Here is a 57,671-nt window from a genome sequence, read left to right as displayed (position 1 = left end):
GGGCACCACAGTGAGCCGCCCGCTTGCTTGACCAATAGCGGAATATCGCCTTTGCGGCCTCGAAAATCCGGGCAGACTGCTTTTGAAGAATCCTCCCCTACATCCTCGGCGTTTTCGGGAAGTTGGGTCAGATAAGAAGATGGCATATCAGGCGCTTGCCGCTGACATTCTTCCAACAGATTCCAGTCGAAACTGTGCAGAACGGCGCGCGACGACAGGGCCCTGGAACGGACCTCTTGCAGGACAAGACGGACAAACTTCTCTCTGTAGCGCGCGTCATGGGCCAAATCGGGGTCCGACTTCAGCTCGAGCATCAGACAGGCATCGCTATGTTGGGGGTCACTCACCAGATCCAGCAGGTCAAGCAGCCTTGGAACGCGAACGCCATCCATTTGTGCCTGATCAGGAAAACGCTGACCATAGGCAGAATTCCCATCCAACCGCCCGACATCGAACTTCTGAATCTGCTCGAATGTCAGGGTTGAAACCTTCGGCTCTTCCCCGGTCAGAAACTGGCCGTCAACATCGCGAAAACTGGGGGCGTGCAGCCGGTGATTATGGGTTATGACAGGGATGTCGTCAGCCGTGAGGACAACATCAAACTCCAGAAGCGGCACGCCAATGGAGAGCGGAAAGTCGAAGCCAATCATGCTGTTTTCAGGCAACACACCTCGCGCACCCCGGTGGCCTACGATGCGGATCAGGTTGTCGCCCCCCCGGAAAGCCTCGACCTGAGGGAATGCCATCAGCCTTCCAGCCTTTCACCGGTAGATCGGTCAAACAGATGCAAATGGTTTGAGGACACAGAAAACCGCATGTTCGGATGTCGGCCTTCAACCGGATGCACACCCGGAAGGCTGATCGTGATCGGATCGCCCGAGCCGGACAGTTGACCGTGCAACAGCGTGTTTGCCCCCAATGGCTCTGCCATCTGAATCGTGGCCTCAATCGGGCCATTGTCATCCAGCAATAGATGCTCGGGTCGTACCCCCAGTTTGAAGGCAGTATCAGGACCCGGCGACGAACCAACCGCGACCTCACCAATCATGGCGGTTCCGTTTTCGCGTCGGGCTTCAAAGACATTCATCGCTGGGCTGCCGATGAACTGCGCCGCAAACAGGGTTCTTGGTGTTTCGTATACCTCTAGCGGTGTGCCAACCTGTTCGGCGATACCGCCGTTCATGACGATCATCCTGTCGGCCATTGTCATGGCTTCAACCTGATCGTGGGTTACATAAAGCGACGTGATCCCCAGTTTTTCCTGGAGCTCACGAATCTCAAGCCGCATCTGCACGCGAAGCTTGGCGTCCAGGTTCGAAAGAGGCTCGTCAAACAGGAAGACCGCAGGTTCACGGACAATCGCGCGGCCCATAGCCACCCTCTGACGTTGGCCGCCTGACAATTGTCTGGGTTTGCGGTCCAGCAATGGTTCAAGCTGCAATAGCCTGGCCGCCTCGGTCACTTTTTGATCGATCTGGGCCTTGGGCAACCCTGCAATCTTCAGGCCATAGCCCATGTTCTGCCGGACCGACATATGGGGGTAGAGCGCATAGTTCTGGAACACCATGGCAATGTCGCGATCCATCGGCTCTTTTTCATTGGCCCGTTCCTCACCAATCCGGATTTCACCCGAGGTCACGGTCTCAAGCCCTGCCACCATCCGCAGCAGCGTGGATTTCCCACAACCCGAAGGGCCGACGATGACAATGAACTCGCCATCTTCGATTTGGATGTCGATGCCATGTATGACATCTGTCAGGCCAAAGCTCTTTTTGACATTCTCCAGAGTTACTGTTGCCATTTCTTATTTCTCGCTATCGACAAGGCCGCGGACAAAAAGCTTTTGCATTGACACCACCACGATGACTGGCGGGATCATTGCCAGAATGGAGGTCGCCATGATGACCGGCCAATCTGCCACATCATCGCCAGACGGGAACATCTGCTTGATGCCCATCACAATGGTGTTCATTTCAGGGTCGGTGGTGATAAGCAGCGGCCACAGATACTGGTTCCACCCATAGATAAACAGGATGACGAACAGTGCCGCAATGTTTGTCCGGCTCATCGGAACGACGATGTCGATGAAAAACCGCATTGGCCGGGCACCATCCACACGCGCAGCTTCGGCCAGCTCGTCCGGAATTGTCAGAAAGAACTGACGGAACAGGAAGGTCGCCGTGGCCGAGGCGATCAGGGGAAAGATCAGCCCGTAGTAGCTATTGAGCATTCCGAACCCGGCCACGACCTCAAATGTCGGTACGATCCGCACTTCGACCGGCAGCATAAGGGTCAGAAAGATCAGCCAAAAGAACGTTGTTCGACCGGGAAAACGAAAATAGACGATTGCAAATGCCGACAGCAGTGAAATGACGATCTTGCCCACTGCAATCCCGATGGCCATCACAAGGCTGTTGAACAGCATCGTTGCGACGGGGACATTCACGCCGGAAAACAGGGCTGCCTTGTAGTTCTCCCAGAACTGATCACCCGGCAAAAGCGGCATGGGTGGTGATACAACTTCCGGCTGGGTAACGGTTGAGGCGACAAACGCCAGCCAGATCGGAAAGAAGATGACCAGAACGCCAAGGATCATCAGGGCATGCGTCAGCCAGATACCCGCTCCGCGCTTTTCGACCATTCCGTGCTGCTGGGCTGCCATCAGTAATGCACCCTCTTTTCCACGTATTTGAACTGAATGACGGTCAGCAGGCCGACGACAATCAGCAAAATGACCGATTGCGCCGAAGACGAGCCCAGATCCTGACCGACGAACCCGTCTGAAAAGACCTTGTAGACCAGTATGGTCGTGGCCTGCTGCGGCCCGCCGCCGGTGATTGTGTGGATTACGCCAAAAGTTTCAAAGAACGCGTAAACCACATTCACAACAAGCAGGAAGAACGCTGTAGGTGACAGCAACGGCAGGACAATCGTGAAAAACCTGCGCCAGAATCGTGCGCCATCGATCGCGGCGGCCTCGATGACCGACCTCGGAACCGACTGGAGTGCGGCGAAGAAGAACAAAAAGTTATAACTGATGCGCCCCCAGGCCGAAGCGACAACCACAAGCCCCATCGCTTCGGTGCCATTCAAGACGTGGTTCCAGTCATAGCCCAGCTGTCCAAGATACCACGACACGACACCGACGCGCGTGTTGAACATGAACAGCCATAGCACACCCGCAACCGCCGGTGCGACTGCATAAGGCCAAATCAGCAGCGTCCGATAAGCTCCGGATCCTTTGATCAGCCGATCTGCAATGACTGCCAGAAACAGGGCCGGGATCATGGAGCAGAGCGTAACAAGCGTCGAAAACACCGCCGTGGTTACAAAGGATGCGCGATAAAACTTGTCGCTCAGCAGAAATTCAAAATTGCCCAGACCGACGAACTTGGACGACAACCCGAACGGATCTGGGATGAACAGCGACTGCCATACAGCTTGTGCAGCGGGATAGAAGAAGAATACGGCAGAAATGACGACCTGCGGGGCGATCAACGCCAATGGCAACAGCCAGCCGCGGAATGTGACGCGTTTTTCCATCCTGATGACCCGCCGGGAAAAGTGGATGCGGGCTCTGCCGAGCCCGCACCGGATTTCAGAGGTTTATTGATTTGCCGATTCGAACCTGCGCAGAAGCGCGTCACCGCGTTCTTTTGCGCTGTCCATGGCTTCCTGGGCGGTTTTCTCACCGGACCAGATGGCCTCAAGCTCCTCATCGATGATACCGCGGATTTGATCGAACGATCCCAGACGCAGACCTTTCGAATTTGCTGTCGGCTCTTTCGCGGTCATCTGGATCACAGCGATATCGGTGCCCGGGTTTTCATCATAGAAACCGGCCGTACGGGTCGCTTCACCGGCTTCCGCGGTAATCGGAAGATACCCGGTATTCTGGTGCCATGCCGCCTGAACGTCAGACGAAGACAAGAAGCTCAGGAACTCGCCAACGCCTTTGTATTCTTCGGGATCATGACCTTCCATCACCCAAAGGGAAGCACCGCCGATGATGGTATTCTGCGGCTCGCTTGTGACCGCTTCCCAATACGGCAGCGGGCGCACATCAAAGTCGAACTCGGCCTCGGCTTTTATCCCGGCATACCCGGCCGAGCTTTCGGTGAACAAGGCACACTCACCGGCCCGGAAGTTTGCGCCGCCTTCATTTCTGCGACCGGTATAGATGAATTCCCCATCCTTTGCCCAGTCGCCCATGGCGCTCAGGTGCGCGACCTGTACCGGGCCGTTCAGCATCAGTTCTGTATCCAGACCGGCAAAACCATTGTCCTGCGATGCAAACGGAACGTTGTGATAGGCAGACAGGTTTTCCAGGTGGATCCAGCTTTGCCACGCCGTCACCAGCGGGCAGTCCTCGCCTCCGGCTTTGAGTTGCTCCAGCACATCACCAACTTTTTCCCAAGTCGACAGGTCAGTGTCAGGATCAACACCCGCCGCCTGCATGGCATCGCGGTTGACCCACAAGACCGGCGTGGAAGAGTTGAACGGCAGCGACAACATATCTCCGTCGGTGGTGGTGTAATAACCTTTCACCGCACCGATATAGGCATCGGGATCAAAAGACGCGCCACTTTCGGCCATGACTTTGTAGACCGGCTTGATCGCGCCTTTTGCCGACATCATCGTTGCGGTACCGACTTCGAAAACCATCAGGATATGTGGCTGTTCACCTGCGCGGAAAGCGGCAATACCAGCGTTCAGGGTTTCCGAGTAGTTGCCCTTGTGGCTTTCGACCACGACAAACTCATCCTGACTGGCGTTGAACTCTTCAACCTGCGCTTTGACAAGTTCGCCAAGGCGGCCGGTGAAGGCATGCCAGAATTGAACTTCGGTTTGTGCCATTGCCGCCAAGGGGGACAAGGCAGTTGTAACGGCAAGAGCGCCAAGCAAATTCTTTTTCATGATTCCTCCCATGCATCAGGTTCGATGCTTCGTTGAGTACCGACTTCAACGCGTATTCGACACACATGACGATTTCACGACGTTACCGCTAAAGAAATATAATTCAAGCCCTATTTTTTGGCAAAAATCATAATACGGTGTTATACACATTGAATGTACAAGCAGCACCGGGTCTGGAATGAGACAAACTTTGAGAATTCGGCAACTGGAAGCGCTCATGGCGGTGACCACCAATGGTTCGGTCACAGCAGCTGCCGCCGATTTGGGGATAAGCCAACCAGCTGTTAGCAGGTTGCTTTCGGATCTTGAAAAATCGTTTGGATTTCAACTTTTTGATCGCCGCAAAGGGCGATTGGTACCAACCCAGGAAGTTCGCTATCTGCAACCCAGCGTGGACCGTGTTCTGGAATTGATGAAGCAGATATCGGACGCCAGTCAGAATATCACACAGCGAAAAGCCGGGCATATCCGCGTCGCCTGCCTTCCCGGTTTTGCCACCAGCCATCTGCCGGATGTTGTAGCAAGTTTTCTGAAAGACCGGCCAGGTGTTACTATGACGATCGAACCGGACAGGCCGGAACGGATTTTGGAATGGATGGTCGGCGAACAATATGACTTTGGAATCACCGATGGCTTTAACGGTCATCCTGGAGTCGAAAGCAGAAATGTCGATGTGCGCACGGTTTGCGTGTTCCCGAAAAATCACGCACTTGAGAACCTCTCGGAGGTGACGCCTTCCGATCTTGCAGATGAGAGCATCATACATACGCGGCGCGATAGCGACTTTTTCGGACGGCTTTCGAAGGCATTTCAGCAGGCCAATGTTACACTCAACTCGCATATCGAAGTCCGGCAATTCACGGCGGCATGTGAATTGGCGATAAAAGGCGTCGGTGTTTCAATTGTCAGCGAGCTGGACGCTGTCCATTACACAGACCGGGGGCTAAGCTACAGGCCATTCAAGCCGTTTTTACCGCATACGCTTTCCCTGGTACGCCCGGTTTTGAAGCAGCCGTCTTTGATAACACTGGAGTTCATCGAGCATTTCAGCGAAAGCCTGAATGCGTTCAGAACACTTGCCTGAGGCTGCGGTCAACGGGGCGAAGGATATCTGCCCGGGTTTCCAGCCAACAGTCTCCAAATAACAGCAGGAGCAAAGAGGTCGATAGCGCCCAAAGTCGTCGTTATTGTGAGGCTCCGCGTATTTGTTCAATGGCTCGGGCGGCAAATCTTCCCGACAAAGACTCGTCTGCGTTTGCTTCCAATGCAGGTAAAGCGGGGGATGCTTTCCCTCCGATTTCACCCAAGGCGATGGCCGCTTCTTTTCTGACAAAAACCGAAGGGCTACCCAACAGCTTGATCAGTTCCGGAACGGCTGGAGCTGCGTCGGCACCAAAGAGCGCCAAAGACTGAGCCGCGTCACGTTGTTCCTTGGCATCTCCGCGCATCAGATCAGCTTTGAGACTTGCAACTGTCGTACTCGGCGGAAGCGCGGCCAATCGAAGGCCTTTTTTCAAACGGTTGTTCAAATATTGATGCTCGCCGATCCATCGCACGATAAAGAAATAATCGCGTACCGCGTCGCTCAGAACTTTCTCGTTTTCTCCATCCTGCCATTGTTCGATCATTGCGCGCGCGTTGCTTCGGTCACCATTCAAGGCCAGAACCGACGCTGCAAATGGCATCAACTCAACTGCCTGCGGGTTTCGGTCCAACTCAGACATTATAACGGCCCCTGCACCAGTCAGATCATTCATTGCAAACAGTGCAGCCCCCTGAAATAACGCGTAGTGGCTGGGATATTCCGGATCTAGGCGCATTGCGGCCTGCACAAATGCCAGCCCTTCCTCTGGCTCGCCGCCCGCGATCAAGGCCCATCCCATTGTCACATGCGCTTCGGGGTCGCTTGGTTGCAGGGCAATGGCCTTCGCGGCTTCTTGCCTCGCTTCTTCTGTTCCCCGACTTACGCTCTCGGCGCCTTCCCAATCCGGAAGGTTGAGAGCGACTATTGCCCTGATAACATGGATAAGCGAGGTGTCCTGATGCGTCAGTTCACGGTAGTATTTATAGAACAGCCCGATATGCATCTGTTCGTCAGCATTCGCAAAGCCTGACCAGTGGTGGAAGATGTGTGGTCGCAAGTGTGCCAGAGCTAACGTCGCCCAGGCGCGCGCATAATTCGGGTCCAACTCGACCGCGCGCTCAAAATGCGGAATTGCGGCCAGATTGTCCTGTTCATTGAAGCGTGAATATAGCTCCCATCCACGCTGGAACGCTTCGCGCGCCTCGATCTTTCCAGTTTCTATGTTTTCGATGGCAATCCGGCTTTGCATGTCGAGCGGAACATCCAACTCGTGCGCAATCGCCAGTACAATGTTGTTTTGCAGGTCGAAGATCTCATCGATTTCACCGTCGAAACGCTCCGCCCAGATCAATCTGCCGTTCAAAGTGTCCGTCAGGCGGATGTTGACCCGAAAACCTTCTCCGCTGCGTCTAAGGCTTCCATCAACGACATAGCGAACGCCCAGTTTCTCGGCAAAGCCTGCCACATCAATGTCGCGGTCCTGAAATGCGAAGGATGTGTTTCCGGCGATGACAAATAACCCTGATATGCGGGATAAGTCCGTTATCAGATCCTCGGAAACGCCATCTATCAACATCTTGTTGGACGCGTCGCTGGTGAAGTTCGTCAACGGAAGCACGGCGATCGAAGGCAGGTCTGGAAGTGGGTAAGCCATCTGTGCCTCAGAGGCGCGCAGCCGACCCTTTTCCCATGTCTTTGTCCCGACATACCCGGTCGCACCCAACACGATCAGGATTGCAGCCAGCTTCATTAGACGCGGTGCTTTCTTCGTTTTGTGCTTTACCGCCGGGGTCAACGCATCTGTTTCGACGCGGAACGCCTCAATGGGGTCCGCAATATTCTTGACGGATTGCGGGCCAATTGGCGTAAAGGCGAAGGGCACCTTGTTGCGCGCGTATCCGACAATCGCCTGCGATGCGATAATCCCCCCAGGTTCTGCCAGCGCCTCAAGCCGTGCGGCCACGTTGACACCATCACCCAGGATGTCGTCTGCGTTTGAGATGACATCGCCGACATTCAAACCGATCCGAAGAACGATTGCGCGGTCGGGTTCCGCATCTGAGTTTCTTTTCGTCAGTTCAGCCTGTATCGCGACGGCCGCGCGAACCGCATCGACCGCGCTGGGGAATTCGATCAGAAAACTGTCACCCGCTGTGTTCGCAATGCGCCCTGAATACCCGGCGATCAAGGGCTCGATGACTTCAGCGCGGATCCGGCGCAGCTTGTCGATGGTGCCTTCTTCATCCAAGCCAACCAATCTTGAATAGCCTGCGATATCGGCGGCTAAGATGGCTGCTAATCGACGATTTGGCCGGCTTTCCATAGTTTCGCAGCCTACCATTTGGACATTTTTCTGGGAACCGGTTTTCAAGGTACCGGTTTTGCTCCGGTTATTGAAAACCTCCGACCTGTTATCTGGATGGAAATGGAAGCCCGGGCCGCTGGGATTTCAGACAAAAGCGGCCTGGGCAATTTTGTCGGTTCTGGTCGTTGTCGGATTTGCATGGCGTCGCGCGTCCTTGCACTATGCGACCAACGCAAGGAGGCGAGAATGATTTACGCAATCACAATTTATGGGGAACCGGGCGTGTTCGAGGCATTGCCGAAAGATCGCCAGGACGAAGTGATGTCAGGCCATCGCGCCCTGCAAGCAGTATTGTCGGAACGCGGAGAGTTCGTGTCGATAAAACTGATGCCGCCAACGTCAGCGGTAATGGTCGAACCGGCCACGTCTGAGCGCGCTGCCCCCCTGATCACCGATGGCCCGTTTTCCGAGACCAAGGAAAACTTCCTTGGGTTTTACGCCGCTGACTTCAAAGACCTTGAGGAAGCGTTGGAACATGCAAAACTGATCTCTTCACCGGTCGCTCGGCTGGAAGTTCGGCCTGTGGCCTGGGCCGGGGGTGCCATATCGTCGGAATAGATCATGTCAGATTGGCTCGAGGCCACATTTGCTGAACAACGCCCGCGCGCCATTGCTGCCCTGACGCGGGTTTTTCGGGATTTGGACACCGCAGAGGAGGCCTTTGCCGACGCCTGCCTGAAAGCCTTGGCAGTTTGGCCCCAGGACGGGGCGCCTCGTGATCCATTGGCATGGCTTCTGGCCACGGCCCGGAATGCGGGTCTGGACGAATTACGCAAATCCCGGCGGCGCACGGCAATCTTGTCGCGCCACGCAGAGGAGTTTCAACCGATGCCGGCGGACACACCCGACCCAGACGAGATGCGGGACGATGTCCTGCGCTTGCTGTTCATCTGCTGTCATCCGGAACTGGATCGGCGGGATCAGATCGCCATTGCTTTGCGGGTGGTCGTGGGGCTGAGTGTCGATGAGATCGCCAGCGGATTTCTGGTCAAATCCAAAACCATGGAGCAGCGCATTACCCGCGCCAAAAAGAAGATCGCAAATAACCCGGTCGCCTTTGAAACGCCAAGCCCGGCAGAGAGGCAAGCCCGGTTGGGCGAAGTCTCGACAATGGTTTATCTGATGTTCAGCGAAGGGTGGTCGACCTCGGCCGGGCCACAGCAAATCAAGCTCACGCTGTGTAAAGAAGCCATCCGGCTTGCCCGCCTTCTTGTCGCATTGTTCCCTGCAATGAGCGAGCAGGCCGCATTGCTGGCGCTATTGTTGTTTCAACACGCCCGGCGCCGGGCCCGGATTGACGTGGAAGGCAAGCTTGTCGCACTCGACGATCAGAACCGCGATCTTTGGGATCGCTCGAATATCGCTGAGGCTACATCGCTGTTGCAAAAAGCCCAGCGGACTGGCCACCGCGGGGTATATATCATCCAGGCTGCAATCGCAGCGGCACATGCCTGTTCCGCCTCATCGAAAGAAACCAACTGGGCGTTGATCGAAAGTCACTATGCTGCCCTTTACGAATTACAACCGACACCGGTGATCCGGCTCAACCAGATTGCCGCAAAGGCCAAGCTATACGGCCCACACTATGCATTGAAAGCAATGAATCCGCTGTCACAGGAGTTGTCCAACTATCGTTGGTTTCACGCAATGCGAGGTGGCCTTTTGCAAGAAGCGGGGGATCATAAAGACGCCATTTCCGCCTTTGAAACCGTGTTGGCGCTTTCCCCCACCGCGTTGGAATGTGACGTGATCAAAGAAAAAATCAAAATCAGTCAAAAAGAATTGGAGGGCCTGTAGGAACACACACTCCTCGTACGTCCTTGGGTCAGACCCGCATGTGGCGGGCGTAACCAACGGAGGTACCCATGAGTATACTTGAGATGACGGCTGTCGGAAATTCAGGATGGATCGGGCATTCCGGGCCGGATCAGAGCAAGGCCAAATCCTTTTATCAGGATGTGCTGGGCTGGACGATCAGCGATATGCCGATGCAGGATGGGTCCAGTTATTCAGCCGCAGTTGTGGGCGAGACCGCTATCGGAGGCTTTTCACCAATGCCAGAGGCGCGTGGAAGCTGGACGATCTTCTTCACAGTACCCGATGTGGATGCCAGTGTTGCAAAGGCCGAAGCCAAAGGCGCCACAGTTCTTCAACCCGCGATGGATATGCCGGGTGTCGGGCGCATGGCCACGCTGAACGACCCCCAAGGTGCCCGCTTTGCATTGATCACCTATGAAAGCATGAGACCCTGAGAACTGTCTGAAAGGAGGGCGCAGATGGAACAAAATACGCACATTGTGCAGGTTATTGCAGCGTTATTAGACTGGGTAACCGTTCCACTGGCGATTGCTTTTGACCTGCGTCGATTCAGGACGGTTGCCCATCCGCTATGGGATGGGGGCGACAGGTTCGTGCGCGTAATGCGGGCACATGGAAACTTCGTCGATTATGTTCCCTTTACGCCATCAATCCACCGGCAGCTTGAGGCATCCAGCTGATGCCGGTGGATGAAACCCTCAACGCCCGTATTCGTGACGCTTTGGCCGCACATGTGGGCATTTCAGAAAAGCGCATGATGGGTGGTAATTGCTTTTTCTTGAACGGCAACATGCTGTGCGGGGCACGGCGGCATAACGACGGGCTGGGCCGGTTCATGTTCCGGGTGGGCAAGGAAAACGAAAGTATGGCGCTGGCGGATCCCACGGCCCAAGAAGTGATCCACGGTACACGCAAACTGAGTGGCTTTATCCGCGTGGATGAGAGTGATTGCGATGACGCCGCTTTGCTGCGCTGGTTACACCTTTGTCTCGAACACGCCGCGGCCCTTCCCGCGAAAGACTGAACGGAGAAAGCAATGGCTCAGTTTGAAAGTTTCTCACCCGAAGCGCTTGGTTTTCTCAGGGATTTGCGGGCCAATAACACGAAGGAATGGTTTGCAGCCAACAAATCAACTTACGAGACCCATTTGAAGCAGGCAAGCACGCAGTTCGCGAATGACATTGCGGATGCCTTGCGTGATCTGACCGGCCAGACCCATAGCAGCAAGATTTTTCGTATTCATCGGGATGTCCGATTTTCCAAGGACAAAACACCTTACAACGCACACCTGCATATTGCGTTTATTCCAGACGGGAGTGCGGATCAGCCGCCGATGTGGTTCTTCGGTCTCTCACCCGATGATCTGGCGCTTGGCTGCGGGGTGTTTCAGTATGAAAAGGAAGCGTTGGATGCCTTCCGAACAGAGATGGCAGGCCCCAATGGGGCAGAGGTGATACAGCTTGCCGCTGAGATGCGAAAGCGTGGTTTCCGGGTCGGGGATCCTGAATTGAAACGTGTTCCCTCCGGTTTCGACAAAGATCATCCAAATGAAGAGGCATTGCGCCGCAAAGGCTTTACCGTCTGGACAGATTTGAGCAATCCTGCCTTAGCTATCGAACCAAACCTCATTGAACGAACGAAAGGTGTTTTTGGGCAACTCTTGCCGGTTTTCCAATTGCTTTCTCGGATCGAGTAACCCCTGCCTGGTTTACGGGGGGGCGGAGGTTTGACAGGCCTCACTGCCGTGCCGGTCTCAATCGCCCAATGCCTTGATAGGATCACCGTCTACAAGTGAGCTCGGAAATAAATGCGAGCTCAACTGTCGCGATGCTGTCGCGCTGAGATGTCATCGGCTTGCCGGATAAACCCAAACCTTAACCAGAGCGGCGCGCCCCCGGATTTTTTGTTCTCCGGCGTCAGTCAACCGGCTTAAGTTTGGGATTGCATCGTTGTGCCCGATGGCCTGCACCAAATCGTGGCTCACGACCAATTGCGTGTTCAGTTCTCTGGTCAGGTGCTCGATCCTGCTTGCGACATTCACATTGTCCCCAATCACGCCGTATTCCAGTCGCCGCTCGTTGCCTATGTCGCCAGCTACAACCGATCCCCAATGCAGCCCGATTCCCACACGCACCGGTTCCTTCCCGGACAACTCTCTTTCTGCGTTCCATTTGTCCAACGCTTCTATCATCTCGAATGCGCAGTTCAACGCATTGGCAGGGTCGTGTGCACTGGGCGTTGGAGTGCCAAACGTGGCCATAAGACCGTCGCCGATATACTTGTCCAAAGTGCCAGAGTTATCGAATACCGATTTACCCAACCGATCATGGTAGTCTCGTAAAAGTTCGATCACCTCGTCGGCAGTCGCGTTCTCGCAAAGCTTCGCAAACCCCATTATGTCCGCGAATAACACGGCAACGTTTTGTTGCCTACCAGCCGCAATTCCGGCTTCCAGACTGCTCAATTCGTCAAGCACGTTGGGTGAAAAATACCTCGCCAGGCTGGCTCGCTTTCTTTCGGTCGAAATGAAATTCTGAACCAGCCTGCGAGAGCGCGCGACGACGATTGCAAGCCCGGCAGACACGATCAGCACGACCATCAATTCTATGGCTGCATAGCCAAGAAACAGAAAGTTCAAGTCTCTTGCCCCGGCAAGCCAGGCTTCAACGGATTGCTCGGTCAACTCCAAGTTACTGCGTACGTCAGGCTGACTCAGAAACCATGCCCACATCCCGAGGCGGGACACAATGATGCTGACACCGCACCAAACCACAAGGGAAGGCCGAAAACTGAAAGATGTCTGCATCAGAAATAGGAAGAAAAACAAAAACCGCGCTGTGTCCATCGCAATGGCGGGTGGCAAGGGGCTGTCGATATATGGTGATCCCAAGGTAAAAACGGCTGCAAGCGAAACACAATCTAACGTAACGAACACATACGGAAGACCACGCCCGCCGCGACGCGTGTAGGCAGCGACAAACTGCAAACCTCCCAGTAAAATAAAGAAAAAAATTTCCAGAAGATTGAAGTAATAAGCCGGTCCTGTTTCCGGGCTGTCGATCGCCTGCCAAAGAAGAACAACGGCCAATGCAAGTGTTCGGACTTTAGCTGCCAGCAATGTCCCTTGACGCTCTTCTTCGGCGAACGCCACGTTGCTGCGCGATTGTATTCTGGTTTGCACGGTATCGGACATTTGCCGGATATCTTAAACGGCCTTTGCTAATTCGCTAAGCCATTCCTGTTGTGTGGTGAAACCTGAAAAAACCAGTTCGGCTTGGGCTTAAATATGCTGATCGTCTCTCGTCTGATCGAGTTGTTAGTCACCGCATCACTTGCCGGTAGTAAACGTGAAGGTCATGTATCCGCGAAACAAGTAATTCTTTGGAAAGGCAATACGCCCCAACCTTCATTTGAGCACTTAACCAAACCCTTTCCCAACCTGTCGAGCACATTGCGGGTGATCTGTTCTACCTGCTCGTCCCGGCGGATCAGCCCGGCAACCCATTCGCAGGTTGCGGCTGTAAAGATCTGACCCTTGCCGCGACGCCACGAGATGATCATCCCATTGCCACGTTTACAGGTGTCGAGCGTCTCGGGCGTGACTTCGCCGAACAGTACCTGCGCCTTGAACCGCGCATCGTCGGCACCGATGTAGAGCGTTTCACCCCAGACCCCGTGATCTGCCTCGATATTGGTGGCAAGCCCCATGGCAAGTATCTCGATCTCTGGAACAGCGCCGTCGGTACAGGTGGGAAATGGCAGACCGTCTTCGAAACGGTAATCCAGACCATCGACCTCATAGCCAAAAATCCGGGCGTGCGCGCCTAAAATGTCGCCATAGCCGACCCCGACTCCGTCAAATGCCCAATGGTCGGGGCGGTAGACCGTAAAGCCGCCTGCGCCGCCGCCAACGCAATTCCCAAGACCGGCGTAAACACCGCGCAGAGCGTTAACTCCGAATGTCAAGGCACCCGGGCGGTCAACTGGTGCGACCTCGAAGGCACCCGAGACGAGGTGCTCTTGTTCGGTGCCCATAAGCGGGTCCTGATCCGCGATATACTTGTAACAGATCTGCGTGTGACCCTCGTCTTCGATCCGGGTCTGCCACAGGAAGTTTCCGGCAAACCGTGCAACGTTGCCACCGCCATCGACATAGGCGTCAACAGCGTCACGCATAATCGCGCTCCAGTATTCGTCATGGCCGACAAACACGGCACAGGCATACCGGCCAAGCAGCTTCGGGTCGTGCTCAAGATCATGCAGCGCGATCACGTCGAAATCACAGCCTTCCCCCTCGGCCCAACGGGCGAAATGGCGTTCATAGCTGGCCCACCCAGCCGAGGCGTATTTCTTGGAATAGCCATAAGCGTAAGCCCATTCCATATTGGGGTAGCGCACCATTTCGCCCGGTCTGGTCGGCTTTTCCCGCAGCGCCCGCGGGGCGCCTTCAGGCAGCCTGCAAAACCCGCGCGACCAGGGTCGCTGGGTCGAAAGAACCGGGGAAAAGGCGTTACCTTCGGGACCGGTGATGCCTTCGTAATGGTTCGAGCCGCCCCAGCAGTTATAAGCCACCGATGTGCCGGTGGCACAAACCAGAACATAGAGTGATGGCGTGGCATCAGGGGCGCTTCTTACAAGGATGATGTGATGCTCTTCGACCATCTCGTCGCCACTGCGGGCGCGGAAGGTGACAAGGTAGCCGCCAGGCGCCCAGTCTTCGGGAATGCAAATACCATAGGCCTCGGGCCAGCCACAACCCTTGACCGAGCAATCCTCCGGCGTGGGGTAATACACCCCCGGCAAGCCCGTCTCGGTCAGGAGTGGTTGATAGACCAGCCCGTCGCGACCGATCTCAAGATCCCATTCACGCGCCGTGGTCGACACATTAAGTGCCACGCAATCTCCGGGGGCATAGCTCATCTTTGGGGTATACCCCCAGATCTCGAGAACCGCATCATTTCGGGACGGGCCGATGTAATAATGATCTAGGATATGGCGCGCCTTTGCACGGGTGCGTGGCGTGATTTCCGGTCCGAACTTGTCTTGGGTCATGTGTCTATTCCGGCAGATATTTTTCCGACCAGCTCTCAGCTGCCACGGCTTTTTCGATCATACGTTGTATCTCGGTGTCGCCATAACCCAGACGCGCAAGGATTTCGCGCGTGTCTTGTCCGTATTTTGGTGCCGGGCCGGGGATGGTTATCGTGGCATTCTGCGGTCGCACCGCATTGGGGGCAACCAGATCAACCCAGCGGGCCATCGGGTGCTGGTCATGTCGAACGGCTCGGAAGGTTGCATTGCGAATGTCGATAGAGCCTGCGCTTTCAGCCTGAAGGCCCACGTCGCGGGTGTCGTGCAGCGAACCGAGGCGGGTCACACCCACCGAGCTCCCAGCGAAAGCCTGAGCCCATACGGCCACTGGTTTTTGCGCGAAGCGCTCGGACAGAGCAGAGTCCAGATCAGTATCGTCCAAGCCGGCAAGATCGGATGGGTCAGGCACGCGCGCCAAGGCGGCGTGACCCTCGGTCGGTGCGGCGAAGAACATCCAGCCGTCGGACGCGGCATAGCAGCGATAGAACGGCCCCCAACCAAGCGTTTTACGCCCCGAAGGTTCGTCAAACGGCGCGCGCGTGTCGAAATCATACATGAACTGCGCTTGAATCAACTCTCTTGCGGCGGCTAGCGACGCGCGGGCGATGCCACCCTTGCATGTCATTCTAAGCCGCTCCAGCGCGGCGCCCAGCGCCACGCAGGCGCAATGCCCCGTCAATGCATCAATCGTGCCAAAATGGGCGTGTTCCTCGGGCGTTTCCGGCCCGCCGCCAAAGCGGGTCATCGCGCCGGTCGCGGCCTGTGCGAGATCGTCATAACCCAGATGATCCGATTTTGGTCCCCGACGCGGTCCGCCCCAGGCGTCAAGCTGCACAACGATGAGACGCGGGTTAACCTCTGTCAGCCGGGCTTCACTCAGCCCCAAGCTTTCTCGTTGCAGGTCTGTTCCGTTCATTGTGATTACGTCTGCTTCAGCGACCATTTGCCAATAGACGTGCTGCCCGCCCTCCGAACGCAGATCGAGCAAGATGCTCTTCTTGCCGCGCTGAGCATGCAGGCCAAAAAACACCGCGCTCCACGGATCGACCGAAGGTCGTACCGGCTGTACCAGTGTGACCTGCGCCCCAAAACGGGCCAATGACGACCCGATGGTCGGCCCGGCAATGACGTTGGTCAGATCCAGAACCTTGAGCCCATCAAGCCAATCGCCTTGCCCTTCTCCAACGCTGAAATTTCGGGGTGGTTCCGCGAAAACACGGGCAAGCTCGCTGCGATATCCATCCGCTTAAGGGCCAGCGGTTTTGGTCATCACACCCGGATCGTCGGCCAGCCAGGCCACATTGCCCATCTGACGCATCCGCCCGTGGCGGGGGTCATCAAGTACGGCCACCAGCCCCTAAGTGACTGCATGGTCGTCGGCCAGCCATTCGGCAGTGCTGCGCTGCGCCGTGGCCGGGGCCTTGGCCGGCTGATGCAGGGCGCAACAGTGATTGCAGCGGATACAGGAGCATGGGTGGTGGCGCGGGGCGGGTTTCTGAACCACCGGAAGGCGACGTTACACTGGCAACTTCTTGAGGAGTTTGCAGAGGAGTTTCCCGAAACCCATGTCCTCTTTGACCGTTATGTTCAGGATGGTCGTTTCTGGACATGCGGCAGCGCCGCAGCGGCCCTAGACCTGATGCTGCACTTTATCCGGAGCAGGTTTGGCCCATCAGTTGCCTTTGACGCCGCGGCGATGTTCCTGCATGACAATTCCAGGCGGCACGGTGCCTCTTATCCAGATCAGGCGCTGTCGTCAGCGGTGTCGCCAAAACTCAAACGGATTGTCGCATTGGTGTCCGGAGCACTCGAAACACCGCAGCCGGTCTCTGCCCTTGCAAAACAGGTTCATATGTCCGAACGCTCCTTGCGCCGTCTGTTCTGGACGGAGCTTCAGACAACACCGGGGCGGTATTATCTGCTTCTACGTCTGGCACGTGCCCGCGAAATGTTTCGCTACAGTGATCTTGCGCCTGGGGAAATCGCTCTGCGTTGCGGTTTTGCGAGTACGCCACTCTTATCCGCAGCCTGCGCAAAAACTTCCCACACGATCCAAAGATGTGGCCCGAAAGAGGTGGATGATTGAAGGTTCTGCCAAACGACGCGTGCAAGTTTTCGAAGCGGGAGAAGGGGATTCTAACAGCTGATCGGCGGCCGGGGTATTCGGTCACATATGAATAAATCAATCGTCCCAGAGGCATTATGACATCGCCCTTGAACATTATCCCAAACCGGTTTGGCTCAATTACTCAACAGATCTCCGAAAGAGGGCCAGACTTGTTGCCAGCAGGACAGCGCCCAGCAAAGCCATCCAGATGAACTCTGGCCAAACTGTTTCGAGACCGGCACCCTTGAACACAATTGCCTGACTGGCGGCCATATAGTGACGAGACGGCAATAGCAGCGTCCCGACCTGCAACCAGTCTGGCTGCCCTTCAACCGGCGTCTCTCCTCCGGACAGCATCAGCATGGGAAGGACGATCAGCATGACCAAAAGCGCAAACTGCGCCATCGAACGCGCAATCGTAGCGAGAAAAACCCCGAGTGCGGTTGCGGTGAACAGAAACAGGGCAGTGCCAAACAGGAACAGTCCTTTTGACCCCGAGATTTCAATTCCCAGCGCACCCTGCATGACAAAGGTCAGAGACAGGCTGGCCGCGATCAGGACAATTGCAGCATTGGCCCAGATTTTGGCTGCTGCAATGTCAAACGGGGTCAGCGGCATTGCCAGCAGATGCTCGATCGTCCCGTGCTCCCTCTCTCGGATCATGGCAGCGCCGGTCAGAATGGTGGTAAGCCACATGATCTGTCCGATCAGGGCAACGATCCCGGCAAAACGCACGGTATCACGGTTGGGGTTGAAAGCGCTTCTTAGGATGACATCGACCAGCGGTGGATCTACAAGATCGACACCGATCGCAAAGCGGCGAATTTCGGCACCCAAAATATTGGTGATATAGCTGGCGCCGATCCCGGCCTGCTCCATCGCCGTGGCGTCGATCAGAACTTGAATTTCAGGCTTGCGCCTTGCCCTCAGGTCTTTCTCGAATCCCGGTGGAACAACAACTATGAAGATGAATTCTCCGGCGTCCATTTGCGCTGGACCGCTACCTGGTCCGATTTGTACGACCGGCTGGAACTCGGGTGGAAAAAATGCCGTGGCAAGCGCTCGGGACAGTGGAGAATTGTCCTCATCAGAAAATGCAATCGACGCGTTGTTGACCGAGGTCGCTACGCCGGTTGCCTCCATCATGGGTGCCAGCGTGAAAGACCAGACCAACAGCGCCATCATCACCCAGTCCCGACGCAGGCTCATCACTTCTTTCAGGCCAAGCCAGAATATGCAGGACAATCGCTGCATTCACTTCTCCTGCGCGCGAAGGCAAAGCGCGGCGATCAGTGTCAACGCCGGTCCAAAGCAGGCCAGTGCCAAAATGTCCGGTGCGAGCGCCTCCCATCCAAGCCCTTTGGTGAAGGCCCCGACATTGAGGTGCAGAAAGTAGGATGAGGGCCAGAGAGAGCCGATAAGCTGCGCACCATCCTCTAGCGTCGAAACGGGCTGCAAAAGACCCGAGAACTGGATGGTAGGCACGACCGAAGCGATAGCAGTGGCAAAAGTCGCTGCCACCTGGCTGGATGTCATGGTTGCGATCAGCAATCCATAAGACGTCGTCGCCCAAACATACAAAAACGCACCCAATGCCAAAGGCAGGGGATCGCCCTTAAGCGGCACATCGAAGACAAAAATAATCATTGCGGCCAGCAACAGGAAATTCACGTAGGCAATCATGATATAGGGTATCTGTTTGCCGATCAGGAACTCGAGCCGCGTTGTCGGTGTTACGTAGAAATTGACGACCGAGCCCAGCTCGCGCTCTCGCGCGACGCTGACCGCAGCCAACACGGCAGGCAGCATGATCAGCAGGATGGCGGGCATGGCCGGGGCCATCGCGGCAATGCTCTCAAAGCTCTGGTTATAGCGAAACCGGGGTTCAATACGGGCGATCTCAACCGCGTGTTCGCCTGTGGTCCTCGACTGCCCGTCAAGAAACGACTGGTGCAGCCCGGCGACATACCCCTCGACTGTTTCCCCCTTGAAGGGGATCGCGCCATCAACGGTTGCCAGCACTTGGGTAGGTTCACCTGTGCGCAACTTGCGCCCGAAATCAGGTGGCAACTCGATCACCATCGAAACGTCCCCTGCCTGCAACCGTCTGCGCCCTTCTGTGGCGCTGATCAAAGGCGGCGTTTGCTTGAAATAAGGCGATCCCGATATTTCTTCCGTGTAAGCCCTGCTTTCCGGGCTCTGAGACAAGTCCAGAACGGCAAACTCAAGATCTTCTATGTCGAGTGATATGCCAAAGCAGAACACCAGCATCAAAATCGCCGAGCCAAGAAATGCAAATGCCAGACGAACTGGATCGCGGACCACTTCAACCGCTTCGCGTCGTGTGTAAGTCAGGGCACGACCGATACCTTGTCCGGTGACCTTGGTCTTGGTGACAAAGTCAACTTTGGGTGCCAGGACAGGTGCAGGTTTTTCTGCGGCCTCCAAAACTGAAATGAAAGCTTCCTCAAGGCTGCCGGTGCCTTCTGCGGCGATCAGGTCCGCGGGCGTACCTTCCGCCAGAACACGGCCCGCATGCATGAATGATACGCGGTCGCAGCGCTCTGCCTCGGCCATGAAATGCGTGGAGACAAAGATCGTCACCAAGTCCTTGCGCGAAAGTTCGACCAGCAAAGCCCAAAAGACATCGCGTGCTTCGGGGTCCACACCCGAGGTTGGTTCATCAAGAATGAGAACTCGGGGACGATGGATAACCGCCACCGCCAATGACAAACGTTGTTTGATTCCAAGAGGCAGCGCGGCAGCTAGTGTGTCGCGATGGGCCGTCAGACCAAAACGTTCGGTCAATTCCGATATGCGCTCCTCTCGATCAGGGATTGCAAATATCCGGGCATGAAGCTGTAGGTTCTGATGAACTGACAACTCGCCATAGAGCGAAAAAGCCTGGCTCATGTATCCGATGTCGCGACGCATCTTGCGATCACGTGCATCAACCGGGTTGCCAAACAACAATGCCTCTCCGGAACTGACTGGCAACAGGCCGGTCAACATCTTCATCGTGGTGGATTTGCCACAACCGTTTGACCCAAGAAAACCGAATATCTCTCCGCGATGGATCGAGAAATCGACACTGTCGACAGCGGTGAAATCCCCGAACCGACGTGTCAGGCCTCGGGCAGAAATCACAGGGTTCGGGTTGACCTGCCGAACAGGTGTTTGTTCCGACGCCAATCCAAAACCATCGTGTGACCGCAAGCGCCGGTATGCGGTTTCGAGATCCCGGTCCTGCCCTTTCAGTTCAGCAGGTTTGCCTTGAAAGATGACGCGACCTCCGTCCATTGCAACAATTCGGTCAAAGCTTTCCGCCTCCTCCATGTAAGCAGTGGACACAAGGACGGACAGTCTGGGATGCTCTGCCCGAATGGCATTAATCAATGCCCAGAATTGACGGCGTGAGAGTGGATCGACACCGGTTGTCGGTTCATCCAAAACCAGCAACTTCGGATCATGTATCAGAGCACAGCACAGGCCGAGCTTTTGCTTCATCCCGCCCGAAAGCTTGCCCATAAGCCGGTCTTCAAACGGCGCCAGCCCTGTCGCCGACAACAGCGCATTGATCCGGATGTCACATTCTTCTTGCCCTTGGCCAAAAAGCCCCGAAAAGAACTCAAGGTTCTCGCGTACTGACAACTCAGAATAAAGGTTTCGACCCAAGCCCTGTGGCATGAAGGCAATGGCCGGGCAGATAAGGCGTCGGTGCGCGGCGTCGTCGATCAAGCCACCTAGAACATTGATTGATCCGGTTTGCAGTTTTTTTGCACCGGTGATCAACCCCAGCAGGGTCGACTTTCCCACCCCATCCGGTCCGATGAAGCCGACCAGCTGGCCCCTGGGAAGATCAAGCGAAACCGACTGCAACGCGACATCGCTGCGATACCGGTGCGTGACACCCGTGATGCGAATCTCAATGTCGGCCTCTGGCGTCATTCGAACAGCTCGGGCGGGATACCCTGTTCCAACGCCTCTGGCCACGCAAGGTTTGGATCGATCCGGATCACGGCAACACCGCGAAGCCCGGTTTTGACGTGCTCAATCCGGCGTTGGACCAGATTCTCGGGGATGCGCACACGGACGCGGAACACCAGTTGTTCGCGTTCATCCAAAGTCTCGACCTGCTTGGGTGTGAATTGTGCTTCAGGAGAGACAAAGGTTACAAAGGCTGGAATGGAATAGTCCGGCAGGGCGTCAAGAATGATGCGAGCTTCGGCACCAATAGGCAGCAATCCGGCTTCGCGCGCAGGCAGGAACACCTCCATATATACATTCTCAAGGCTGAGCAGAGTCAGGATTGGTTCACCCGCGGCAACGACCTCGCCGGGTTCCGCCAGCCGATAAAGCACACGCCCGCGTGTCGGAGCCAAAAGCGAGCTGTCTTCGATCAGCGCCTCGATACGGCGCACTTCGGCCTCGGCGGCCGCAATCTGGCTTTCTGCAGTGGCCACGCGCGCCTGTGCGGCACCCAGAACCGCCGCGGCAACCTGATGTATGGTTTCGCGTTCTTCGAAAACCGTTTCAGAGATATTCTGCCCAGTCAGAAGAGCCGTTGCGCGCTGAAGCTCCTGCGCGGCCCGGCGCAGTTCGCTTTTCCGCTGCACAACAAGTGCCTCTGCTTCCACTTTGGTCTGATGCGCCAGCGCCACTTCGGCCTTGGCACGATCTAGCGTGGCGGACAACTCATCACTGTCCATTTCGGCCAGCACGTCACCGGTGGCGACCATACCGCCTTCAACCGCCATGACGCTTTCGACACGTCCGGCTAAGGTCGGCGCAATTTCAATCTGCTCGGCCTCGATCCGACCATTCCCCCGGGCAAATCCATCAGGCAACTGGCTTCCATTTTCAGAGACCAGGGAATAGAGCACCACGCCCACCATCGCGAGCGCAGCCAAAGCAAAAAAAATCAATGAGTTTTTCTTCATTATCCACCGCCTGAAAACTCGCTGCGGGTATTCCTCTATACTGCTGCTGAACCGTGGGCTTTGCTTTGGATCAAGCCAACGACGTCAGGGCAAAGAAAGACTCTGCGACCCTGTCCCGGACATGTTCAGCCTTTGTGACCTGAAACTTTACCACAAAAGAGAAACAACATGGCATGCAAACCAACCCTGGCTTCGCACACTAAGGCAATGCGCACCGCGTTGACAGCCAAGCTGAAGTGAAAACGAGTGGTGGCCGATATCGGAGTCAATTTCTCGACCCTGAACCGATAGCTTTAGCAGGTTCCTCAAAAGACCGCCATGTACAGTTCACCCTCAAAGACACGGTTTGAGCGGCGTTCAGCCCCGCAAACTCCCCGATGGTCTTGAGAAAACAACGAACGTAAGTTGCTATTTACCTTCGAACAACTGCAAACTTGTAAGATGAACAGAAGGCTTCTTAGTCCGGTGCAGGCGCTTTTCGTGGCGGGTCTTGCCGCGCTTGGAGTTTTCACGATCCTCGCAGGCCTTCGTTCTGAAGGTTACCTGCAGCGGCCCGAGCTTGCACATTACGATTGGGTTTTGGACCGCAGGGCCAGCGATGCGTTGGCACAGGATGTTGTCGTGGTCGCGGTCGATGACGAGGATTTGCGCACCTGGGGCTGGCCCCTCTCAGATGGTCAGATTGCGAATATTATCGACGCACTGTCGTCGGCAGGTGCCGCTGTAATCGGTATCGATATCTATCGCGACAATGAGGTGATCGAGGGGCGGCAGCAACTCGAAGCGGCGTTCCTGAAGACCAATGCGATCTGGGTTGTGAAACTGAACGACAGCGGCGGGCTGAGCATCGAGGCGCCGGATTTTGCGCAGAACGACGGCAGCGTGGGGTTTGCTGATATCCCCGTCGACGCGGATGGTGTCGCCCGGCGCAGTATTCTGCTGGTCAGCGGCACCGATCGCATTTCTTTGGCGTTCAGCACACAGTTGGCCCTGCGCGCCACGGGTCAAAACAGCCTGAAAGCCTGGCCGGACGATCCCCGGACCCTGTTGTTTGGTCAGACGCCGGTGCGACGGCTGGAAGACAGGTTCGGCAGCTATCGCGGGCTAGATGATACGGGCTATCAGGTGCTGCTGGATTACACCAACGCATTGCCGATGGCCCCGATCATACTGGCCCGCGACTTGCTCGCCGGACAAGCAGACGCGGACATGATCGAAGGAAAAGTCGCCCTGATCGGGGTTACCAGCAAGTCGATCAAAGACGATTTCCGCACACCGCTGAACAACCCGCCACAGACGCCATTCAGCTATGGCGTATTGGTGCATGCAGCCACCACCCAGCAATTAATCGATTATGCCGCGGGCCGCAGCCAACCGATGCGCAGCCCCGGGCAAAGTGCGCACTTGGCGATAATCTTCGCCAGCGCATTGTTCGGGGCATTAGCTGGGGTTCTGTCGCGCACTGTGCTGACCGTCATACTACTTGGACCAGGCCTTGCCATCGCTATTGGAGTGGCGCTTTCGAACCTTTTGTCTCGTGGCATATGGTTGCCGGTCGTTCCGACATCGGTTGCTTGGTTTACCGCCTTTCTTTTAGCGCTCCTCACTGTCGGGATCATCTCGCGTCGGCAACGCCAGGCCATCGCCAGACTGTTCTCGGATCATCTGTCCCCGGAACTCACAGCCGAGATATGGAACGCGCGTGATATCCTTTTTGCTGGCGGAAAGCCGCGCCCCCGCCGCTTGCGCGTCAGTGTCCTCCTTGCTGATCTGGAAGGCTCGACGACCGTCGGCGGCTCGGCCGAACCGGGTGCCTTCATGGACTGGACAAGCCGGATTTTGGATGAAATGAGCCAGGTCGCTCGCGAAAATGGCGGGTTCATTGAGAAGTTCACCGGTGACGGAATCCTGGTGGTGTTCGGTGCGCCGCTGCCTCGAACGACCGAGGAGGACATCCAGAAGGACGCTGTCGCGGCCTGCCGGACGGCACTGCAAATTTCTGACCGGATTGACAGACTGAATGCAGAAGGTGGTCTGTTGGCACCTTATGGTCTGCGGATCGGGCTCCATAGTGGCGTGGTTTTGGGCGGTACGTTGGGCAGCGCGGGCAGCCTTCAATACAACATCATGGGCGACACGGTGAACATCGCAGCCCGTATCGAGGCATTCGGAAAAGCGTTGCAAGTTAGGCGCGCGTCGGCAACCACGATCTGTGCCAGCGCTGATCTTCGAGAACTCGTTGGACGCTATTTCACGTTTCAGTTGGTCGGGCACCTTATCCACGACGACAAGTCGCGGGAAATTGCGTTATTCTTGCTGACAGGATCGGCACAGAGGGGGGCATCGCAATGATGACACCGGCATGTTCGGGAAACACTCTTGGCGCTTTGATAACCGGTCTGCTGCTGCTTTTGGGCTCGACCATTTCCCTGTCGGCGCAAGAAAGCGAAGGCAGTCAGCAGGCTGATCCAGACGAGGTCATTTTCATTCCGCCCACCATCGGTGCCCCGGCGGACCGCGTCGGCGCTGCCACGCGCGATGTCGGACAAGAGGCTGGAGCACTGGCCGTGCTCGCACCGGCTGGCGGCGGCGTGACCACATTGGGCAATCCCCCGCTGATCTGGCACTTGGCTGACAATTTTTCAGGCCAGATGTCCGCGCAGTTGGCCCCGGTCGGGTCGCAGCAGAACGGAGTCGGTATTTCCGGCAACGGTCGGTTCCGAAAAGGGTTCTACGCGCTCGACCTGTCGCGCTCGGAACTCGTGCTGGAGCCGGGGCGTATTTATGTCTGGACAGTGGTTCTGGCGGAACCTGAGGCGGGGGCCGTCATCGCGACGGTGACGACTTACGTGGAACGGGTCGCCGCCCCAGAGCCCGCCGCAGAGGATGTGCCGGCCTTGGCCGCCAAGGGATTATGGTTCGATGCCCTGCACCCCTTTGTCGAAATCGAGTTATCGGGTAAAGTTCGGGTCAACCGGAATGCGGGGTTTGCGAGCCTTGTCCGGTCTGCTGGCATTTCGCTGCCATAGGACACGCTCCAACCCCTCGGCAAACAGGCGGGGGACGCATGATGATATACCGGTCTTTTTCGGGTCTGGCTCTACGCTGCGCTCTGCTGGCCGTTGCACTGATCTGCACCATTTCAGCAGCGGCCTTTGCGGCGACGGAAAAACGCGTGGCTCTAGTCATTGGCAATTCCGCTTATCAGCATGTCTCGAGTCTGGAGAACCCGATCAATGATGCTCAGGACATCTCGAAATCGCTGGCACGTATAGGGTTCGAGGTCACCACGGGTCTGGACCTGGATTACAACGGTATGCGCATCGCGCTTCGGGACTTTACCGAAACTGCCGCGGGTGCCGATGTGGCGCTTGTCTATTTCGCGGGCCACGGAATTGAGATCGAGAATACCAACTACCTGATCCCGGTGAACGCAGCACTGAAAAGCGACCGCGACGTCGACTTCGAGGCCATTCGTCTGGATGCAATCGTGAATTCGATTGCCGATACGCCGGGGCTGAAACTGGTTCTGGTCGATGCCTGCCGCAACAATCCTTTCGTTGCGCAGATGTCGCGCGCGTCGGCCACTCGGTCGATCGGGCGTGGGCTGGCCGCAGTGGAACCTGGTGGGGTTGTCGTGGGCTATGCCGCGCGTGGTGGAACGCTGGCGCAGGACGGGGGCGGCCGGAACAGCCCCTATGCGACGGCACTTTTGGAACATATCGAACAGCCGGGGTTGGAGCTTGGGAAAATGTTTCGCCGGGTGCGCGATCGGGTGGTGGAGCTTACGGATGGATTTCAGGAGCCATTTACATATGGCTCACTGCCTGGCGAAGACATCTACCTTGTGCCACAGGTCGAACAGGTGGCAATGCTGGCACCTGCAGACCAGACGACCCAGCCCGTCGCCGTGCGCCCCCTTGCGACCCGCGACACTGCAATCAGCGCCGCGATGAAAGTGAACACCATGCGTGGCTGGTCGCTGGTCGCCGGCAAGTACCGGGCGGCCACCATCGTCGAGCCCGAGATTCTGGGGCGCATGGCCGAGATTACGCCGGATTGGCTGAAGAAACAGGGCCACCTGTCCACAATGGAGGATTTCCTTTTACCGGACCGCGAACGGAAACAGCGTCTGCAAGAGGCGCTCAATACCGCCGGTTTCGAGGTCGGCGTGCCGGATGGCGCGTTCGGACTGAAGACGCGGGCGGGAATAAAGGCTTTGCAGGAGGCCCGAGGGCTTGATCCGACGGGCCATGTCGATGCGGCCGTTCTGGCAAGCTTGCGAATGGAATGGCAGGATGGGGCTGACGATAGTTTTGTCAGCAATCCATTTGCCGCGCGTCAAATGCCGGATGACCTTGAAATGCTGGGTGAAAACGAAGAGATCATAACAGTGCTCAGGTGCCTTGGGCTGCGGAAAAGCATCTATGGCAAGTACCGGGGCAGCTTCTACATCGCCATGATTTATTCCGGCTCGATCGACGACGCACGCCGCCTCGCCGAGAGCTGTGGCATCGATCTTGCATCCCTGACATCGGCTGACGAGAACGCATTCGTGGTGCGCATGATCGCCCATGATCCAGCCTTGTTTGAACAAGGCTATGACAGTCGAACCAACACCAGTTACAAGGCTGGCCCCTATTTTGGCTTCCGGAAGGACCCAAAGGAAGAAAATGCCGTGACAGGCTGGCGGTGGTACACCGGAGAGCCGGTCAATTTCACAAATTGGTTGCCATCGAAACCGAACAAGACCCATGGGAAAGGCAACAAGGCTTTCGCTCAGTTTCAGTATGAACGAAACGGACGCCGAGACCTGAGTGAGATCGTGCCGACACAATGGTTCGACGGGTCGGGACGCTTTGCACGTTCAGTCGTTCTGGAAGGCAGGTTGCCCTAACCGGGATAAGTTCAAATGGATTGCAGCCCAGGTGCATTGCTCAGCTCTACAAAAGATTCAGACAGGGGCTATCCCGGCTAGTAATACTTGCAATGCAATCGAAATCCGATCGCTCTCAAGCCCGATCTGGACGTGTCGCGGTTTGATGCCGCTCCTTTGATGGCACTTATTGCAGCAAAGGAGACGGACTTTGGGACTGAAACTGACGGACGATTTCCGTGCTGATGCAGTGTAGACTCCGCTGACGAGCGGGCTGACACGTCGGCGGGTTGCTTTAGACTTAGGTATTGGCCTTTCGACGCTGAACAAGTGGGTACCGGCGCATCGTAACGCCGGCGTTGTGTCGGACAAGGATCTGGACCTCGCCCGTGAAAACGAGCGACTTCGACGGGAGAACCGGGTTCTCAATGAGGAGAGGGGTATTCTAAAAAAGGCCACAACCTACTTCGCGAGCCAGAAGCCATGAGGTTTAGTTTCATCTAAGAGCATGGAAGCGAATTCCCAGTTAACCGCCTTTGCCAAGTTCTGAATGTCAGCTCATGTATCCTGCGCGCTTATTGCAGCCGCCCAGCCAGCCAAAGGCAGCGGACCAACGCGGTCGTGCTGACTCATGTCCAGGAGCGATCTCGTCTCAGCCTGAGCAGCCACGACCGTCCACGAATGACTGGCGAGTTGAAGGAACTTGGTCTGAGCGTCGGGCGTCGTCGTGTTGGTCGGTTGATGCGTGAAAATGGCATACGAGTCGAGAGATCGAAGTAATACAAAGTGACGACCGACTGCAATAACGCCTTCAATATCGCGCCGAACCTGTTGAACCGGGACTTCACAGCATACGAGCCCAATTGGAAATGGGGAGGCGCGCCCCATCCGCGTTCGTCACGTGGCAGATCAGCAGGAACAGACGCCGTCGGCGTCTGATCTGCAAATCAGCCCTGATTTTACCAAAAGGAAGTCAGGATCAATGAAATCGGTCTAGGTGCTGGATGAAGGAAGTGAGGCAAAAAAGTCAAGGTTCTGTCGCTGGTGGCAGAACTATGTGTCGCCTGACAAATTACTGTGGAACGTCACTGATATTTGACTCAATCGACAGACAAAACCTCAATAAATCGGCCAATCACGTCATTCATTTCTGACCCAATCGTCAAGCATTTCTGACCCAACACAAAAACCGCCCTCTAATCGTGGCCACGGCCCTTGTCTAAGAACAGCCCAACTCCGCCACTTTGAACTTATGTTGCCCACGCACGCGGCATTAGATTTGCTGCCAGATGCGCTTTTGGTGAACATCGTGACCAAATGGTGGGCACCTATGCTTGCCTTAGACCAACCAAATCGGAGTAAGAACGCTCACCGCGAGTGATTTGACGTTTGAGGGTGTTCGTTGCTGCTTTTACTTTACCCTCGTCCAATAGCGATGTGATCGCTTGATGTTCCTTGAAAGATTTCTTCGTTCGATTGGAACGTTTGGACAGGTGTGTCCGCATAGTTTGGACGATATCACTGACTTTTTGATATCCATCCCGCAGGTAACTGTTTCCGCAGGACCTGAAAAACGCGTCGTGAAACTCGGCGTCAAGTTCCAAGTACTGTTCGAATTCATCCGCTTCCTGCGCTTCCGACATCTTCGAAACAATTGTAGACAGCTCATTGATCAGAACCGAAGGGTTCTTTTCAAGCGCCTGCTCCAAAGCTGCAGATTCTAGGATTAGCCGATACTGGCAAAGCTGCACCACGTCCCCTTGAGAAAGAGAGAATACAAAGGCTCCTCGATGAGGAAAGATCTGAACGAGGCCCTGAAGATTCAAAGCTGATAGAGCTTCGCGAATCGGAGTTTTGCTGATGCCCATGGCATTTGACAACTTCACTTCCGGCAACGATTCACCCAATTGAAACGTGCCATTGATTATGCCTTTTCGGATATGCTCTTCAGCAGTTTTACTCAACGAATCCGGGCGCTTAATCGGCAAAATCTCGGTCATTTTCACTTCATCCTATTTCGTCTCTCTAACACAATAGCACATGTAAGCTTGATTTCTATATTATATCTGATATCTCAGATAATAGATCGAAAATAACTAAATCCGTGGGAGGATACCTTGTTCAAGAAATCAACATTGGCGCTTGGCCTCGTCATGTCAGCCGGGCTTGCTTTTGCAGCATCCGCTGAAACAGTCATTAAGGTTGGGCATGGCGCAGCAGAAGCGTTTCATATGCATCGCGCGCTACTGAAATTTGAAGAACTGGTCGAAGCTGGCTCGAATGGTGAGATCGACGTACAGATATTCCCTTCGTCGCAGATGGGCCCTGATCGCGAAATGATCGAAGGTGTTCAAACCGGCGTTCTGGAAATGGCCATTCCTCCTTCCTCTTTCTTCGCGGGCTGGGATCCGGCTTTTGCAGTAATTGAACTGCCCTACATGTATTCCTCCAAGGACATCGCCTTTGATGTTCTTGACGGTGATGCTGGTGATGGCATGCTTGCACGGGTCGAAAACCAGGGATTGGTCGGTCTTGGCTGGCTTGAATTGGGTGTACGCAATGTGACCAACAATGTTCGCCCGGTTGCAACCCCCGCAGATCTCGAGGGTGTCAAGCTACGTACCATGAAGGTTCCGGCGCATGTGGCGACATTCGAAACGCTCGGGGCCAACCCGACGCCAATGAACTTTGGTGAGGTCTATTCTGCTCTCCAGCAAGGCGTGATCGACGGCCAGGAAAACCCACTGGCGATCATTACCTCACAGCGTTTCTACGAGGTTCAGAAATACCTTTCGACCACCGGCCATGTCTTTGCGGTCTATATGCCCGTCATCTCCAAACCGTTCTTTGACTCGCTGTCCGCAGAGCATCAGCAACTGGTCCGGGACTCGATGGCCGCCGCACGTGAATATCAGGCTGAACTGGTCGCGAGCGAAGATGCGGAACAACTGGAACAGATTCGTGCTGCTGGTGTCGAGGTTCTGGAACTGACTGCAGAGCAGCGACAGGCCTTTGCCGACAAAACCGAAAGCGTCCGTCTGCAGTATCGCGACGAGGTTGGCGCCGAAGCCTATGACGACTGGGTAGCAGCGGTTTCCGCAGCGAGCGGAAGCTGACCCTCGGACTACTCAGCCAATACGGGCACCCGTGCCATTAAGGTTCGGGTGCCCCTTTCGTTCAAGGGGAGGTGAACGGTGTCGGTTATCAAATGGATCGATATGAATGCCGAAAAGGTCTTAGCCAGTGCACTTTTGGCCGCGATTGTCTTGTTGATCTTTGGCAATGTGTTCATGCGCTACATTCTGAATGCCTCTCTTTCATGGGGCGAAGAGCTAACGCTTTGGCTGTTTGTATGGTTTGTCTGGCTTGGTGTCAGCTATGCATTCCACACAGGCGATCATGTGCGTATCACGGTCCTGCGTGATGTCCTAAGCGAGCGCGCAAGGCTTTACGCGGATGTTGTGATCGCGCTTCTTGTCCTTGGATTTCTAATCGTTCTGACAATTGAATGCATCAAACTTATCCGACAGCCTTTTGTCGCCAGCCAGACTTCGGTCGTTTTGGGACTACCGATTCCGATCCTTTATGCTTCGGCGCCGATTGGCGCGGGCCTGTCCGCGATCCGAGTCACTCAACATCTGATCCGAACCCTGCGTCTGATCGCAGGAACCAAAGCGTGAGGAACCCTGCATGCTTGCAACAACGCTTTTCTTGACGCTCTTTGCCCTGTTGCTCTTCAGCGTGCCTATTGGCATCTGTCTGGGCTTGGCCACGATGATCGTGATGGTCTTTGTAGATGGCACGCCACCCATGGTTCTTCTGGCACGGTCGGTGGTAACAGGCGCGGACTCCTTTCCTCTAATTGCCGTCCCTCTGTTCATATTGGCAGGAGACCTTATGCAGCACGGCGGAATGTCTCGCCGACTGGTTGGGTTTGCCAATGCACTGATCGGTCATATCCGGGGTGGGTTGGCTTATGTGAACGTGCTCGCCTGTGTGTTTTTTGCCGCCATATCCGGCTCGTCTCCTGCAACTGTAGCCGCCATCGGGTCGAACATGATCCCCGAGATGGAAAAGGTCGGCTATACACGCAAGTTCAGCGGCGCATTGACGGCATCCTCAGGAATGATCGGCGTTATGATACCGCCAAGTATTCCCTTCATCATCTATGGTGTTACTGCCGAGGTTTCGATCGGCAAACTGTTTCTTGCAGGTGTTGTTCCTGGCATCCTTTTTGCCCTCATGTTCATGTTGGTCGCTCGTGTTCTGCTGCGAAAGGACGAGGTTGTTCAGCAATCGACAACCACGTTCTCAGGCCCTGGCGTCTGGCAGAGTTTCCGGTCTTCCATCTGGGCGCTTCTCGTGCCCGTGATTATTCTTGGGGGTATCTATAGCGGCATCTTTACCCCAACCGAAGCCGGTGCCGTGGCCGTAGTCTATGCCGCTTTCATCGGCATCTTCGTGTATGGCGACATCACCCTCAAGGACCTGCCAGAGGTTTTGGCGGGCAGTGCAAAGACCAGCGGGACGATTCTGATATTGGTGATCATGGCGACCGCCTTTGGCAGGTTGATCACGCTCGCAAGAATCCCGACAGAACTCGCAACAACTATCACCAGTCTGTCCGACAACCCCATCATCATCCTGTTGCTGATCAATCTGCTGTTGTTGGTGATCGGAATGTTCATGGAGACGATTTCGTCGATCATCATCATGACACCGATCCTGCTGCCGGTTGCAACCGCGCTGGGTGTCGATCCGATCGTTTTTGGTGTCATCTTGACGGTCAACCTGGCGATTGGGTTCTGCACACCGCCATTGGGTGTGAACCTGTTCGTGGCCAGCAGCATTTCCAAGGTTTCCATCGAAAGCCTGAGCCGGGCGATCCTACCATTCTTTGTCGGCATGCTGATCTTGTTGATGTTCATCACCTATGTGCCCGCAATTTCCTTGGCCTTGCCATTCCTTTGGTGACCGACTGAGGAGCTTCAAACGTTAGACAACGAACAGAGGACCCGGATGGATCTGGATCTTTCCCACCCGTCGATAGAAGACCTTCGAAAAACCGCACAAAAGCGCATTCCGAAGTTTGCCTTCGAATATCTCGACAGCGCGACCGGCCGGGAGCTGGGGTTGAAGGTCAACCGTGATGCACTTGATGCCATCGGTTTCATGCCGCGTGTGCTATGCGGCCGAACAAAGGCCGACCTGCAGACTACATTGATGGGTCAAAAATACGATCTGCCTTTCGGGATAGCACCGGTAGGCATGTCCGGCCTGATGTGGGCGGGAGCTGAGCGGATGCTTGCTAAAGCAGCAGTTGCTCACAACATTCCGTTTTCGTTGTCCAGTGTGGCTGTTGCTTCACCTGAAGATGTGGCGCCTCATATTGGCAAAAACGGATGGTTTCAGCACTACCCGGTGAACTCCGGCGATCTGCGCCGCGCGATGCTGCCGAGGATTAAGGCAGCGGGATTTCATACGCTGATTATCACGGTGGACGTTCCAGAAGAGAGTCGGCGCGAACGACAGCGCCGCGCCAATCTGACGGTGCCTCCAAAAGCTGACCTGCGCACGCTGACTGAAATGGCATCACGACCCGCCTGGTGCCTTGCACATCTGCGCGAGGGCATCATGCCACGTATGCGGTTCTTTGACGATTACGTCCCGACCCGCGGGCGAGAAAGCTTTACCCATGCAGGCGCTCTGATCCGTGGGATTCCAGATTGGGACTACCTGCGCGAACTGCGGCGGGAATGGGAGGGTCATCTGATCGTCAAGGGTGTCCTGCGGCCGGAGGACGCGCAAAAAATGGTGGCCGAAGGCGTGGATTGCATCTGGGTCTCAAACCACTCCGGGCGTCAATTCGAAGCCGGGCCCGCCGTGATTGACCAACTTCCGAACATCCGAGAGGCAGTCGGAACAAATGTGCCACTGATCTACGACTCTGGCGTTGCCTGGGGATTGGACATCATGCGCGCACTGGCCAAAGGTGCAGATTTCGTCATGGTCGGACGCGCCTTTCAATATGCCGTTGCAGCGTTCGGAGCACGAGGGATCGACCATCTCGTTCACATCCTGAAAGCTGACATTGAGGCCAACATGAGCCAGCTTGGCAGCGAAAACCTCGGCAGTCTGGCAGAGCACCTTCTGAGAACTGGCTGATCGGCGCTTGCGGCGCGTGGCGTATCACGCAGACGCGTTGTCATCCTCGTCAATCAGCCCCTTGACGATCAGATCCGCGGTTGAGCGCGAACATGCCATTGGCAGATTATATACCGTTGCGAGACGGGTCAGAGCCTTAACGTCGACGTCATGTGGCATGGGTGAGAGAGGGTCGACAAAGAAAATCAATGCATCCAGTTTCTCTTCGCAGATCATGGCGCCGATCTGTTGGTCGCCTCCGAGTGGTCCGCTTTTCAGGCAGGTCACATCCAGTTCTGGATAGGCTTGCTTAATGCGACTACCGGTAGTCCCAGTCGAAAAGATTTGTACTCTGGACAGGCGGGCCAATTGCAGACCCACCCATTCAACGATTTCGTCCTTTCGCGCATCATGCGCTACAAGCGCGAAACGCGGCGCATCACCGGATGAATTGTTCAACGTAATCTTCTCCAAGACCGACTTCCCCGAAATGTTTTCGGCACAGATCAATCTTGGTAAAGACATCTTCGTAGCCAGTGACCTTGCCCCACGGATCAACATAGCACATCACGCCATTGACCTGGAAATAGGTGACCATCTCTTCAACATCGTCGGGAACGACCAAAGTATGAGTCTCACCCGGCGGCTCAAAGACATATCCCCCCTCTTCCGCAACCCAATCATGTTCCAGATAATGCCAACGCCCTTTCAGGACAAAACCGTGGACTGGCTGTGGATGGCGGTGCCGCGAAAGAACACCAGCTTTGCGCACTTTGAGAAGGTTCATCCAATAACCTTGCGAGCGGTTCAAGCAGAGCGGTCGGAACCAGACGTTCTCTGCCTGCGGAACCCATAGCCTGTCGTCTTCGCTCATGGCATTCGGGATCACGATCTCGTCTTGCGCATCCTTGGGAAACGGCAACTGATATGGCATTCGGGCGGTGTCATCGTCATTCATTGATTTTCCTCACATAGCGAGATAGCCGCCATCGACCGGATAGATTGATCCGGTCACAAAGCTGGCGTTTTCACTCAAAAGCCATTGCACAAGCGCACCGACTTCTTCGGGTTTCCCCCAGCGTTTCATAGGCGTACGCGCCATGATCCCCGCTGTTCTTTCAGGGTCTTCCCGAAGGCCCTGGGTCATCTCTGTCTCAATCCAACCCGGCGCGATGGCATTGACCCGGATACCGTCTTCGGCCCAGCGACCTGCGAGCGCCTTGGTCAACTGTGCCACGCCGCCCTTAGAAGCGGAATACGCCGGAATCAAAGGCCCACCAAAGGTACTGAGCATAGAGGCGGTGTTGACGATGGCCCCACTCGCTTCAGCCAACAATGGATGCGCGGCAAGACAGCAGCGCATGGTGCCTGTCAGATTCACATCGAGCACCTTGGCGAAGACGTCGATGTCATATTCTTCGCCACGCAAAAGAATACCTGCGCAGTTCACCAAGGCATCGAGACCCGTGAGTTCGCCGAATACATCATTGATGGACGTCTGGTCGGTGACATCCAAGAGCTGCACCTTTAACCCGTCCTGAGGCTCGAATGCATCCAATTCGGATTGGGAGGCGGATGCGGCAATGACGGACCAACCTGCGTCTGCCAACGACCGTGCAACACCCGCACCAATCCCTCGCGTTCCGCCCGTTACAAGGGCCTGTTTCATCCAAGTTCCTCCAATACACTGGTGAAGGCGTGCGCGCACCTGCCGATATCATCCAATGTATAGCTCGGTTTGAACAGTGCGGATCCCAGCCCATATCCATCTACACCCGCGGCATGATACGGCGCCATCGTATCCGGCGTTATGCCCCCTACCGCAGCGACGACTGCATCTGCAGGCAATACGGCGCGCATGGCAGAAATGGCAGCTGGCGGCACCATTTCCGCCGGAAAGAATTTGAGGACCGATGCGCCGATATCCAACGCCGTAAAGGCCTCGGAGGGGGTCATGACTCCTGGACACCAATAAAGATCCCGAGCGACAGCCGCGCGCCCGACGTCCGGGTTCATATTGGGCGACACGATGATACGCCCGCCTGCATCAGCAACCGCCGCGACCTGATCCACAGTCAACACTGTGCCAGCGCCGACGATGGTCTGAGCGCCATGTTTCACGGCGATCTGCCCTATCGATTCCAGCGGGTCCGGTGAGTTGAGCGGCACTTCGATTATCCGAAACCCGGCATCGAAGAGTACATCAGACACCGGGCGCGCATTTTCTGGTGCTAGCCCCCGCAAAATCGCAATCAGCGGGTTCTCGGCAAGAGCTGCGGTGAGGTCATTCATCCAACCAACCCCGCAGCGCGAGCAATCAGAAAATGCCCTTTCGCAACGATATCATCTGGCGCGCGACGGCTGTCGAAACCAGCAGTTCGAAGCGCTATTTCGTATCGGTCGGACAAGTCGCTGCGTCCAACAACAGTGATCGTGCCGACGTCTTCTAATTCGCCGGTCGCGGCAGCAACCTCGGTCCCGATCAACAAGCCCGACAAGTAGTCGGCCGTGGCAACCTTTGGGATTTTGCCCATGAGAGGAAGCGTCCGAACATGAAACAGGCTGTGCAGCAGGTTCGACTCACCACTGAGGCCCACCTTGACGCCCATCACGTATGCGTCTTCGCTGAAAGCGTCCACCTTCATCAAGGTGCCAAGGATTGTGTGTTCTTTCAGCGCCGAAAAGATCTCACCTGTCATGTAGGTCGAGAAATCCTGGATCGTCCCATCTGCAACGTGAACCCATTTGCTGTGCGTTCCCGGCATCACGAACATGCCTTCGCTCAAGCCTAGCGAAGATGCTCCGATGATCTGGGTTTCCTCACCGCGCATTACGTCCGGTCCTCCGGCATGTTCTGTCGAAGCGCCTGTCACAAAATGAATTCGCGCTCCGTTGGCCGCTTCGTGAGGGACCAACGCCCGTGCAAGACCGTCGGCACCCAGCGGCATTTCGGCATACTGCGTTTCTACCCAGCCATTGCGGCTGGTGATCATGCCAGATGCCAGGATCGGCAGGTTCGCCTTGGCGACCCAAGGGCCGATGAGACGATCAAGGACCGCCTCAAAGGTTTGTCCTGCAACCTGCATGATACCTTCAGGTGACGAAACCCCATCGATCACTTCGCCCTCTGCACCAATGAGAAATGCACGGAACGATGAAGTGCCCCAATCTACGCCGATCAGCGCTGGTTCAGATGCGACCGAATTCATTCAGCAGATCCTCGACGGTTTTGCCTTGGGCCACCCATTTACGGGTTTCCTCCTCACGGTCAGCTTGCTCTTGAGCAAGTCGCACGGTTTCTTCGGCAATTTCCTGTGGAACCACAACGACACCCATAAGATCAGCTACAATGAAATCTCCGGGGTTTACCACGACGCCCCCACAGGCGATTGGCACATTGATCGAAAGCTCGTCTTTACGTTCCGAGAACATCGTGTGCGTTCCGCGCGGCGTGATCGCGCACGTCCAGATTGGCCAGTTGATGTCCTCCAACTCATCTGTATCGCGCCCAGTGCCATCTACGATCATACCGCGAATACCACGGTTCTTGGCCAGACCACCCATTAAACCGCCGCAGACTGACGTTTGACGATCACCACCCGCGTCCACGACGATCACGTCCCCGGGTTGTCCCATTTCAAGCGCTCGCAATGGGTCGACCAGATCGCCTTTTGAAAGCTGAACCGTCACGGCCTGGCCTGTCACCTTGGCACGGAAAGCGGGCTTGATGGCGCTGTCCATCACGCCTGTTCGGTACTGCACATCCGCAAAAATGGCAGCGGCAGAGTACGCCTCCAACACCTTGTCGAATTTTTTAAGAAGTTCCGGGTTTCTTTCAAAATCATTGAAAACCCTGAGGTCCGAGCTGACGTCTGGCATTCTTGTCTCCTGTTATGCGGTAGATACGGCCAATGCGTCGGCATTGACTGTGTAGTCGGGGCTTTGTCCTGTCAGGACCTTGGCCACTTGCGTAGCCGCGGTAACCCGCGCTGCGTGTATTGATTCCTCGGAATAATAGGCGGCATGTGGTGTTACGAGGACGTTGGGCAGTGTGAACAACGGGTTATCATCAGGCGTCCAGTTGGCGCGCTTGGCCGGCTCTTCTTCGGGGTCGTCGAGCCCTGCAGCGGCCAAATGGCCTTCGGTCAGCGCCCGGAACAGGGCCTTGTTGTCGACCGTTGGTCCGCGTCCAGTGTTCACGAGTATCGCACCGGGTTTCATGACTGAAAATTCGGCATCCGACAAAAAGTGATGCGTGTTCGGCGTCATCGGCGCCTGCATCAGGATATAGTCGGACCTTGCCAGCAATTCCGGCTTGCTCACCAGCTCGACCCCAATATTCGCGGCGACTTCTCTTGGCAAATACGGGTCGTAAGCGATGACCCTAACTCCGAAAGATTGCGCCCGCGCAACGATGGCTTGCCCGATTTTACCCAGCGAGACGACACCCATCGTCCGCCCGCGTAACCGGTAGACCGGCTGCCCGCTTTGCCACTTCCAGACCCCTGCGTGAGTAGCCCGATCATAGTCGGGCAACTTGCGCGCCAGGGTCAGCCAAAGGGCAATCGCGTGGTCGGCGACTTCCTCGGTGCAATAGTTTTGCACATTGGTTACGAGGATGCCTTTTTCCGTTGCCGTGCCGACATCCACGATATCGACGCCTACGCCATAACGCGCGATGACCTCGCAGTTCCGCATCCGCGTAATCGTTTCTTTCCCGATCCGGGCATATTGGTTCATCATCGCTGCGCAATGCGGCGCGACATCGAACAGGTCTTCCTGGCGCTTGGCCTGAAGCGCAATCACTTCGGCACCTGCGGCTTCCAAGATTTCCGTCTCAACGGCAACATCACCAAAGTCGTAATCGGTTATCACGACCTTGGGTTTGTCCGTTCTGGGGGAAAAGTCGGCGCGATCAGTCATAGGCACCCGCCGAATAGGTCAATTCGTACGAGTGGCTGTAGAGCTCGAAGATGTTGCCAAACGGGTCTTCCATATAGACCATGCGATAGGGCTTTTCACCTGGGTAATACTTGCGCACTTGGCTCATGCGCTGGCGCCCGCCCAGGTCTTCGATAACCTTGATGCGGCCTTCCAGATCCTCGTCCTGTACGCAGAAATGAAACAAGCCACGCCGCCAATATTCAAACGGGCGTTCTTCTTCGACGGTCTTTGGGAACTCAAACAATTCGATGCCAACACCGTCGCCCATTGACAAGTGCGCGATACGGAAGCTTCCCCAACCTTCCCCAAACACATCGTCGCACATCTGGCCGATGGCGCTTTCGTCATGCAGGATTTCAGTTGGTTCCATCAGCACGTACAGGCCGAATGCCTTGGAATAAAACTCCACGGCTTTTTCCAGGTCGGGAACTGTGATGCCAATGTGAGAGAAAGTAAGAGCGGCCATAGCAGGCTCCTCCAGTTAGCAGTTAAAGAATATTGCGAACGATGCCGCCTTCGATCCGATGCGCAGAACCATTGGAGGCTGTGCTTGCAGAGATCGTGACGATCATGCGGGCGACTTCGTCTGGTTGGACAAAGCGTTGTATGAGCGATGTGGGCTCATCTGATTTGAAGTAATTGTCGACGATCGTGTCGAGCGGCTCACCCTTTTGATCGGCGAGGCCGTCAAAATAGGCTTCGACACCTTCGGTCCAGGTTGGACCAGGCAGGATCGAGTTAACCCGGACTTTCGTCCCCTTTGTCAATTCTGCCATGCCACGTGTCAGACCTAACATGGCTGTTTTAGTGACAGAATAATGCACCATCTGAGGTAGTGGTTTCACTGCCGCTTCGCTGGCCATGTTGATGATAGATCCCTGATCCCGGCCGAGCATGTCGGGCAGGAAAATCCGGCTCATCCGAACGGCGGACAGGACATTGATGTTGAAGTAATGCATCCAGTCGTCATCCGTGAGATCCTCGAACGGTTTGACCGAAAAGATGCCAACATTATTCACAAGAACGTCAACCGCACCGCGCGCACGGGCAAACTCTGCCAGAGTTTCCGCATCAGTGGTTTTGGTTAAGTCGGCCGCAATGCCTTCGACCTTGCCCAGAGATGACAGGTCGTCGACGCAGTCGGACACTTCCGCCTTGGTCAGGCCATGCACGATGACCCGCGCACCTTCTTCCAGGTAGACCCGGGCAGTGGCTTTGCCGATGCCAGAACCTGAACCAGTCACCAGGACCAGTTTATTTTTTAGCCCCAGATCCATCTCAGGCCTCCTTCTTAACGTTAGATGACTGCTGCGATGAAGGGCGGCCGAACATTCGACCCATAAAGCCCGAAATCTCGGCGCGCCACATGTCTATGCCGACGGCCAACAGAATGATCAGGCCCAGCACGATATTCTGAACTGAAGATGGCGCAGCGTTCAGGTTCAAACCATTCTGGACGATAACGATTGTCATCGCCCCCATCAGCGTGGCGAGGATGTTGCCACGACCGCCTGCAAGGCTGGCTCCGCCGACAACAGCAGCGGCAATGGCCTGCAGTTCCAGCGTCTGGCCATAGTTGGGCGAACCAGAGTTGAGGCGCGCTGACATCAGGATCGCACCAACAGCCGTCATGAAACCAGCGATGACAAATGTCGTCGTCTGAACTTTACGTACGTTGATACCCGTCAGAACGGCAGCGGCTGGGTTACCACCCACGGCATAGATCTCACGCCCAAGTTTCGTGAAGTTCATGGTGAACGCAGCAAGGACGTAGAAGAATACGAGGTAGAAGAAAGGCATCGGAACGCCGAACAGCTTGCCGTAGAAGATTGGCTCTAACGCCGGATCCAGCGAGAAGATCGGAGACCCATTGTTGAAGGTCAGGGCAAGGCCCCTGAAGGCAATCAACGCCGCCAATGTCGTGATAAACGACGGGATACGCCCGTAGGCTGTTATCAGCCCAATGAACAGACCAAGCAATCCGCCCATGAAGAGTATGAGGGGCAGCGCCAGAACCAGTGGAATGCCGACAAATTTCAACATTTGCGCAAGGATCATGGTCAGCAAAGCCACCATAGACCCGGAACTCAGATCGATGCCCGCAGCGAAGATCACGATAGTAGACCCGATTGCGATCAAGGCCACGATGCTTACCTGTAGCGAAAGGTTAGAAAGGTTGCCCGGGTTCAGGAAGCGTTCGGTCGTAAGGGCCACGATCAGTGCGACAATCACCATTGCTGCGAATGGCCCGATCAACTGGGTGTCAAAGATCCGCTTCATGCGAAAGCCTCCTTAGGCTTGGATTGGGGGGTGTCGGCGGACGCGCGAACAAGATCGTCATGCGTAAGGTCGGATGCATCGACCGTGCGCACGATCGTTCCGTGCTGCACGACGGCAATCCGATCGCTCATCGCAAGCAACTCATCATGGTCTGAACTGATTAGAATGATCGATTTTCCCGCCCGCGTGAGCCTGTTAATCAACTTGTAAACAGCGATTTTCGCGCCGATATCGATCCCTTGCGTCGGCTCATCAAGGATCAGAATGTCCGAGGCTGAAAACAGCCAACGCGCAATAACAATCTTCTGCTGATTGCCACCAGACAAAAAGTTGACCGTCTTTTCCTCAGCCTGGGTTGAGATTTCCAGATCGCAGATCAGGTCATGGGTAGCTTGCTCTTCCGCCTTGAGATTCAACACGCCGAACCGGCTTAGCCCGCCAAGGGACGCTGCGGTGACGTTCCCGCTTGCGCGGAAATTGAAGAACAACCCGTCAAACTTTCGATTCTCTGGGACAAGAGCCAAGCCCGCACGGATCGCATCAATTTCCCGACGAAAGCGAACCGGTTTGCCATTTAGTCTTATCTGTCCGCCTGTTAGCTCGTCTGTTCCGAACAGGGCGCGGGCAATCTCTGTGCGGCCACTGCCCAATACGCCACCCAAGCCCAGAACTTCACCCTGGCGCAACGAAAACGATACATCTTTCACGCCCGAATTGGTGCTCAGACCTGCCGCTTCCAGCACAACATCCTTGGTCGCGTTCTGCTCCTTGGGATAGTGCTCACCAATGTCCTCACCGACCATTGCGCTGACAATCTCAGAGACGTTGATCTTGGTCTCGCCACTTGCTCGCACAACACAGCCGTTGCGCAAGATCGTCACTTCATCAACGATCCGTTCAACCTCATCCAGCCTGTGCGACACATAGAGAATAGCGGTTCCGCGTTCACGCATATTGCGCAGTAACTGGTGCAGGCGTTCAATTTCATCTTCACCCAATGCCGCCGTCGGCTCATCCAGGATGATCATGCGGGCGTCCATCGCGACGGCTTTCGCGATCTCGACCAGTTGTTGCTCGCCTACCGATAGCGAGCCGGTGATTGTTTCGGGAGAAACATCGACATCCATTTCCGCCAAAACGCGCGCGGCTTCGTTGTGGACCTTGGTCCAGTCGATCACGCCAAAGCGGGACCGAGGCATATTGCCAAGGAAGATGTTTTCGCCAACCGACAAGGTGGGCACGATAGAGAATTCCTGAAAAACTGTTGCGACGCCCAGTTCACGTGCCGCCTGCGGGTCGCTGATCGTGACCGGCTTGCCATTGTGCAGGATTTGACCGCTATCGGGTTGCTGCACGCCGGACAGTGTCTTGATCATAGTCGACTTGCCACAGCCGTTTTCACCCAGCAGCCCATGAATGGAACCGGGCATAAGCCGGATGCAGACCTTGTCATTCGCCAAAACCCCAGGATAGGCCTTGGTAATATCGACAAACTCCCAAAGGGGCGTTGCGGGTGTCATCGCGATTGCCTCGACAAAAGTGAAACTCGGTTGGTTTGCGACCCGGCAGCACGCGCACGCGCCACCGGGAAGCGGGGAGAAAACTCAGTACTCTTTGGACGGCTGCGGGAAGAGCTTTTCTGGCTCTTGCAGCACGCTGATCGCACCATCTTTGTCTTCAATTGATGTGGGCGTTTCGATCCAGCCGCCGGGATAGGACCCGTTGAGCGCATCAATGGTTGCGTGCATAGCCGCCTTACCCATCAGGAATGGTGAGGTGTTGACGGTTGCCGTGATGTTGCCAGCCGCAATTTCTTCAAGGCCTGACGTGTCGCCATCATTGCCCAAAAGGACGATGTCATTGCGACCGAGTGCCTTAGCCGCGAAGGACGCTCCGATGATCATGTAGTCGTTCGCCGCAAAGATCATGTCCAGATCAGGGTTCGACTGCAGGATATCCATACCAGCAGTGTTGCCGCCCTCAACGTTCCATTTTCCGTCAATAGACACCACAACATCAAAGTTTTCGTTGCCCTCGATACCGTCGAGGAAGCCACCCACACGCTCGGTTGAGTGATAGCCAGGCTGCCCTTCGATGATGCCGACCTTCAACGGTTTATCGCCGTAAGTCTCAATGGCCCAATCCGCGATAGCATGCGTGCCGTTGCGCTGAGAGTACCCGACAACGCCATGAATGGGTGTCGGGAAGTTCGGAATGTCCGAGTTGATCATCAGAACTGCCATGCCCTTGTCGACGGCCTGCTTCAGCAGTGGTGCCGCAGCAAATTCATCGTGTGTTCCAAAGATTATCGCATCCACGTCCTGCGTCAGCACATCCTGGATCATGCCCATTTGACCGTTGATGTCCGCACCGGACTGGGGCGCAAGCATGAACACTTCGACCCCGGCCTCAGCAGCAACCGCTTTGATGCCCTCACCGATGGCGATGTAATAGTTGAACTCTGTCGCCGGCGGCATATACGCGATCCGGAACGTTTCGTTCTTGGGCTCTATCGCATCGATCGGCGCTTGGGCCCCGTCCTCAAGTGGAACCGGCGCTGGATAATTTTCCGCCAGAGCGATCGTTGCCAGCGTTGCGAACCCCGCGGCAAGCGTAGTGGTCATTAGCGTTTTCAACATAGTTTTCTCCTCCAGAATTTCGTTGGTTATCCTTTGAACGGCGCGTCGATCACGCCACGAACGCCGGGTTTCACAGCAAAGAGGCCGCCAGATTCCGGTTCTTTTGTTAAAGCTGCTTCGTCACTCATCAGCCTTGAGGTCGTGATGAACAGCGTGTCGAGATCAGGGCCACCGAAAGCGCAACAGGTTGGTTTCCAGACCGGCACCTCGATCACGCGATCTATCGTGCCGTCAGGTGCGACGCGAACAACGCGATGGCCTTCCCATTCGGCGTTCCAGACGCCCCCTTCGGCATCGACACAGGACCCATCAGGCAAGCCGGGCTCATCATTAAAAGAAGCGTGCCGCCGACGGTTCGAAATGGTTCCATTGCGGGTGTCGTAATCAAATGCGACGATTTCCCGATCCGGAGTATCCGCGAAGAACATCGTCTCACCGTCGGATGTAAAGCAAGTCGAATTGGCGCAAGACACTCCTTCGATAATCGTCCGCACACTCAAGTCTTTATCGACGAGGATGACTGACGAATCGGCCTTACCAGAAACTTCGTTCATGCCTCCAACAATCATTCGCCCCTGGCGATCGGTTCGCCCGTCGTTCAGCCGTGTCTCCGGATTGTTCGGCTCGAATCGTGCCACGAGGGTTTCCTCGCTATTGGGCGAATCGAACAAGACAACTCGATCAGCATAAGCAACAATCAGACCGCCAGACGCGCGCGGCGCGAAGCAACACACACGCTCCGGCATCTCATGAGAGGCAGTTTCTGACGTTGCAGCATCAAATGACCAAAGCGCACAACCTTCAATGTCGGTCCACCAGACAAGACCATCGGCGGGATTCCAGAAAATCCCTTCCCCGTGCTGGTTCTTACAATCGACGACCAACTCTGCGCGCACTTTTTGATCTCCTAAGTACATTCTGATATCTGATATACCAGCTTGCCTAATCTGGTGTATCAGATATCTTGCATCTGGCAACACCTTTTTTTGGAGATATCCTCAGATGGCGCTTGAGAGACCCAAGTCTTTGCGTGAACTCGCACTGGAACATTTGCGGAATAGTATTATCGATGGCTCCCTGAAAATGGGTCAGGTTTTGTCGGAGCGAAAAATCTCCGAAGAGCTGGGCGTATCGAAATCGCCGGTCCGCGAAGCACTCGCTCAACTACGTGACGAAGGGTTGGTTAGTATCGAGCCTCAAAAAGGCGCACGTGTTTTTTCGCTGTCTGAGCCGGAAGTGACTCAGATCTGCGATTTCAGACAGGCTATCGAAACTGCCGCGTTTGAACTTGCGTTGTTGCGGCACCCGGAAGGTCTTGCCAGCGACATGCAGCGTGTCGTGAAGGACATGGAGAAGGAACGCAGGCGAGGTAATGAAAAGGGCTACCTTTCACTGGATACCACATTTCATCAGTTGATTTTTGAACATGCAGGTAACGATTATCTGACGGCCAGCTATACACGCTACATCGGTAAGATTGCCGCATTGCGAACCCATTTGGCGAAGCTGCCTCAGCATACTGAGCTCTCCTTCGACGAGCATTCAAAAATCGCTATTGCCGTTCGCGAAGGTGACATGGCCAAAATCAAATCTCTTCTCACGGCGCATATTGACCGCACTAGACAAGCCTACAAAAGCGCCGCCATCGTCCTCGAAGGAGCGACCGCATCCTAGCAAAAACGTAGCTTCGTTGTGACAGGGGCGGGCCAGAACGGCGCCGCCCCTTTCTTTTGGGCACCTCACGGTCTTTTCTTTTTCATTTGACATCTGAGATATCAGATGCCAATCAAAAGGCGGGAGGAAGCTTGTATGACGCCAGCAGTGAAACCTGACTCACCGGGGCTACAGCCACTGATCCAGCTGGATCGGGTTGGCAAAAGCTTCGGCACGAACATTGTTTTGGATGGCGTCGACTTTGAATTGAGACCCGGCGAAGTTCACGCGCTATGCGGGGAAAACGGCGCCGGAAAATCCACTTGTCTCGGCCTGTTTTATGGACTTCACCAACCTTCTGCTGGGCGTATCCTCTGCGACGGCAAGGAACAGCGAGTCGAAAGCCCATGGCACGCGCAATCCCTGGGCATCGGCTGTGTTTTTCAAGAACTCAGCCTCGCTGGCGCGCTCTCTGTTGCGGAAAACATCTACGCGGGGCGCGTACCCACCCGGTTTGGCGTGGTTGACTGGCCTGAACTGCGCCGCCGTGCGGAGGCGTTACTGGCGGAATTCGGTCTGGATATCGACGTCTCAACACCCGTGGAAAACTTGCCAATAAGCTCCCGCCAGATTGTTGAAATCGCCAAGGCGCTGTCGTTGAATTCCCGCGTCCTTTTGCTGGATGAACCGACATCAGCATTGGCACCCGACGAAGTAGACGCACTATTCGAAGTCCTAAAGTCCCTGACAAAGAAAGGGATTGGCATCGTCTATGTCAGCCACCATATGGCCGAGATTTTCCAGATCTCGGATCGCATTACCGTTTTGCGAGATGGGCGCCACATCAGCACTTTACCGGTTTCGGAAACTTCTCAGGAACAAGTCGTCGCCGAGATGATCGGCGGCGCTCACCCCGGTGATGTCACGCGGTCAGGTAAGGTTAACGGCGAAGAGGTTTTGCATGTCCAAGAATTAACCCATCCAGATGAATTCGAAGACATTTCTTTCTCCATTAAAGCCGGAGAGATTGTAGGGATGGCAGGGTTGATGGGCGCTCGCCGCAGCGAGATTGTTCGATCGATTGTCGGGTTGATGCATGGCGCGACCGGGGAGATCAGACTGCACGGCAAGCCTGTTAACTTTGCGTCCTTGCGGCAGGCGATGCGTGCTGGGGTCGGGTTTGTTCCCGAGGAACGCAAGACTGAAGGCCTCTTTCTGGAACAATCACTCAGCGACAACCTGATCGCGGCCAGTCTTTCCGATCATGCGTCTGCTGGGTTCATGCGTTCGGGCTCGATCAAAGCAGCCAGCCAAACAGCCATTGACGCATTCAGTGTCAAAACCAGCGGGATTAACGAACTTGTTGGTGATCTCTCAGGGGGCAATCAGCAAAAGATTATGTTGGCCAAGTGGCTCAAACGCGCGCCAGCTCTTCTGATCATTGAGGAGCCCACAAAAGGGGTCGATGTCGGAGCCAAATTCCAAATCCACACGGAACTTTTGCGTCGAGCAGCCGAGGGAAAGGCCATCCTCGTCGTGTCATCCGATTTTCCCGAACTGGTCTCTCTCTCGACCCGCATCCTTGTCGTCCACGACGGTCGCCTCATGGGAGACATCGCAGCCGCTGAGGCAACCGAAACCACGCTTCTTCAAATGGCCGCTGGAAATTCCGTTCCAATTGTGGAGGCACCCCAAACCAATCAATCAGGAGTCGCGACGTGACCATGACCGCTCAAGCCAACTTGCCCATGAAGCGTCCGCTGCTGCGCCGTGTTCTACAAGCTTTTGTCGATATTCGTGAACTGACGCTGATCGTTCTGATCGCCGCCATCATCATCGTGATGTCCAACGTTAATCCCTATTTCCTCAGCTTCTCGAACTTTCGAGCCGTGGCCGTGGGCATGGCACCGACCGCGATCATCGTGATCGGTATGGCGATCTTGCTTGCCTCTGGCGGGTTCGATCTTTCCGTCGGGTCGGTAATGGCCTTGTCTTCTACCGTCGTAGCCATGCTGCTTTTGACCGGCATGCCAATTCCGCTCGCTGTTGTATGCGGATTGGTGCTGGGTGGAATTGTCGGCGTAGTGAACGGTTTGCTGGTGACCGGCCTCGGGATCAATCCGCTTATCGCAACCCTCGGCACGATGTCGATTGCGCGAGGCATCGCTCTTGTCCTGACGGAAGGTTTCTCTGTCTCAAGCCTGCCGGCATCATTTGCCTGGATCGGTAAAGCTGAAATAGGCGGCTTTCCGGTAATCGTCTTGTTCACCATTCTGCTCGTCGTCCTGTTTGACCTGGCCGTCCGCCATACACGCTTTTTCCGTCAGGTCTATTTCATCGGCGCCAATGAAAAGGCCGCGATGTTGTCAGGCATCCATGTCACACGCGTGCGTATCATTCTGTACGCACTGACCGGTATTCTGGCTGCTTTGGCGGGTGTATTGCTGGCCTCCCGCCTGATGAGCGGTACGCCCACGGCAGGCAACGGTATCGAACTTCAGGTTCTGGCGGCTGCGGTCATCGGTGGCGCATCCCTACGCGGCGGCGAAGGTACTATTCTCGGTGCTTTCCTCGGCGTCGTTTTTGTCGCGTTGATCAACAACACTATGACGATGCTGGCCGTATCGATCTACTGGCAGATGATCGTCATCGGCGGTGTGCTCGTTACAGCGGTGGCCTTGGACATGCTGATCCGAAGCAAACGGGGCTAATCCATAAGCTTTCCAAAACCCAACAACAACCAAAGATCCAAAACAGGGAGACTACGATGACTGAATTGAATGTGAATCGGCGCAGGCTGCTGACAGCGGGTACCACCGCTGGATTGGCCGCAGCGTTCGGACTGCCCATGCTGTCCAAAGAAGCCATGGCACAAGCGGCCGGCAAAGAGTATGTGTTCCTGTCCATCGTAACGCAGGTGCCGTTCTGGGTGGACTATCGCAATGCGATGGAAGACCTTGAAGAGTTAATGGGCATCAAGGCCACATTCACCGGCCCGTTGGATTTCGACACGGCCGCACAAGCACGCCAATTGGATGAACTGATCGCAAGACGTCCCGCAGGCATCCTTATCTTCCCCGGTGATCCGGCCACTCTGGCTCCCGGCGTCGAACGTGCGGTCGAGGCGGGCATTCCGGTCACATGTTGTATTGGCGATATTCCCGACAGTCCCCGGTCCACATTCCTTGGTATCAACGGCGTTCAGGCAGGACGTGTCGGCGGTGAAATGCTCGCACAAGCGATTGGCGGGAAAGGCAAGGTTATCCTCGGCACTTTCCCTGCCCCCTCCACATTGGAGCGGGTCGAGGGGTACAAACAAATCTTTGCTGAGAAATACCCAGATATCGAGGTCGTCGACGTCGTCAACGATAAGGCCGACCCGTCCTATGCGCCGACAGCCTACCTTCAGGCAATTCAGGCGAACCCGGATATTGTTGGCATTGGCGGCACGGACGGCGACAGCGGCAAAGGCGCGGCAATTGCCGTCAATGAGGCAGGACGCAAGGACATCAAGATCGTCGCGATGGACCGAAATGATGATATGCTTCCCTATATCGAAGACGGCACAATTCACGGCGCTGTGGCTCAGAAATCCTATCTGGAGATCTTTCTCGCCTTCCACATGATGCATTGGCAGAACACTGATGCGCTGAAGGTCTTGCCCGATTGGAAGGCGGCTGGCATCAATCCTCTACCCGAGCGCGTTGAAACCGGGGTTATGCCGATTACTGCCGAGAACGTCGTCCAGTTCAAGCACACCTAAGGGATTGTCCCGGCGCATTCGATCGCGCCGGGAAACCGATAGGAGGGGGTACATGTCGGACAGATGGAGCGTTCTTCACCTGCAGCAAAACGATCTGCAGCTGACACTCCTGCCCGGCATCGGGGGCCGCCTATGGGATATAAACTTCCAAGGTCGCTCCCTCCTATTTCAGAACGCAGATCTCGACGGTTTGGATGTCGATGACACACGGCTTACTGATCTGCCCACACGCTCTCCACAATTTGGTTTTCCGCTCTGGGGCGGAGAGAAGACGTGGATCGCCCCAGATGCATCCTGGATAAACGGCGCTCCGTTTCCCGTGTTGGACAGCGGCTCTTACCAGATCACTTCAAGAAGCAGCACTCGTATCGACATGACCAGCGCAGTATGCCCGACCTCGCACTTGTCAGTGTCGCGCCGCATCACGCTAACCTCGGCGGAAAGCTGGGAAATAGAACACATCGTGGTCAACCATGGGACCTCCTCGCGCCTGACCGGCATTTGGTCAGTCATGATGCTTAACACCCCCACCAAGGTCGGTGTCGAATTGCAAGACCCTGCATTTTATCCTGTTTTTGGCTCTGCCGAAGGGATGATAGCGACGCACGGCAAAAGCATTGTCGTGGATTGCAACAGACAGCAGGAATTCAAGGTCGGGCTACCGAACCCCAACGGTCGTACATTGATACGGTGCGGCGCTGATGCCCCGTTGCTAATGTGCTCGGTACCAGAACCTCAAAAGGGCGATCAATTTGCACACGACTATCCGTTTGAGGTCTTTAATTCAGCCGATTACGCCTATTGCGAAGCGGAGTGGCACTCCCCGGCACGCAAGCTTGCACCAAATGAAACGCTGACTTTTCGGCAGACGTTCCGCGTCTTGACGGATGAAGATGCAACACAAATGCCATTGGGGCTCACAAACAACAAGGAGTTCCTGTCATGCATGTCTTGATTACAGGCGCAGGCGGGCATCTAGGCCGCAAACTCTTCAACGCGCTAGAAAGCGACTCCAATTACACCGTCTCTGGCATCGACATCCGTCCCGTTGATCATCCCGACATTCACACAGCAGACCTGTCCGACGACAGCAGTTGGGTCAGTTTGCTAAAGGGAGTGGACGTTATCGTGCATCTTGCCGGAGACCGAGAGCCCTCCGCCACTTGGGCCTCCGCGATCAAACACAATATGGATGCAACGCTTTCTCTCTATCACCATGCGGTAGCCATGGGCGTCAGCCGCGTGGTTCTTGCCAGCTCCAACTGGGTTCACGGCGACAAAAGGTTCACGCATCAGGTGCTCAACAGCACGACACCACCAGGGCCAGTAAACGCCTACGGCATGTCAAAGCTATTCTGTGAACGGACAGGGGCTTATTTCGCTGAGCATCACGGACTGTCGGTCATCTGCTTGCGCATCGGCTGGACGCAATGGACTCACGGCAACCAACCCGGCACACACATGGCGATGGGCCGGTGGGGTCAGGAAATGTGGTTGAGTGATCGGGACTTTCTAAGCGGAATGCGCGCCGCAATAGATGCCAAGGATATTTCCTTCGCAGCCCTGAACCTAATGTCAGATAACCCAGGTATGCGCTGGGATATCACCGAAACACGACAAACGATTGGCTACTCTCCAGAGGATGGAAGCCCCGCAAAAATAACAGTGGGCATTTCCTTGAGATCCATGCTGCAGCGGCTGTTTACAGTCCGACTCCCCAGCTTTTTCGCGACACGTTTCCCGGATTGGTAGAGAACAAGATTCGGGCATTGTTGTTGCGTTGCGCAATCAGTTTCCGAAACCTCGCGCCGAAGTAAGCGCTGAAAAGGTCATCTTTGTCCGCTTCGCGGTAGACGGAGAGCGACATAACGAGCGCCAGATTTGGCAACCATTGATGTTTGATACTTCGATAACGAACCGCAAACGTCGCTGAACGGGTGTTATCTGAAGCGATCTCTGGTGGAGTGGTCAGCTCATCTGCGGATTAAGCGAACCATCAGATCAATCCGCAAAACAGCAGCCTTTTATCCCGCGCGCAGAGAACGTCTGTTTCGAGCCCATTCTGTTGAAAAACAACGTGTTGCTGACGCAGAAAGTAGTCATCTGAGCTGAGTGCGATTGCCTTTCTTATCAGGTCTTTCGCGTTTGCTGCGGTGCAGGAATGATCTTGGCCAATTTGCGGAGGTTTTGGGCGGTGGCGGCGAGGAGGAATTCGTCATTGGCACCATATGGTCCGCGTAATCGGAGCCGTCCCAGACCGAGGATGCGTTTGAGGTGGGCAAAGAGCATCTCGACCTTCTTTCTGAGTTTCATCGAGATGTCGTATTGGCGGGTTTTGGCGATCTCGCGGGCGACCTGGCGTGCGTCTTCGTGCTCTTCGCGGGTGATTTTGCGCGCGTCGGCATTAGGGCAGCATTTGGCTTTTGATGGACAGGCCTGGCAAACGTCTTTCAGGGCGCGGTAGCGGGCCGTGCCCTTGCCAGTTGGCCCTCGGTTTGGGTCAGAATAGTTACGGCGGAACTGCTTCAACGCATGACCTTCGGGACAGATGTACTGATCTTTCCCGGCGTCCCATTCGAAGTCCGCACGGGTCCAGGTTCCGTCGTTGCGCCCGGATTTATCAAAGACAGGAATGTGCGGCGCGATCTTGCGGTCGACCAGCCATCCAAGAAGTGGCCCGGTGCCGTAAGCGGTGTCGGCGATCAGCCGTTCTGGATGCAGATCGAACTTGTCCTCTACCCGGTCCAGCATGGTTTTGGTTGATCCGACCTCAGCTTGTCGGATGGACCGTGTGGCTTCCACATCGACGATGACGCCATGGTCCGTGTCGATCAGATAGTTGTCGGAATAGCTAAAGAATGCTGGGCCTTTACGGGCCGCCGTCCACTGGCTGGCCGGATCAGAATGGGAGGTGAACTTTGGTTGCACCTCGCTCGCAGTCCCGAAAGCAGCCTCATCCAGCGTGTCGAGATACTCGCGGACCGCGCGGGGCGCATCGGCCGGATCGATACTCGTCGCGTCCCACTCTTCCTTTGGCGTTGAATTCTGTTTATTCGCATCTGCCTCGATCAGACTGGCATCAATCGCCAAGCGCTGGCCGCTGACCAAACCCTCCGCGATGCAGCGCGCGACGGTCGTCTCGAACAGATGCCGCAGAAGCTCACTCTCCCGGAAACGCCCGTGTCGGTTCTTGGAAAACGTGGAATGATCCGGGATACGGTCATTCAGATCGAGACGGCAGAACCAATGGTAGGCGAGGTTCAGGTGCACCTCTTCACAAAGCCGACGCTCCGACCGGATGCCAAAACAGTAGCCGACCAGCAGTATCCGGATCAGCAGTTCCGGATCGACCGATGGGCGGCCAGTGTGGCTGTAAAAATCCGCGAGATGTGCTCGAATGCTGCTCAGATCAACAAATCGATCACTCGACCGAAGCAGGTGATCTTGGGGAACGTGGTTCTCCAATGAGAATTCATAGAACAGCGACGATTGCGCTTCCTGCCTCGGTCCCATCATCGCCAATCCTCCCGCCCACTGGAAGAATTGAATCAGCAGTTCATGCATCGATCAAGGAAGAGTTTTTCAACAAAATAAGCCCTGAGCGGTCGTAGGCGTTTGGACTAGGCGTAGAAGCTTACGTCCATCAAGAGTAGCGAGAAAACCGAGACTGGCCGAACATTCTGCGATGTTCTACAGGAGTCAGTCCAGTCTTTCGCTTGAACAACCTCCTAAACGACGGCGTATCGGTATAGCCGACTGCTTCTCCAACCTCCGCGACGGAGCCGTCGGTAGTTTCAAGCAACTGCCGGGCCTCTTCTATTCGCAGCGCCAAAACGTAATCTTGCGGTGACTTATTCGTGGCTATGCGGAAGCGTCGCGCAAACGTAGTTGGCGGCAACCCGGAACGTTTGGCCATTTCTGCGACTGGGTTGTCGATGGCGTAATTGTCGGAAATCCATAGCTGAGCCTGTGAGATTATGGCGTCAGCATGAGGTGCCGTAGTAATCATTGAACAGAATGGTGCCTGGAGTTCTCCGCGGTTGGCCATAAGCCAAACTTTTGCTGCCCTCACTGCCCTTTGCGTGCCGCCGTAATGCGCGATCAGGAACGTAGCGAGTTCCTGCCACCCGGTTGTCCCACCCGACGTTACGGGTCCGCGAGACGCATCAGCAAAGCAAAGGCCGCGGTCGATGCGAAGCCGTACATTCGGATAAAACCTCCGAAAAAGGCCTTCCCAAGCCCAATGTGTGGTCGCTTCAACCCCATCCAAAATACCTATTTCCGCCAAATAGACCGCCCCTGTACAGGCTGACACTATGCGTGTCTTGGCCAAGTCGCGCTTGGCAAGCCACCCCAAGCAAGGATGTTGTTTGGGGTCGAGTCGGTCGTGCGGAGAAAGTGTCAGTCCAGGTACGACAACAATATCAACGTCGTCTGCGTTGTTAAATGTCTGGTCTGGAGCGATCCACACGCCACTTCCGCAACGAAATCCCTTGGTGTCTGGGCCAACGAGGCTAACGTCAAACACCGGCACTGGCTCCTCGCCGCTCACCAGATGTTCCCAGTCCCGCCCTGCGGCCACCAAAGTGTCATACAGGCCAAACACGCTGGAGGCGCTGGTTTCTGGGGTGGCAACGATCTGAACCGAAAATGGCATAGGCAAAATTCCCAAAATGGTGAATTTACCCCTTTTTTAGCTGTTCCACCACTCACGCCCAACGAAAAATGTCGCGCAATCTTCAAGGGCACGCAGCCCTCTGGAGGTATTAGTGAAGATGAACGCAGTTTGGGATTTAATTTTCGACACTAAAATGCTGATTTTTCCGAAGAGATCCGCGCCAGAAGAACTCAGCATCACAGATGACCAAGGAAATGGAACCGGCAACTGCAAAGTTACGGAAGAGATGTGGAAATCGGTGATCTATATTGGACCAGGCTGCTCACTGGTGAGAGACCGTTAGTTTGAGCAATTTCGATGTCCGTTTCGTCCGCAGTTCTGAGTTCAACCCGGTCGTTGCAGTTCAGGCATTTGCCGGGGTAGCTTTGCTAGAATGAGGGAGACCTTCTCGATAATCGGAACATGGGTATTGAAGAGTTTCGTCACCGAGTTTGACGACAGCGCCACTCTTCTGCCCTACGGCGACAACCCGCAAGGCCGGATTGTCTACTCGAGCGATAGGTTCATGTCGGCTCACCTTTGGAACCCCGTCAGGCATGTCGAGGGAGCCAACTCAAGTGACGACCCCAGCTACTTTTCCTATTGCGGTGATTGGTCAATTGAGGGCGCAGTTGTTCGGCACCGGGTTCATGTTGCGACTGTGGCATCTTGGGCCGGGCAGGATAAATTGCGAACTATCACGCTAATCGGAGAGCTTTTGGAATTGACGGCGGAAGGGGTTGTTTTCGGAGGAAAGAAAGGAAGAGCTATTTTGGTTTGGGAGCGCCTGAAAAAGTAGGCGGCAGCGGCAATCGATCACTTCATTTGCAACTTGGGAAGTACAAATTCTAAGTGCGAATGTCGGTTTAGAGTTGACATCGCCCAACGAGTTTCCTCATTCGGCATTCGCCATCTCTTTGCTTACTCGGGCAATCCAGCGCGCCTTAGGCCTTCCAGCCAATGTTCCCAGTCTTCCGGATCTCTAACAGGTACCATCTTGCGCACCCGCTCAATCGTCAGTTCCGGCATCGTTTCAAGCAATCGCTTAATGGAAAGTTGTGCTTCTTCTCTGCGCCCCAACATACCCAACGCAGCTGCCTCTTGCCGCATTAGCGATGCGTAACCCGGGTGCTCTTTCAGGCCTTCGATCGCGTTTTCAAGGCAGAGACCGTACTGTCGCGTTACATAAGCACCGATCCCAAGCCCTCCACGCCAAAATGCTTTCAATGGATCGCGCGGACTTAAGGCCATTGCATGTTTGGCCGATTGCTCTGCCTTGTCGGACTCGCCCGACACGCCATACAAGGCTGCAATGTTACCATACCCGATAGCCAGGTTCGGATTTAGGTCAATGGCACGCAGCAAATGGACTAAAGACTCATCGAATTTGCGAGCAAAGCACAGAGCCATACCCAACACAGCATGAGCGTTAGCATTTTGATCATCTAGTTGCACTGCAAGGCCGGCCTCAAACTCTCCTGTCTGAATGGCTTCCTTGGAATCCATGCGCCACAAGTGAAGCATGCCCATAATGTGACTGAGCGCCAAAGCCGCATGTGTTTCGCTGTCGTCCGAGTCACTTTCCAACGACCGCTTTAATAGATCATGGGCGATCTGATTATTTTCCTTAGTGAATTTTCCGAGGTGCCATCTGGCCTGAAGCACTTTGTCCCAGGCGCTGAGGTTGTCTGACCGTTTCGAGCGTGCACGTCGGGTTTCAGCGCCGATCGTCTCGGGTGCGACAGCCGAGACAATGGATTGGGTAATTTCGTCTTGAACGGCAAAAACGTCCGTCAATTCACGATCGTATTTGGCGGCCCAAATATGAGCGCCACTCTCACCGTCAATTAATTGCGCAGTCACTCTTACTCGATCGCCAGCTTTTCGCACACTTCCTTCCACCAAGTATCGCACGCCCAGGTCTTGGCACACCTGATCGACGCGAATGGCCTTTCCCTTATAGGTAAAGCTCGTATTGCGGGCGATGACGAAAAAGTCGCGGAAATGCGACAACGCAGTGATGATATCTTCTGCTATTCCATCGGAAAAATATTCCTGCTCTGGATCAGAAGACATGTTGTCGAAAGCCAGTACGGCAATCGAAGCTTTTCCAGCATCTAAATTCGGAGACGGCGTATGCGAGGTAGAAATGTCACCCGCAGCCCAGCGAAAAACTCGGACCGGTGTTTCAATGTTCTTGAGTTTCTGTTCTCCGTCGTCTCGAAATCTGGCGTTGATTTTACCCCCTAGGCTGTCGTGCACGATTCCGGAAATGCATACACCACCTGGTTCAGCCAGAGGTTCCAGCCTCGCAGCGATGTTGACCCCGTCACCATAGATGTCTTCGCCAGTGGTAATCACGTCGCCCAGATTAATGCCAATTCTAAGTTGAATCCGGTCTGCGCTTTGAGCTTTGGTGTTGTTTTGGATGGCAATCGCGCAAGCGACCGCATCCAGAACGCTCGCAAACTCGACCAATGCACCATCGCCCATAAGTTTAACAATTCTACCGTTGTGCTGGGCAATCTGCGGATCGAAGCAGCTTCGGCGAAAAGCGACCAGCTGTTCCAAAGTGCCTTGTTCGTCACGCGACATCAGTGCGGAAAATCCAACAACATCAGCGGCTAAAATGGCGGCTAGTCGACGCAAACAAGGACACCTTGTCTCAGGGGCAGTTAACAATGATAATCTTCTCATTCCACCAAACTATTGGGCATTTGGCTATCACAAACTTTACTATTTTTCGGTCCGCCCTAGAGGGTAGGCCACCAAAGGTGATTTAGTGTCAGTATTGTGCGCGGGCTTTCAGACTGTCGATATCAGCAGCGGAATCCATTCAGGGTCAGAAGCCTATCCTACTTGCTGATCTCGCAAAGTCATTGGACAGATAATCTGACTTAACCAACAATCGGTTCTTGGAGTTGATAGCAACCTCGACCGGATTGTCTTGGGTTGTCGTATTACGTGAGGTTCGGATCAACGATTTCCTGATTGTGCAAGTGTGAGATAATGACGGGCCAAAACGTAGTGCTTGAAAGCAAATTGACTTGCTCAAAGTGTCGACATGGCGAAACCGAAGAAATGTCAATTGACGCCTGCCAATGGTTCTACGAGTGCAAGCCGTGCAAAACTCAGCGCCATCGCCAGGCAACTCAATGAGCGGCCTCGCAAAACCTTGCAATATCAAACGCCAGCTGAGAAGTTTGCAGAATGTGTTGCGGCGATCAGTTGAAATCACCGCCGTTTGTTGACGTTGAAGCTTGCGACCCGCCTGTCTGGTTGGTCCGCAAAGCAGACGCCCAACGAGCTCTTTCTGATGGCTGCTTCTGACCTCACCAACGCGTATCCTACGCTCAATTTCGATTGGTTGTTAAGGCAATGCGACCGGGTTTTCATCGAGTGTCCGGAGGTAAGAAATCAAGTCTGCGCGATCCTGATCAAACCAAACTCCATCTAAGTCCATCTTTGTTCCCGGAATGTATTCTCGTGGACGCCCAAGAAACGAGTTTAGATTGTCGTAGTCCCAGACACCTGAAATCGCTGACAAAGCCGTCGAGTACTCGTAGCCATCGTACGAGCCAATGGTGCGCCCGAGAACTCCCCAAAGTGGCGGACCTTCATTGGCTTGAACTTGCCCATTGTTCTCCAGGCTGTGACAGGCTTTGCAGGCACCTGCCAGAGTTTCTCCTCGGCCCCTATCGGCATTACCAATCAAGTGCTTCACACTAGGGATACTTGCACTTGTAGGTACGCCAGCATCCAATAGCATGGTCACGATTTCGTCGTGCCCACGCAACGAGGCGAAATGCAGTGCTGTCCCAAGCCAAGGATCCACGACAGTTGGATCAGCACCGGCTTCCAAAAGCAATCGAACAACTTCTGTGTGTCCGTTGCTTGACGCAACATGGATTGGGTATGCAAGAGTTTTTTCGTACTCAGCATTGGGAAGAGAGTAGTTTGGGTCGGCCCCAGCCTCCAACAGGGCCGCGACCACGTCCGAACGACCGAACCGAGATGCTACTACGAGTGGTGACGAACCTTCAAAACGAGCGCCTGTGGTGCTCGGCAGATCCACCGGCACTCCTTTTTCGATTTCTGACATAACTTTTGCGACATCGCCTTTTCTAGCCATCAAGTGGATCATTTCAGCGAAACTTGTCGACATGGTGGCGCATAGCGCAGCCACCCCCGCGAGAAATGTTTTCCAAGTTCTGTTCATTGCGGCATCCCCCGGTTGTGGGAGCCTTAATACCACAACTAGTCGTCAATTTCATTTCTTGCAAAGAGTGGCCGCTTTGTCCGGAGGGTGTGTGGAAACTTGGTTGATCTCGGAGCGTCCAATCGGTTTTGACTTTTGTGTCCTTTTTGGCTTGGGATCATCATTTTGATGGAC

General features: G+C 55.3%; 52 protein-coding genes and 3 pseudogenes (1 of these 55 running past the window's edge). 25 read left to right on the top strand and 30 right to left on the bottom strand.

The genetic code is table 11. The features are described 5' to 3' along the window. From ACR0NZ_RS12760 to ugpB, 5 genes are all read right to left on the bottom strand, one after another. On the bottom strand, positions 1-746 hold the 5' portion of the coding sequence (locus tag ACR0NZ_RS12760) for a glycerophosphodiester phosphodiesterase family protein (RefSeq protein WP_480519353.1). Its footprint begins 190 nt before the window's first position; 746 of the gene's 936 nt are visible here — the first part of the coding sequence; its start codon is at positions 744-746; its stop codon lies off the left edge, out of view. Beyond that, complete coding sequence (gene ugpC, locus ACR0NZ_RS12755) at positions 746-1,801, bottom strand: sn-glycerol-3-phosphate ABC transporter ATP-binding protein UgpC (RefSeq protein WP_480519351.1); 1,056 nt, start codon at positions 1,799-1,801, stop codon at positions 746-748. Before ugpC ends, ACR0NZ_RS12760 begins: the two co-directional genes overlap by 1 nt. Positions 1,802-1,804: 3 nt before the next feature. Continuing rightward, positions 1,805-2,641, bottom strand: a complete 837-nt coding sequence (ugpE, locus tag ACR0NZ_RS12750) for a sn-glycerol-3-phosphate ABC transporter permease UgpE (RefSeq protein ID WP_267365578.1) — start codon at positions 2,639-2,641, stop codon at positions 1,805-1,807. Positions 2,642-2,661: 20 nt separating this feature from the next. Further along, positions 2,662-3,543 carry a sn-glycerol-3-phosphate ABC transporter permease UgpA gene (ugpA, locus tag ACR0NZ_RS12745; RefSeq protein WP_209505975.1) on the bottom strand — a complete coding sequence of 294 codons (882 nt, stop codon included), beginning with the start codon at positions 3,541-3,543 and terminating at the stop codon, positions 2,662-2,664. Positions 3,544-3,606: 63 nt separating this feature from the next. Beyond that, positions 3,607-4,917: a sn-glycerol-3-phosphate ABC transporter substrate-binding protein UgpB gene (ugpB, locus tag ACR0NZ_RS12740; protein ID WP_480519349.1), complete on the bottom strand. Its 1,311-nt coding sequence runs from the start codon at positions 4,915-4,917 to the stop codon at positions 3,607-3,609. 178 nt (positions 4,918-5,095) lie between these two features. Between ugpB and ACR0NZ_RS12735 the strand changes: the two genes are divergently transcribed. Continuing rightward, the gene (locus ACR0NZ_RS12735; RefSeq protein ID WP_480473983.1) at positions 5,096-6,001 is read left to right on the top strand and encodes a LysR substrate-binding domain-containing protein; all 906 of its coding nucleotides are present in this window, start codon (positions 5,096-5,098) and stop codon (positions 5,999-6,001) included. 100 nt (positions 6,002-6,101) lie between these two features. Here ACR0NZ_RS12735 and ACR0NZ_RS12730 read toward each other — a convergent pair whose 3' ends face one another. Continuing rightward, positions 6,102-8,324 carry a HEAT repeat domain-containing protein gene (locus ACR0NZ_RS12730; RefSeq protein WP_480519347.1) on the bottom strand — a complete coding sequence of 741 codons (2,223 nt, stop codon included), beginning with the start codon at positions 8,322-8,324 and terminating at the stop codon, positions 6,102-6,104. Between the two features lie 228 nt (positions 8,325-8,552). On the opposite strand from ACR0NZ_RS12730, the gene ACR0NZ_RS12725 reads away from it, so the two are divergent. The 6 genes from ACR0NZ_RS12725 (at position 8,553) to ACR0NZ_RS12700 (ending at position 11,880) form a co-directional block, all read left to right on the top strand. Next, the gene (locus ACR0NZ_RS12725) at positions 8,553-8,924 is read left to right on the top strand and encodes a YciI family protein (RefSeq protein ID WP_480519345.1); all 372 of its coding nucleotides are present in this window, start codon (positions 8,553-8,555) and stop codon (positions 8,922-8,924) included. A 3-nt stretch (positions 8,925-8,927) separates the two neighbouring features. Then, positions 8,928-10,163 carry an RNA polymerase sigma factor gene (locus ACR0NZ_RS12720; RefSeq protein ID WP_480519343.1) on the top strand — a complete coding sequence of 412 codons (1,236 nt, stop codon included), beginning with the start codon at positions 8,928-8,930 and terminating at the stop codon, positions 10,161-10,163. Positions 10,164-10,231: 68 nt separating this feature from the next. Beyond that, complete coding sequence (locus tag ACR0NZ_RS12715) at positions 10,232-10,618, top strand: VOC family protein (RefSeq protein WP_480519341.1); 387 nt, start codon at positions 10,232-10,234, stop codon at positions 10,616-10,618. A 24-nt stretch (positions 10,619-10,642) separates the two neighbouring features. After that, a complete protein-coding gene (locus ACR0NZ_RS12710; protein WP_480519339.1) occupies positions 10,643-10,864 on the top strand; it encodes an MAPEG family protein in 222 nt (73 codons plus the stop codon). 5 nt (positions 10,865-10,869) lie between these two features. Then, entirely contained in the window at positions 10,870-11,208 is a 339-nt protein-coding gene (locus ACR0NZ_RS12705; RefSeq protein ID WP_480519337.1) for a TfoX/Sxy family protein, read from the top strand. Positions 11,209-11,220: 12 nt separating this feature from the next. Next, positions 11,221-11,880, top strand: coding sequence for a DUF2461 domain-containing protein (locus ACR0NZ_RS12700; RefSeq protein WP_480519335.1), 660 nt, complete (start codon positions 11,221-11,223; stop codon positions 11,878-11,880). 150 nt (positions 11,881-12,030) lie between these two features. Here ACR0NZ_RS12700 and ACR0NZ_RS12695 read toward each other — a convergent pair whose 3' ends face one another. The 3 genes and pseudogenes from ACR0NZ_RS12695 to ACR0NZ_RS12685 all read right to left on the bottom strand — a co-directional run. Further along, positions 12,031-13,377, bottom strand: a complete 1,347-nt coding sequence (locus tag ACR0NZ_RS12695) for an adenylate/guanylate cyclase domain-containing protein (protein ID WP_480519333.1) — start codon at positions 13,375-13,377, stop codon at positions 12,031-12,033. 161 nt (positions 13,378-13,538) lie between these two features. Continuing rightward, positions 13,539-15,236 (bottom strand): N,N-dimethylformamidase beta subunit family domain-containing protein, encoded by a 1,698-nt coding sequence (locus tag ACR0NZ_RS12690; RefSeq protein WP_480519331.1) that lies wholly within the window; start codon positions 15,234-15,236, stop codon positions 13,539-13,541. Between the two features lie 4 nt (positions 15,237-15,240). Further along, positions 15,241-16,425 (bottom strand): annotated as a pseudogene (locus ACR0NZ_RS12685) (CoA transferase); the annotation flags it as partial. Positions 16,426-16,446: 21 nt separating this feature from the next. On the opposite strand from ACR0NZ_RS12685, the gene ACR0NZ_RS12680 reads away from it, so the two are divergent. Next, entirely contained in the window at positions 16,447-17,361 is a 915-nt protein-coding gene (locus ACR0NZ_RS12680; RefSeq protein ID WP_480519329.1) for a GlxA family transcriptional regulator, read from the top strand. 159 nt (positions 17,362-17,520) lie between these two features. Here the strand turns inward: ACR0NZ_RS12680 and ACR0NZ_RS12675 are convergent, their stop codons facing one another. From ACR0NZ_RS12675 to ACR0NZ_RS12665, 3 genes are read right to left on the bottom strand one after another with little or no spacing between them, the layout of a single operon-like run. Then, the gene (locus ACR0NZ_RS12675; protein ID WP_480519327.1) at positions 17,521-18,636 is read right to left on the bottom strand and encodes an ABC transporter permease; all 1,116 of its coding nucleotides are present in this window, start codon (positions 18,634-18,636) and stop codon (positions 17,521-17,523) included. Beyond that, the gene (gene rbbA / locus ACR0NZ_RS12670; protein WP_480519325.1) at positions 18,637-21,330 is read right to left on the bottom strand and encodes a ribosome-associated ATPase/putative transporter RbbA; all 2,694 of its coding nucleotides are present in this window, start codon (positions 21,328-21,330) and stop codon (positions 18,637-18,639) included. Further along, positions 21,327-22,322 carry an HlyD family secretion protein gene (locus ACR0NZ_RS12665; protein ID WP_480519323.1) on the bottom strand — a complete coding sequence of 332 codons (996 nt, stop codon included), beginning with the start codon at positions 22,320-22,322 and terminating at the stop codon, positions 21,327-21,329. The genes rbbA and ACR0NZ_RS12665 overlap by 4 nt, the downstream gene beginning before the upstream one ends. Before the next feature lie 441 nt (positions 22,323-22,763). Between ACR0NZ_RS12665 and ACR0NZ_RS12660 the strand changes: the two genes are divergently transcribed. The 4 genes and pseudogenes from ACR0NZ_RS12660 to ACR0NZ_RS12645 form a co-directional block, all read left to right on the top strand. Beyond that, a complete protein-coding gene (locus tag ACR0NZ_RS12660) occupies positions 22,764-24,674 on the top strand; it encodes a CHASE2 domain-containing protein (protein WP_480519321.1) in 1,911 nt (636 codons plus the stop codon). After that, positions 24,671-25,351, top strand: coding sequence for a DUF928 domain-containing protein (locus ACR0NZ_RS12655; RefSeq protein ID WP_480519319.1), 681 nt, complete (start codon positions 24,671-24,673; stop codon positions 25,349-25,351). Before ACR0NZ_RS12660 ends, ACR0NZ_RS12655 begins: the two co-directional genes overlap by 4 nt. A gap of 38 nt (positions 25,352-25,389) precedes the next feature. Continuing rightward, the gene (locus tag ACR0NZ_RS12650) at positions 25,390-27,219 is read left to right on the top strand and encodes a caspase family protein (protein WP_480519317.1); all 1,830 of its coding nucleotides are present in this window, start codon (positions 25,390-25,392) and stop codon (positions 27,217-27,219) included. 241 nt (positions 27,220-27,460) lie between these two features. Beyond that, positions 27,461-28,077 (top strand): annotated as a pseudogene (locus tag ACR0NZ_RS12645) (IS3 family transposase); the annotation flags it as partial. Positions 28,078-28,526: 449 nt separating this feature from the next. Here the strand turns inward: ACR0NZ_RS12645 and ACR0NZ_RS12640 are convergent. Further along, positions 28,527-29,198, bottom strand: a complete 672-nt coding sequence (locus ACR0NZ_RS12640) for a GntR family transcriptional regulator (protein ID WP_480519315.1) — start codon at positions 29,196-29,198, stop codon at positions 28,527-28,529. A gap of 117 nt (positions 29,199-29,315) precedes the next feature. On the opposite strand from ACR0NZ_RS12640, the gene ACR0NZ_RS12635 reads away from it, so the two are divergent. From ACR0NZ_RS12635 to ACR0NZ_RS12620, 4 genes are all read left to right on the top strand, one after another. Beyond that, on the top strand, positions 29,316-30,314 hold the full coding sequence (locus ACR0NZ_RS12635; protein ID WP_480519313.1) for a TRAP transporter substrate-binding protein: 999 nt from the start codon (positions 29,316-29,318) through the stop codon (positions 30,312-30,314). 78 nt (positions 30,315-30,392) lie between these two features. Further along, positions 30,393-30,878 (top strand): TRAP transporter small permease, encoded by a 486-nt coding sequence (locus tag ACR0NZ_RS12630; RefSeq protein ID WP_170357713.1) that lies wholly within the window; start codon positions 30,393-30,395, stop codon positions 30,876-30,878. A gap of 10 nt (positions 30,879-30,888) precedes the next feature. Continuing rightward, positions 30,889-32,172, top strand: coding sequence for a TRAP transporter large permease (locus ACR0NZ_RS12625; RefSeq protein WP_480519311.1), 1,284 nt, complete (start codon positions 30,889-30,891; stop codon positions 32,170-32,172). Between the two features lie 45 nt (positions 32,173-32,217). After that, positions 32,218-33,363, top strand: a complete 1,146-nt coding sequence (locus tag ACR0NZ_RS12620; RefSeq protein ID WP_480519309.1) for an alpha-hydroxy acid oxidase — start codon at positions 32,218-32,220, stop codon at positions 33,361-33,363. 24 nt (positions 33,364-33,387) lie between these two features. Here ACR0NZ_RS12620 and ACR0NZ_RS12615 read toward each other — a convergent pair whose 3' ends face one another. The 13 genes from ACR0NZ_RS12615 to ACR0NZ_RS12555 form a co-directional block, all read right to left on the bottom strand. Next, positions 33,388-33,801, bottom strand: coding sequence for a methylglyoxal synthase (locus ACR0NZ_RS12615; protein WP_170588270.1), 414 nt, complete (start codon positions 33,799-33,801; stop codon positions 33,388-33,390). Further along, positions 33,782-34,300, bottom strand: a complete 519-nt coding sequence (locus tag ACR0NZ_RS12610; protein ID WP_010437260.1) for a 2,4'-dihydroxyacetophenone dioxygenase family protein — start codon at positions 34,298-34,300, stop codon at positions 33,782-33,784. The genes ACR0NZ_RS12615 and ACR0NZ_RS12610 overlap by 20 nt, the downstream gene beginning before the upstream one ends. 9 nt (positions 34,301-34,309) lie before the next feature. Next, complete coding sequence (locus tag ACR0NZ_RS12605) at positions 34,310-35,011, bottom strand: SDR family NAD(P)-dependent oxidoreductase (protein ID WP_480519306.1); 702 nt, start codon at positions 35,009-35,011, stop codon at positions 34,310-34,312. Beyond that, the gene (locus tag ACR0NZ_RS12600) at positions 35,008-35,634 is read right to left on the bottom strand and encodes a 2-dehydro-3-deoxy-6-phosphogalactonate aldolase (protein ID WP_480519304.1); all 627 of its coding nucleotides are present in this window, start codon (positions 35,632-35,634) and stop codon (positions 35,008-35,010) included. The genes ACR0NZ_RS12605 and ACR0NZ_RS12600 overlap by 4 nt, the downstream gene beginning before the upstream one ends. Continuing rightward, the gene (locus ACR0NZ_RS12595; protein ID WP_480519302.1) at positions 35,631-36,551 is read right to left on the bottom strand and encodes a 2-dehydro-3-deoxygalactonokinase; all 921 of its coding nucleotides are present in this window, start codon (positions 36,549-36,551) and stop codon (positions 35,631-35,633) included. Before ACR0NZ_RS12595 ends, ACR0NZ_RS12600 begins: the two co-directional genes overlap by 4 nt. Beyond that, entirely contained in the window at positions 36,532-37,221 is a 690-nt protein-coding gene (locus ACR0NZ_RS12590) for an RraA family protein (protein WP_480519300.1), read from the bottom strand. Before ACR0NZ_RS12590 ends, ACR0NZ_RS12595 begins: the two co-directional genes overlap by 20 nt. A 12-nt stretch (positions 37,222-37,233) precedes the next feature. Further along, positions 37,234-38,265: a C-terminal binding protein gene (locus tag ACR0NZ_RS12585; protein WP_480519298.1), complete on the bottom strand. Its 1,032-nt coding sequence runs from the start codon at positions 38,263-38,265 to the stop codon at positions 37,234-37,236. Further along, positions 38,258-38,752, bottom strand: a complete 495-nt coding sequence (locus tag ACR0NZ_RS12580) for a lactoylglutathione lyase family protein (RefSeq protein WP_108861949.1) — start codon at positions 38,750-38,752, stop codon at positions 38,258-38,260. The genes ACR0NZ_RS12585 and ACR0NZ_RS12580 overlap by 8 nt, the downstream gene beginning before the upstream one ends. A 22-nt stretch (positions 38,753-38,774) precedes the next feature. Continuing rightward, entirely contained in the window at positions 38,775-39,563 is a 789-nt protein-coding gene (locus ACR0NZ_RS12575; protein ID WP_480519296.1) for an SDR family NAD(P)-dependent oxidoreductase, read from the bottom strand. A 1-nt stretch (position 39,564) separates the two neighbouring features. Next, positions 39,565-40,566 (bottom strand): ABC transporter permease, encoded by a 1,002-nt coding sequence (locus ACR0NZ_RS12570; RefSeq protein WP_480519294.1) that lies wholly within the window; start codon positions 40,564-40,566, stop codon positions 39,565-39,567. Then, positions 40,563-42,086 carry a sugar ABC transporter ATP-binding protein gene (locus ACR0NZ_RS12565; RefSeq protein ID WP_480519292.1) on the bottom strand — a complete coding sequence of 508 codons (1,524 nt, stop codon included), beginning with the start codon at positions 42,084-42,086 and terminating at the stop codon, positions 40,563-40,565. Before ACR0NZ_RS12565 ends, ACR0NZ_RS12570 begins: the two co-directional genes overlap by 4 nt. Positions 42,087-42,170: 84 nt before the next feature. Beyond that, positions 42,171-43,205: a sugar ABC transporter substrate-binding protein gene (locus tag ACR0NZ_RS12560; protein ID WP_480519290.1), complete on the bottom strand. Its 1,035-nt coding sequence runs from the start codon at positions 43,203-43,205 to the stop codon at positions 42,171-42,173. A gap of 26 nt (positions 43,206-43,231) precedes the next feature. Then, the gene (locus tag ACR0NZ_RS12555; protein ID WP_480519288.1) at positions 43,232-44,122 is read right to left on the bottom strand and encodes an SMP-30/gluconolactonase/LRE family protein; all 891 of its coding nucleotides are present in this window, start codon (positions 44,120-44,122) and stop codon (positions 43,232-43,234) included. Positions 44,123-44,207: 85 nt separating this feature from the next. Here ACR0NZ_RS12555 and ACR0NZ_RS12550 point away from each other — a divergent pair, with 85 nt between their 5' ends. From ACR0NZ_RS12550 to ACR0NZ_RS12525, 6 genes are all read left to right on the top strand, one after another. Continuing rightward, a complete protein-coding gene (locus tag ACR0NZ_RS12550) occupies positions 44,208-44,879 on the top strand; it encodes a GntR family transcriptional regulator (RefSeq protein ID WP_480519286.1) in 672 nt (223 codons plus the stop codon). A gap of 147 nt (positions 44,880-45,026) precedes the next feature. Next, positions 45,027-46,580 carry a sugar ABC transporter ATP-binding protein gene (locus ACR0NZ_RS12545; RefSeq protein ID WP_480519284.1) on the top strand — a complete coding sequence of 518 codons (1,554 nt, stop codon included), beginning with the start codon at positions 45,027-45,029 and terminating at the stop codon, positions 46,578-46,580. A gap of 2 nt (positions 46,581-46,582) precedes the next feature. Next, complete coding sequence (locus ACR0NZ_RS12540) at positions 46,583-47,569, top strand: ABC transporter permease (protein WP_480519512.1); 987 nt, start codon at positions 46,583-46,585, stop codon at positions 47,567-47,569. Positions 47,570-47,625: 56 nt separating this feature from the next. Beyond that, a complete protein-coding gene (locus tag ACR0NZ_RS12535; protein WP_010437236.1) occupies positions 47,626-48,621 on the top strand; it encodes a substrate-binding domain-containing protein in 996 nt (331 codons plus the stop codon). A 52-nt stretch (positions 48,622-48,673) separates the two neighbouring features. Then, positions 48,674-49,576 (top strand): hypothetical protein, encoded by a 903-nt coding sequence (locus ACR0NZ_RS12530; RefSeq protein WP_480519281.1) that lies wholly within the window; start codon positions 48,674-48,676, stop codon positions 49,574-49,576. Continuing rightward, positions 49,564-50,373, top strand: a complete 810-nt coding sequence (locus tag ACR0NZ_RS12525; RefSeq protein ID WP_209834532.1) for an NAD-dependent epimerase/dehydratase family protein — start codon at positions 49,564-49,566, stop codon at positions 50,371-50,373. The genes ACR0NZ_RS12530 and ACR0NZ_RS12525 overlap by 13 nt, the downstream gene beginning before the upstream one ends. A 378-nt stretch (positions 50,374-50,751) precedes the next feature. Here the strand turns inward: ACR0NZ_RS12525 and ACR0NZ_RS12520 are convergent, their stop codons facing one another. Both ACR0NZ_RS12520 and ACR0NZ_RS12515 read right to left on the bottom strand, forming a co-directional pair. Further along, entirely contained in the window at positions 50,752-52,137 is a 1,386-nt protein-coding gene (locus ACR0NZ_RS12520) for an IS1182 family transposase (RefSeq protein ID WP_480519510.1), read from the bottom strand. Positions 52,138-52,264: 127 nt separating this feature from the next. Beyond that, positions 52,265-53,278 carry a GlxA family transcriptional regulator gene (locus ACR0NZ_RS12515; RefSeq protein ID WP_480519278.1) on the bottom strand — a complete coding sequence of 338 codons (1,014 nt, stop codon included), beginning with the start codon at positions 53,276-53,278 and terminating at the stop codon, positions 52,265-52,267. 394 nt (positions 53,279-53,672) lie between these two features. Here ACR0NZ_RS12515 and ACR0NZ_RS12510 point away from each other — a divergent pair, with 394 nt between their 5' ends. Further along, positions 53,673-54,077: a lipocalin-like domain-containing protein gene (locus ACR0NZ_RS12510; RefSeq protein ID WP_480519276.1), complete on the top strand. Its 405-nt coding sequence runs from the start codon at positions 53,673-53,675 to the stop codon at positions 54,075-54,077. Positions 54,078-54,199: 122 nt separating this feature from the next. Here the strand turns inward: ACR0NZ_RS12510 and ACR0NZ_RS12505 are convergent, their stop codons facing one another. Continuing rightward, the gene (locus ACR0NZ_RS12505) at positions 54,200-55,927 is read right to left on the bottom strand and encodes an adenylate/guanylate cyclase domain-containing protein (RefSeq protein WP_480519274.1); all 1,728 of its coding nucleotides are present in this window, start codon (positions 55,925-55,927) and stop codon (positions 54,200-54,202) included. Between the two features lie 360 nt (positions 55,928-56,287). On the opposite strand from ACR0NZ_RS12505, the gene ACR0NZ_RS12500 reads away from it, so the two are divergent. Then, entirely contained in the window at positions 56,288-56,437 is a 150-nt protein-coding gene (locus ACR0NZ_RS12500) for a GDCCVxC domain-containing (seleno)protein (RefSeq protein WP_480519272.1), read from the top strand. After that, positions 56,397-56,510 (top strand): annotated as a pseudogene (locus tag ACR0NZ_RS12495) (IS30 family transposase); the annotation flags it as partial. The gene ACR0NZ_RS12500 and the pseudogene ACR0NZ_RS12495, both read left to right, overlap by 41 nt. 138 nt (positions 56,511-56,648) lie before the next feature. Here ACR0NZ_RS12495 and ACR0NZ_RS12490 read toward each other — a convergent pair. After that, entirely contained in the window at positions 56,649-57,497 is an 849-nt protein-coding gene (locus ACR0NZ_RS12490) for an ankyrin repeat domain-containing protein (protein WP_480519270.1), read from the bottom strand. Positions 57,498-57,671 lie beyond the last annotated feature (174 nt).

Source organism: Ruegeria sp. AE3 (genome assembly GCF_056542225.1).
The sequence above is the reverse complement of the archived record's forward strand: the minus strand, read 5'-3'. Positions and strand labels throughout refer to the sequence as shown.

Bases quoted from the DNA above. Each gene is read 5' to 3' on its own strand.
- ugpC (WP_480519351.1), bottom strand. From the start codon at position 1,801: ATGGCAACAGTAACTCTGGAGAATGTCAAAAAGAGCTTTGGCCTGACA.
- ugpE (WP_267365578.1), bottom strand. From the start codon at position 2,641: ATGGTCGAAAAGCGCGGAGCGGGTATCTGGCTGACGCATGCCCTGATG.
- ugpA (WP_209505975.1), bottom strand. From the start codon at position 3,543: ATGGAAAAACGCGTCACATTCCGCGGCTGGCTGTTGCCATTGGCGTTG.
- ugpB (WP_480519349.1), bottom strand. From the start codon at position 4,917: ATGAAAAAGAATTTGCTTGGCGCTCTTGCCGTTACAACTGCCTTGTCC.
- ACR0NZ_RS12735 (WP_480473983.1), top strand. From the start codon at position 5,096: ATGAGACAAACTTTGAGAATTCGGCAACTGGAAGCGCTCATGGCGGTG.
- ACR0NZ_RS12730 (WP_480519347.1), bottom strand. From the start codon at position 8,324: ATGGAAAGCCGGCCAAATCGTCGATTAGCAGCCATCTTAGCCGCCGAT.
- ACR0NZ_RS12725 (WP_480519345.1), top strand. From the start codon at position 8,553: ATGATTTACGCAATCACAATTTATGGGGAACCGGGCGTGTTCGAGGCA.
- ACR0NZ_RS12720 (WP_480519343.1), top strand. From the start codon at position 8,928: ATGTCAGATTGGCTCGAGGCCACATTTGCTGAACAACGCCCGCGCGCC.
- ACR0NZ_RS12715 (WP_480519341.1), top strand. From the start codon at position 10,232: ATGAGTATACTTGAGATGACGGCTGTCGGAAATTCAGGATGGATCGGG.
- ACR0NZ_RS12710 (WP_480519339.1), top strand. From the start codon at position 10,643: ATGGAACAAAATACGCACATTGTGCAGGTTATTGCAGCGTTATTAGAC.
- ACR0NZ_RS12700 (WP_480519335.1), top strand. From the start codon at position 11,221: ATGGCTCAGTTTGAAAGTTTCTCACCCGAAGCGCTTGGTTTTCTCAGG.
- ACR0NZ_RS12695 (WP_480519333.1), bottom strand. From the start codon at position 13,377: ATGTCCGATACCGTGCAAACCAGAATACAATCGCGCAGCAACGTGGCG.
- ACR0NZ_RS12690 (WP_480519331.1), bottom strand. From the start codon at position 15,236: ATGACCCAAGACAAGTTCGGACCGGAAATCACGCCACGCACCCGTGCA.
- ACR0NZ_RS12675 (WP_480519327.1), bottom strand. From the start codon at position 18,636: ATGCAGCGATTGTCCTGCATATTCTGGCTTGGCCTGAAAGAAGTGATG.
- rbbA (WP_480519325.1), bottom strand. From the start codon at position 21,330: ATGACGCCAGAGGCCGACATTGAGATTCGCATCACGGGTGTCACGCAC.
- ACR0NZ_RS12665 (WP_480519323.1), bottom strand. From the start codon at position 22,322: ATGAAGAAAAACTCATTGATTTTTTTTGCTTTGGCTGCGCTCGCGATG.
- ACR0NZ_RS12660 (WP_480519321.1), top strand. From the start codon at position 22,764: ATGAACAGAAGGCTTCTTAGTCCGGTGCAGGCGCTTTTCGTGGCGGGT.
- ACR0NZ_RS12655 (WP_480519319.1), top strand. From the start codon at position 24,671: ATGATGACACCGGCATGTTCGGGAAACACTCTTGGCGCTTTGATAACC.
- ACR0NZ_RS12650 (WP_480519317.1), top strand. From the start codon at position 25,390: ATGATGATATACCGGTCTTTTTCGGGTCTGGCTCTACGCTGCGCTCTG.
- ACR0NZ_RS12640 (WP_480519315.1), bottom strand. From the start codon at position 29,198: ATGACCGAGATTTTGCCGATTAAGCGCCCGGATTCGTTGAGTAAAACT.
- ACR0NZ_RS12625 (WP_480519311.1), top strand. From the start codon at position 30,889: ATGCTTGCAACAACGCTTTTCTTGACGCTCTTTGCCCTGTTGCTCTTC.
- ACR0NZ_RS12620 (WP_480519309.1), top strand. From the start codon at position 32,218: ATGGATCTGGATCTTTCCCACCCGTCGATAGAAGACCTTCGAAAAACC.
- ACR0NZ_RS12610 (WP_010437260.1), bottom strand. From the start codon at position 34,300: ATGAATGACGATGACACCGCCCGAATGCCATATCAGTTGCCGTTTCCC.
- ACR0NZ_RS12605 (WP_480519306.1), bottom strand. From the start codon at position 35,011: ATGAAACAGGCCCTTGTAACGGGCGGAACGCGAGGGATTGGTGCGGGT.
- ACR0NZ_RS12600 (WP_480519304.1), bottom strand. From the start codon at position 35,634: ATGAATGACCTCACCGCAGCTCTTGCCGAGAACCCGCTGATTGCGATT.
- ACR0NZ_RS12595 (WP_480519302.1), bottom strand. From the start codon at position 36,551: ATGAATTCGGTCGCATCTGAACCAGCGCTGATCGGCGTAGATTGGGGC.
- ACR0NZ_RS12590 (WP_480519300.1), bottom strand. From the start codon at position 37,221: ATGCCAGACGTCAGCTCGGACCTCAGGGTTTTCAATGATTTTGAAAGA.
- ACR0NZ_RS12585 (WP_480519298.1), bottom strand. From the start codon at position 38,265: ATGACTGATCGCGCCGACTTTTCCCCCAGAACGGACAAACCCAAGGTC.
- ACR0NZ_RS12580 (WP_108861949.1), bottom strand. From the start codon at position 38,752: ATGGCCGCTCTTACTTTCTCTCACATTGGCATCACAGTTCCCGACCTG.
- ACR0NZ_RS12575 (WP_480519296.1), bottom strand. From the start codon at position 39,563: ATGGATCTGGGGCTAAAAAATAAACTGGTCCTGGTGACTGGTTCAGGT.
- ACR0NZ_RS12570 (WP_480519294.1), bottom strand. From the start codon at position 40,566: ATGAAGCGGATCTTTGACACCCAGTTGATCGGGCCATTCGCAGCAATG.
- ACR0NZ_RS12565 (WP_480519292.1), bottom strand. From the start codon at position 42,086: ATGACACCCGCAACGCCCCTTTGGGAGTTTGTCGATATTACCAAGGCC.
- ACR0NZ_RS12560 (WP_480519290.1), bottom strand. From the start codon at position 43,205: ATGTTGAAAACGCTAATGACCACTACGCTTGCCGCGGGGTTCGCAACG.
- ACR0NZ_RS12555 (WP_480519288.1), bottom strand. From the start codon at position 44,122: ATGTACTTAGGAGATCAAAAAGTGCGCGCAGAGTTGGTCGTCGATTGT.
- ACR0NZ_RS12550 (WP_480519286.1), top strand. From the start codon at position 44,208: ATGGCGCTTGAGAGACCCAAGTCTTTGCGTGAACTCGCACTGGAACAT.
- ACR0NZ_RS12540 (WP_480519512.1), top strand. From the start codon at position 46,583: ATGACCGCTCAAGCCAACTTGCCCATGAAGCGTCCGCTGCTGCGCCGT.
- ACR0NZ_RS12535 (WP_010437236.1), top strand. From the start codon at position 47,626: ATGACTGAATTGAATGTGAATCGGCGCAGGCTGCTGACAGCGGGTACC.
- ACR0NZ_RS12530 (WP_480519281.1), top strand. From the start codon at position 48,674: ATGTCGGACAGATGGAGCGTTCTTCACCTGCAGCAAAACGATCTGCAG.
- ACR0NZ_RS12525 (WP_209834532.1), top strand. From the start codon at position 49,564: ATGCATGTCTTGATTACAGGCGCAGGCGGGCATCTAGGCCGCAAACTC.
- ACR0NZ_RS12520 (WP_480519510.1), bottom strand. From the start codon at position 52,137: ATGATGGGACCGAGGCAGGAAGCGCAATCGTCGCTGTTCTATGAATTC.
- ACR0NZ_RS12515 (WP_480519278.1), bottom strand. From the start codon at position 53,278: ATGCCATTTTCGGTTCAGATCGTTGCCACCCCAGAAACCAGCGCCTCC.
- ACR0NZ_RS12510 (WP_480519276.1), top strand. From the start codon at position 53,673: ATGAGGGAGACCTTCTCGATAATCGGAACATGGGTATTGAAGAGTTTC.
- ACR0NZ_RS12500 (WP_480519272.1), top strand. From the start codon at position 56,288: ATGACGGGCCAAAACGTAGTGCTTGAAAGCAAATTGACTTGCTCAAAG.
- ACR0NZ_RS12490 (WP_480519270.1), bottom strand. From the start codon at position 57,497: ATGAACAGAACTTGGAAAACATTTCTCGCGGGGGTGGCTGCGCTATGC.